Origin of the sequence: Streptomyces stoeckheimensis (assembly GCF_045822005.1) — a bacterium.
Lineage (GTDB): Bacteria > Actinomycetota > Actinomycetes > Streptomycetales > Streptomycetaceae > Streptomyces > Streptomyces stoeckheimensis.
Window position 1 is genome coordinate 1,527,075 of sequence record NZ_CP169550.1, and the last position, 53,822, is coordinate 1,580,896.

Sequence of the window (53,822 nt, forward strand, 5' to 3'; positions counted from 1 at the left end):
CGGCCGGCGCTGCCTCCAGCACCTCGCTCCCCGCTTCGGGCCATCTGAGGGGCAGCGTTTCCAGGGCCCCCTCGGCCACGCCCAGCCAGCGCTCCCGGTGGAGCTCCCGGGGGGTCGCGGCCCTCTCCAGCGGGCGCAGGACCACTTGCCGGTGGACACCGAAGGGCTGGTCGGCGGGGTCCGGCCGCATGCTCCGCGCGACGAGCCGGAAGCGCCACAGGTGCACGCCCTCGTCGAAGCACTCGACGGGCAGCACGAATTCGAGCCGTGCGGGCCTGTCCTTGGTGTCGGTCCGGCCGAGGAGATCGTGCAGCGGCTCGCCCAGGAGGTTCGGCAGTTCGGCGAGCGAGGCACCCTCCGCCTCGTCCCCCTCGTCCCAGGGGCGGAAGCAGCCCGCCTCCTCGGCCCAGGTCCAGATCCGCCAGTGGAACCGGTCCTGCGGCCGGTAGGCGTCCGGGCGGAGCTCGACCGCGACCACCGGGCCGCCCGCCTCCGCCCCGGCGGCCCGCGCGGCGACCCAGGCGGCGATCCTGGGCGTCTTCAGCAGCGCCCGGTAGTAGACGGGCAGTTGTCCGGCGCGCTGCTGCACCCAGCGCTCCAGTTCGGCGGCCGGCCCGGGCCGTTCCGCGGCGCAGGTCCTGGCCACGAGAAGGAGGTAGTGCAGGAAGGCGATGTCGTCGCCGTCGGCCGTCTCGTAGAGCCAGCCGTGTCCGTCGCGCCAGTCGCGCGCCGCGACCGCCCCCGGCCACAGGGGCTCCTCGCCCACCGCCACTTCGATGAGCGATTCGAGTTCCCGCGTGGAGACGGGCGGAGGCAGCTCGGCCAGCAGGGCGGACGCCGCGGCGCTGTCCCTCGGGGTCCAGACCCGCTCGCCCGTGGGGACGAGCCCTTCCTGCGCGGCCACCCAGGACTTCGCGGCCGAGGCGGGCTCCTCCCGCATGCGGTGGTGCCACTGGTCGTGGGCGCGGATGAGCTCCCGGTACGGTTCGCGCCCCAGCCCCTGCTCACCGCCGACGGGCACCGCCCTCGCGAACCCGCGCAGCGCCGTGGCGGCGATGGCCAGCCCGCCGTCCTTACCGCGTCTGCGCGCCTTGACCACACCGAGGACGACGCCGCGGTCCCGGTCCAACACCGGGCCGCCCGAGGCCCCGTGGGGGATCTCGGTCTCGGGACCGAGGGTGAGTCCGCTCGATCCGTCGCTGCCGTTGATGACGCAGTGCCCGCTCCACGTCTGGGGCTTGCAGCCCTCGGCCGCGCGCCACCCGTAGACCGTCACCCGCGAGGGTGCGTCGCTCCGGTCGCCGAGCCGTACGCAGGCGTGCCGGACCGAGTCGTCCGCCAGCCGGATCAGCACGAGGTCCTGTTCGGGGTCGAACCCCCCGCCCAGCCAGTACCCGAGCCGGGCCGGAGTACTGCCGTGCCGTCCGTGCACCAGGAAGGTGCCCACCGCCTCCGGCTGCTCCACTCCGGGAATCACGTGGGCGCAGCTGAGCACCCAGCCGGGGGCGACGAAGAACCCGGTGCCCCAGAGCCTGTCCGGGTCCCCCTGGGGCCCGATCCGCACCGTGGCGCGGCGTGTGAGCTCCTCGAGTTTCGCCGCCGTCATCCGCTTGCGTCGTCCGGGCCCGGGCCCACCCTGCCTTCGGCTTCTCGGCGGCTCCAGGTGAGGGTGATCGAGATCGCGGCCTTGGCCTCGCCGTCCGCCAGCATGGCGACTGCCTTGCCCGGCTTCACCGCCAGCTCGATCCCGAAGGTGGCGCTGACCTCATCGGGGCGGGCGGCCCGTGCGGATTCGAGTACGGCGGAACCGATGCCGCTGACCAGCTCGTTCAGCTGATCCACCCGGGCGGTCAGGTGGTCGAGCGCGCCCACGTCGTCGTAGGCGAACTCGTCGGATCCCCGGGGGGCGTCCTCGGGGCGCATCACACTGACGCGTGCCAGTACGGTCTCCCCGTTGGGCAGTTCGATCTCCTGGATCTGCCGTTCCATAGCCTCTCCCCCAGCCGCCGGACAACTGAGGCCCATCCGAGCCCTGTTGACCTTGCCGGAGGCTATTGTGCAGGCTCGCGTCCGGATCGTGCAGCGAGATGACGCGACTCGGAACCTTCGACTGAATCCTTTTCGGACCTCCCCGCCTCTTGTCCGTGTACCGGCCGAACGGGCCGGCGGAACCAGGAGGAGAAACCATGATGATCACCGGTCTCGTAGTGATCGGAGCCCTGCTCGTGGGCGCGTGCAGCTGGCACCTGGTGCGGCGGTACAAGAGCCGAGCCTGACCAGACCCCGCAGACCCTGCCGTAGGAAACCTTCCGGAATGAGCAGCACATGAACCAACGTTTCCCCTGGCCGGACGATCGGCTGATCAAGGCCGCTCAGGACGGCGACGTCGCCTCGCTCACCACCGTCGTCATGGAATCGCAGCCTCATGTGCGCAGGTTCGCCCTCTCGCTCTGCGCCTCGCCCCAGGACGCGGAGGACGCGGCGCAGGAAGCACTGATCATCCTCTACCGGAAGATCGGCACCCTGCGGGCCACCGGCGCCCTCGCCTCGTGGATGTTCCGGATCGTGCGCAACGAGTGCCTGCGGCAGGTACGGCTGCTCCTCGCGCGGAGCGACGAAACACCGGCCGGCCCGGAGTCGGCGGACCCGTCCGCAGAGGACGCCGTGCTGCGCAGGCTGGAGGCGGAGCGGATCGCGGCCGCGGTCGGCGCCCTTCCCCGTGACCAGCGCCAGGTCCTGATCCTGCGGGACGTCCAGGGCCTGCCGGGCAAGGCCGTCGCCGATGCGCTCGGTCTGAGCACCGCCGCGATGAAATCGCGGCTGCACCGGGCGCGCGCAGCCCTGCGCCACACCTTGACGGCGATCGACCCCCCAGTAGCCGAAGGAGACTCACGACGGTGAACACCGTGAAGACCAGGAACACCATGCACGCCACGCACACCGTGAAGCCCGTACCGTCCGCGGCGCCCGGGCCGAACTTCGCCAGCGCGTCCGTCCCGCGCCATCTGGCGCGCGGCGCCCTCGGTTTCGGGCTGATCGTCGGCTCGATCGCCCTGGTGCCCGTCGTGGGCCCGGTCGCCCTGCTGGCCGCCCCCTTGGCCCTCGTCGCCTTCCGGGGCTGCCCGACGTGCTGGATGGTCGGCCTGGCGCAGACCATCTCGCGCGGCCGCCTGGAGCGCCGGTGCACGGACGGCGTCTGCACCCTCACCCCGTCAGCGGGCCGGACGTCTCCCCCGGCCGTTCCAGGCGCGGGCGGTCAGCGCGATCGACCCGTCGGCCTCGACGGGCAGCCGAGCGCGCAGCAGCTCGCGCAGGGCATCGTGCCGCTTCGGCGGCAGTGAGGCGAGGTACGACGGCGCGGGCCCTTGGCCGCCCAGGAACGGGGCCCAGTAGTCGTCGAAGTCCCTGAAGCCTGTGCGGATCCTGATCTCGTCGACCTCCACGTCCGCCATTCCGGCCGACCGCAGCAGCTCCTCCAGCGGCCCGGGCGCGCACCACGGGAAGCGGACGGCCTCGTCGAGCTCCCGGCTGCCCGCATCCAGGGAGACGGCGGCCTCCCAGAAGTGACGGATGAGCTCCATGCCTCCCTGGGTGTAGTCCCAGAGGTACGCGGCGACCGTGCCGCCGGGGCGCACGATGCGGGCCATCTCGGCGACGGCCCGCTCGGGGACGGGGACGAAGTTGAGGACCAGGCCGCTGACCGCCGCCGACGCCCGGCCGTCCGGGAACGGCAGCCCCATCGCGTCGGCGCGTACGAACCGGGCGCGGGCATCCGTGACGTGCCGCCGGGCGTACCGGACGTAGGCGTCCGACGGGTCGGCTCCCACCACCCGCTCGGGGTCCGCCACGTCCAGGACGGCCTGCGTGACGGCGCCCGTGCCGCAGCCGATGTCCCGCCAGTCGCCGCCCGGCGCGACGTCCAGCCGCCGGACGCACTCCGCTGCCACCTGCCGGCTCCACCGCCCGACGTACGGCTCGTAGGCTTCCCCTTCGCCCCACACCGTGGCGCCCACCGCCACCGCCACCGGTCCGCTAGGGCTTGATGTTCTGGTTCAGGTGGAAGAGGTTGCCCGGGTCGTACGTGCCCTTGACCTGGACCAAGCGGTCGTAATTGCCCTTGTAGTTGGCGCGGATGCGCTCCTGGTCGTCGTCCGCCATGAAGTTGACGTAGCCGCCCTCTTCCGAGTGTGGGGCCGTGGCCTCGTAGTAGTCGCGGACCCAGGCGGTGTTGGCCTCGTTGTCGGCGGGGTCCGGCCACATGCCCGCGATGACGGTGGCGAAGGAGGCGTCCCGGTAGGCGAAGGCCGTGGCGTCCGGGGCGACGCGGTGGCAGGCGCCGTTGATCGGGTAGATGTGGACCGTCGAGTTGACGGCGGGCACGCGGGCGCCGTGCACCAGGTGCGCCTCGATCGCCTCGTCAGTCAGCTCCGTCACGAAGTTGGCCTTCCAGTAGTGCTGGAGGCCGGGCGGCACCAGTGCGTCGAAGGCACTGTTCAGCGCGGGATACGGCATGACGCCGACGTGCTCCGCGACCACCGGGGCGAAGTCGTGGAAGGGCTGGAGGGCTCGCTCGCCCTCCTCCGTCGGGCCTGCCCAGCACGACACGATCAGGACGAAGGTGTCGCCGTGCCGGTCCTCCGGGATGAACGGCAGCGGCGGGGCGATCTGGAAGGCCGGGAACCCGCCGAGCTGCTCCGGCGCGTCGGCGATGAAGTCCCGGAAGGCGCGCAGCACGGTGCCGGCGCTGTCCAGTTCGTAGAGGATCGGCCCGCCGTAGATGTCCTTGACGGGGCTGAGCCGGAATTCGAGGGAGGTCACGGCGCCGAAATTGCCGCCACCGCCGCGCAGCGCCCAGAAGAGGTCCTCGTGTTCCTGCTCGCTCGCCACGACGAGCTGTCCGTCCGCCGTGACCACGTCGGCCGAGATCAGGTTGTCGCAGCTCAGGCCGAGTCCGCGGTCGAGGTAGCCGATGCCGCCGCCCAGGGTGAGGCCGCCGACGCCGGTGGTGGAGATGATCCCACCGGTCGTCGCCAGGCCGAAGGCGTGGGTGGCCGCGTTGAAGTCGCCCCAGGTCGCGCCGCCCTCGGCGCGCGCCGTCCGCCGTACGGGGTCGACGCGGACGCCGCGCATCGCGGACAGGTCGGCGACCACGCCGTCGTCGCAGGTGCCGAAGCCGGGCACACTGTGCCCGCCGCCCCTGACCGCCAGGTCGAGCCCGTTCTCCCGGGCGTAGTCGACGGCCGCCATGACGTCGCCCGCGTTGGCGCAGCGCACGACGACGGCCGGCCGTCTGTCGATCATGGCGTTGTAGACCTTGCGGGCTTCGTCGTAGTCCTCGTCCCCCGGAGTGACGACGGTGCCGCGCACCCGTTGACTCAGCTGGTCCACCGTGAGGTTGCCCATGGCCATCGCTCCTCTTTCCCCGGCCCGGGACGGAGTGACCTCCGGCGAGCCCGGGGCTGTCCGCCAGTGGATAGGCCCTCAATTCACGCTACGCCGAATGGGTGGAGCGGCAATCCGAACCGCTCAGGCCCTGTCCATGGCACCGCTCAGGCCCTGTCCGTGGCGCTCCAGCTCGCTCGCCGGAGGACCTCGGCCAGCTCCTCGGGGTCGGGGGCGGCGTCCGCGGGATCCTCGGGCCACTGCTCGACGATGGCGGTCGCCCACTCGGCCCAGGTGCCGACGAGTCGGTAGTAGTCGGTGAGGAAGCGGCCGACGAGCAGTGTCTGGGCGGCCCGTTCCGGGAACGGGGCCTCGCCGGCGAGATGGGCGCGCGCGGTCGCGGCGTTGTCCTGGTTGCGCTCTTCGGCCCAGGCCCGGGCACCGCGGAGGGTGGCCAAGGTGTCGGCCCTGGTACCGGAGTCCGCGAAGAACACCTTCAGGAGCTGTTCGGACTCCAGGACCGGCCCGGCGCTCGGCTCGGGCAGCCAGTCGGCCAGCGCGCGCCGCCCCTCGGCGGTGATGCTGTAGACGGTGCGCGGCCGCCGTCCGACCGCTTCTCGCGTCGCCTCGGCCAGGCCGTGGCGGACGAGCTTCTTCGGCTCCTCGTACAGCTTGCTCTGGGCCCGGGGCCAGATGCGGCCCAGGCTCCGGTCCATCTGCTGTGCGAGCTCGTAGGTGCTCCAGGGCCGGACCGAGAGCAGGCCGAGGATCGCGTACGACGTGGTGGTGAGCGCCGGGCCCATTGACATCGCCAGCCTCGAGGCGTATTCCGGAAATAGTCCCTTTGGGACTATTTTGCCAGCATAGGCGGTGATGGTCATGATCAGCACGCTTCGGGTCGATCCCGCCAACGCCGAACAGGCCCGCGCCTGGGACGGCCATGAGGGCGCGTACTGGGCGGAGCACGCCGATCGGTACGACCGGGCGATACGCGCCCACCACCCGCACCTCCTCGCGGCCGCCGGCATTTCCGCCGCCGACCGGGTGCTGGACATCGGCTGCGGCACCGGCGAGACCACGCGCGAGGCCGCTCGACGGGCAAGCGGCGGCCGGGCCATGGGCGTGGACCTGTCCGCGGAGATGCTGCGGGTGGCACGGGAGCGTGCGGCGGCCGAAGGACTGCGCAACGCCGACTTCGTCCAGGCCGACGCCCAGGTCCACCCCTTCCCCTCCGCGGCGTTCGACGTGGCCGTCAGCCGCAGCGGGACGATGTTCTTCGCCGACCCGGTCGCCGCCTTCCGCAACATCGCGGGCGCGCTGCGACCCGGCGGGCGCCTGGTCCAACTGGTCTGGCAGGCCGCGGCGGACAACGAGTGGTTCCTCTCGTTCACCCGGGCCCTGGCCGCCGGACGCCCGCTGCCCACGCCCCCACCCGACGCTCCCGGGCCGTTCGCGCTCGCGGACCCGGAGCGGGTCCGGAGCGTCCTCGAGGCCGCCGGCTTCACCGGCATCCGGCTGGAACCCCACAGCGAGACGATGTGGTTCGGCGAGGACTCCGCCGACGCGGAGCGGTTCCTCCTCGGCATGCTCGGCTGGATGCTCGAGGGACTCGACGGCGAGGGCCGGCGGCGCGCCGTCGACGACCTGCGAGCCACGCTCACGGCCCACGAAACCTCCGACGGCGTCCGCTACGCCTCGGCGACCTGGATCATCCGAGCGACCCGGCCGCCGGCTACCGGCTGAGCGACTTGAGCGCCGCCGCGTCGTACGGCTTCAGCTCGTCGAAGCGGTTGCCGAGGACCTTCGCCGCCCACTGCGGGTCCTGGAGCAGCGCCCGGCCGACGGCGACCATGTCGAACTCGTCCCGTTCCATGCGGTCCAGGAGGTTGTCGATGTCGCCGAGCGCCGCGCCTTCGCCGGCGAAAGCGCGGAGGAAGTCGCCGTCGAGGCCGACCGAGCCCACGGTGATGGTCGGCCGGCCGGTGAGCTTCTTGGTCCAGCCCGCGAGGTTCAGGTCCGAGCCCTCGAACTCCGGGAGCCAGTAGCGCCGGGTGGAGGCGTGGAACGCGTCGACACCGGCCGCCGCCAGCGGGGCCAGGATGGCCTCCAGCTCCTCCGGGGTGTGCGCGAGCCGCCCGTCGTAGGCCTCCTGCTTCCACTGGGAGTAGCGGAAGATCACCGGGAAGTCGGCCGCGACGCGCTCGCGGACCGCGGCCACGACCTCCTCGGCGAACTTCGTACGGGCCACCGCGTCGCCGCCGTAGGCGTCGGTGCGGCGGTTGGTCCGCTCCCACAGGAACTGGTCGATCAGGTAGCCGTGGGCGCCGTGCAGTTCGACACCGTCGAAGCCGATCCGCTCGGCCTCCGCCGCGGCGTCGGCGAACGCGCCGATGACGTCGTCGAGGTCGGCGCGGGTCATCGCCTTGCCGGTCCCCTCGGTGCCGTCGACGCGGATGCCGGAGGGCCCCACGGCGGGGGCGTCGGGGTACGGCGCCTCGCCCTGCTTGCGCACCATGCCTATGTGCCACAGCTGAGGGACGATCGTGCCGCCCGACTCGTGCACGGCCGCGGCGACCTTCGCCCACCCGGCCAGCTGCTCCTCGCCGTGGAACCGCGGCACTCGGTCGCTCTGCCCGGCGGAGTCGTGACCGACGTAGGTGCCCTCGGTGACGATCAGGCCCACGCCCGCGGCGGCCCGGCTGGCGTAGTAGGCCAGCACGTCCTCGCCGGGCACGCCGCCGGGGGAGAACTGCCGCGTCATCGGCGCCATGGCGATGCGGTTGGGGACGGTCAGGCCGTTCAGCTGGACGGGCCGGGAAAGGATCTCGGCCGCGCGGGAGGCGGTGGACGTGGTCACGGTCATGCGGGTCCTCCGGGTTGAGCTGTGGCTCGTCGGGACGACGAGAAGTGCATAGTACACAGGCTATGTATCATGCATATTGCAGGGTTGCGGCGTCCGGCCCGAGGGCGGCCGCGGCCCACTCGGGCCGAGCCGCGGGGGTCACCGGCCCCCGGGTCCACCGGTCCGCGACAATGGGGCGTCCGAAGGAGCGGGGAGGCGCAGTGCTGGAAAAACTGGAGCGGGAGCTGATGCTCCTCTCGCGACACCAGGTGCTGGCCCGGCGCGAGCGCGACCCCGAGCGGCTGGAACGGTCGGCGTACGTGCTGCTCAGCCGGATCGACACGCAAGGCCCCATGTCCATCGGGCAGTTGTCGGAGGCATTCGGACTCGACACCTCGACCGTGAACCGCCAAACCGCCGCACTGCTGCGCTGCGGACTGGCCGAGCGCGTCCCGGACCCGGACGGCGGCATGGCCCGCAAGCTGCGCATCACGGAGGAAGGCGGGCGCCGGCTCGCCGAGGACCGAGGGGTCAACCAGTCCTGCCTGGCCCGGGTGGTCGCCAATTGGTCCCCCGAGGAAGTACGGCAGCTCGAGGACGCCCTGGTCCGCCTCAATCGCAGCGCCGAGGCCCTCGAAGGACGCCACTGGCCGCGCACGGAGGAAGACGGCGCCCCCGCGACTCCCGCACCGTAAGAGCTCCACGGCCCCGGACGCACGAAAAGTCGCCTTCTCATTTCTGAGAAGACGACCTCCGACCTGCATGAAGCAAAGTCGGGACGACAGGATTTGAACCTGCGACCCCTTGACCCCCAGTCAAGTGCGCTACCAAGCTGCGCCACGTCCCGATGCCCGTTGACCTGGAGTTTCCCCTGGTTGAACGCGCAGGAGAACGATACCGCACTTCCGGAGGTGCTCGCGCGCACCTTTCTCCTCCGTGGCGGCACGAGGGCGGAACGAGGGCCGGATGAGGCCGGTGCGAGGACGTGGCAGGGGACGGGCGGGTGGTGGTTGACCTCAAGCGGGCTTGAGGTTGCACGATCGGTGCATGACACGGACAGCAGCCGCGGATGCCAGGTTCCGCCACGAAGACCTGGGCGAGCTCATGGCCCTCATGACCGGAGCCGAGAAGCACGGCCCCGCCGCCACCTCCACGCTCGACGCGCTATGGGTGCTCTACGACCGGGTCCTGCGGGTCGGGCCCGCCGGCGCCGGGGATCCGGGGCGGGACCGGTTCCTGCTGTCGAAGGGGCACGGGCCGATGGCGTACTACGCCGTCCTCGCCGCCAAGGGGTTCTTCCCGGTCGGCTGGCTCAGCGGGTTCGGCGCGTACGACTCGCCCCTCGGGCACCACCCGGACCGCACCTTGATCCCCGGAGTGGAGATCGGCAGCGGCTCGCTCGGGCACGGGCTGCCGCTCGCCGTCGGGAGCGCCCTCGGGCTGCGGGCCCAAGGGCTCACCGAACCGGCCGTGTGGGTGCTGATCGGGGACGCCGAGCTGGACGAGGGAAGCAACCACGAGGCGATCGCGTACGCCGGCTCGGCCGGTCTGGAACGACTGCACACGATTGTGATCGACAACGACTCCGCGACCCACGGCTGGCGGGGCGGCATCGCCTCCCGTTTCGAGGCCGCCGGCTGGTCGGCGGTCACCGTGGACGGCCGGGACCACGCGGCGCTGCACAGGGCGTACACCGCACCTCACCCGGGCCGACCGCACGCCGTGGTCGCCCGGGTCGAGAAGAAGCACTGAAGAAGCACCACCGAAGCACTAGCCGCCTCCGAGGGGGAGACATGGACACCATGCGCGAACGGTTCATCTCGGTCACATCGCGTGCACTCGACGAGGATCCCCGGCTGGCCGTCGTGCTGGCCGAGATCACCATGGACGGCTTCCGGCCCGCCCAGGACCGCCATCCCGACCGGGTGATCAACGTGGGCATCCGCGAACAGTTGCTGGTCGGCGTGGGCGGCGGCCTGGCCCTCACGGGGCTGCGTCCGGTGGTGCACACCTTCGCCAGCTTCCTCGTGGAGCGGCCCTTCGAGCAGGTCAAGCTCGACTTCGGGCACCAGGGCACGGGCGGGGTACTCGTCAGCGCGAGCGCGAGCTACGACTGGCCGGCCGGCGGGTTCACCCACATGGCGCCGGGCGACGTGGCCCTGCTGGACACCCTGGACGGCTGGACCGTACACGTCCCGGGCCACCCGGACGAGGCCGAGGCGCTGCTGCGCCACGCCTACGCCGCCGGGGACGACAAGGTCTACGTCCGGCTCTCCGAGCAGTCGAACACGGCGGCCCGCCCCGTGACGGGCCCGGGCTTCCAGACCGTACGGGAGGGCCGGGCAGGCGTCGTCGTCGCCGTCGGGCCCCTGCTCGACAACGTCCTCGCCGCGACCGAGGGCACGGACGTGAGCGTGCTGTACGCGCCGACCGTACGGCCCTTCGACGACGCGGCGCTGCGGGCCGCCGTCGGGCACGGGCCGGCCGACGTGGTGCTGGTCGAGCCCTATCTCGCCGGGACCTCCACGGCTGCCGCGAACCAGGCGCTCGAAGCGGTCCCGCACCGGGTGCTCGGCCTCGGGGTCGGCCGGGCCGAGCTGCGCCGCTACGGCACGATCGACGAGCACACGGCGGCCCACGGACTCGATCCGGCCGCGCTGCGCGCCCGGATCGCAGCCTTCACCCGGCGGTGACGGGCCCCTTCGACCCGGGGCGGTCCAGCTCCGGATGGGCCGCCGCCAGGCGCTTGGGGGCGGCCTGGCGCCAGGAGTCGGTCAGGATCGAGCGCAGCTCCGCCGCGTCCTCCACCGCCGCCAGCCGGACCCGCAGCCACGCGTAGTTGTCGTCGTGGCCGGGCCGTATGAAGAACTTCTCCGGCTCCGCCGCGATCAGCTCCTCGCGGTCCTCCCGGGGACACTTCACCCCGATCGAGGTGTCGTCGTCGGCGAGCGCTGCGAAGATCTTCCCGCCCTTGCCGCCCTTCCCCGCCTCCCCGTCCTTCCCGTCGGCCCCGCCCACCCTGAAGGTGGGCATGCCCCAGGCGAGCTTCTCGCTGCTGCCCGGGAGCGACAGCGCGATCTTCCGGACGTCCTCCGCCGTCATGGCCATCCCCCGACTCCTCTCCGGTCCGTTCCGGTGCCGTCCTCCGTCTCCGACCGTAGACCCGGGCACTGACATTCACCCCCGGGCCGCGAGGTCCTCCCGGGCGTGCACCAGCTCCACCAGCTCCGCCGCCAGCGCCTTCACCGTCGCGAGCCCCGCCAGTCCCCACCGCCGCGGCACCACGTCCACCGCGCACACCGTCCCCAGGACGATCCCGCGCCGGTCGGTCAGCGGCGCGCCCGCGTAGGACCGCACCCCGCTCTCGTCCACGACGGCGTTGCCCGCGAAGCGCGCGAAGTCCCGTACGTCCTCCAGCACCAGCGCGCGCCGCCGGACCACCACGTGGGGGCAGTACCCGTGGTCCCGGGGGAGCGCCCGCGCCGGATAGCCGCTCGCCGGTGCGTCGGGCGCGTGGTGCAGGCCGGCGAAGAACTGCCGTTCCTCGCTGATGAAGTTGACACCGGCGTACGGCGCCCCGAGCTCGTCCGCGACCCGCCGCGCGAACGCGTCCAGCTCCCCGTCCACCCGCTCCCCCAGGCCCAGTTCACGCAGTCTCAGCACGCGTGCGGGCGCCTCCCGGTCCACCGGTGTGAGCAGCAGGTGTCCGGTCGATTCGTAGTACGTCATGGTCTCTCCCCCACATCACGTCACTCCGCGCGCCGCGCGGACCTCATGGACGGCATGAACTTCGGATGGAGTCATTCGGATGGAGCAAGTGGTGGACCAGGGATGCCAGCACCCCCGTTCCGGAGCTCGGCAGGCGTGCGTCGCAGCGCACGACGGGCACCTCGGGGCCGAGCCCCATGGCGTCCCGGACCTCGTCGGGGGCGTAGCGGTGCCCGCCGGCGAACTCGTTGACGGCGACGACGAAGCCGATCCCCCGCCGCTCGAAGAAGTCCACGGCGGGGAAGCAGTCGGCGAGGCGGCGCGTGTCGGCGAGCACCACGGCCCCCAGCGCGCCCGCGCACAGCTCCTCCCAGAGGAACCAGAAGCGCTGCTGGCCGGGGGTGCCGAAGAGGTAGAGCACGTGCCGCTCGTCCAGGGTGATCCGGCCGAAGTCCAGCGCCACGGTCGTGGTCGTCTTCGCCTCGACCCCGTCGAGCGGGTCGGCGGCCTCGCTCAGCCCGCTCAGCAGCTCCTCCGTGCTCAGCGGCTCGATCTCGCTGACCGCGCCCACGAAGGTGGTCTTGCCCGCCCCGAACCCACCCGCGACCAGGACCTTCAAGGTCGCGGAGGATCCGCGGGCGGCCGGCTCAGAGCCGTTTGCGCAGGCCATCGAGCACCGCCCGGAGCAGGGACTGGTCGTCGTCGGCGAAGGATCCGCCGGTGGGGAAGCACGGCGCCCGGACCGTCACGGCCCCGTGTTCCATCAGGTCGCCGAGGACGACCTTGACCACCACCGCCGGCAGCCTCAGGTGTCCCGCCACCTCGGCGACGGTGACCCCGGCCGAGCCGGCGCACAGCCGGAGCGCGAGGGCGTGCTCGGCGCCGAGCGGCGCGCGCGGACGCACTCCGGTGGCCGTCACCAGCGACAGCAGGTCGAGGGCGACGGACGGCCGGGTCCGCCCGCCGCTCGCGGTGTACGGGCGGATGACCCGGCCCGCCGAATCGTCCAGCCACGGCGCATCGCGCGGTCCCCCCGGTGCCGTTGCCCCCCTCGCACGGGCCCTCATCGCTCCACGTCGGCGGCGGGCCGCCGCGGCGGGGCTGCCAGGTACGGGCGGACGCTCTTGACCAGCATGGCCATCTCGTAGCCGAGTACGCCCGCGTCGGCCTCCCGGTCGGCCAGTACGGCCAGGCAGGTGCCGGATCCGGCCGCCGAGACGAAGACCAGGGCGCTGTCGAGCTCGACCACCACCTGCCGGACCTCGGCGCCCTCCGCGAACCGGGACCCGGCGCTGCGGCCCAGCGCGTACAGCCCGGAGGCGAGGGCCGCCAGGTGGTCGGCGCTGTCGGCGTCGAGCCCGTGCACGCAGGTGACGAGCCCGTCGGCGGTCAACAGGACCGCGCTGCGCGTGTACGGCACGCGCTGGACCAGGCCGCTGAGCAGCCAGTCGAGGTCCGAGAGCCGACTGGTCGTGGTCGCCACTTCGCCGCCCATGGGGGTGCGCTCCTTAGCTGTCGGGTGAGAGGCCGGGGTCACGTCTGGTGCTCCGACTGTGCGAGGCCGAAGCCTCGTTGGAAGGCGGCCATCAGGCCGGGGTCGTGCACGGGCCGCTCCGCGCCCGCGGCACCGGCCGGGCTGGGCACGGGGGCCTCGCGCAACTGGGGCGCGAGGTGCTCCTGGGCCCGACGGCGGGGCAGCGGCGGCCGCTCTCCGCCGTCCCGGGCGGCCGGTACGGCGGAGAGCGGCGTCGCGACCGGCGCCGCCACGGTCCTCACCGGCGCCGCGACGGCCGGTGCGGCGACGGCCGGTGCCGCGACGGCCGGTGCCGCGACCGCAGGGGCCGCGACCGTGACCGCGGACGCCACCACCGGCGGGGCTCCGGAGGGCTCCGGACCGGGCAGGGGCACCCGTACCGGCTCCAGCCGCGGCGCGCTCGCCCCCGCGCTCGCCCCCGCTCCCTCACCGGTCCCCCAGGAGGTGGCCCGGGAGCCGCCCAGGGCGTCGGCCGCGCTCGGCGCCTCGGCCCCCAACAGCTCCTGGGGCAGGACCAGTACGGCGAGCACGCCGCCGTAGATGTTCGACTTGAGCTCGACGGCGATCCCGTGCCTGCGGGCCAGCGCCGAGACGACGAACAGGCCGATCCGCCCGTCGGCCAGCAGATGCCGGACGCTGATCTGGTCGGGGTCGCCGAGCAGGGCGTTCATCCGGTGCGCCTCCTCGGGCGGCATGCCGAGGCCCCGGTCCTCCACCTCGACCGCGATCCCGGCCGTGACCCGCTCCGCGCGCACCACGACATCGGTGTCGGGAGCCGAGAACACGGTGGCGTTCTCGACGAGTTCGGCCAGCAGGTGCACGACGTCGGCGACGGCGTGGCCGCGTACGGAACCACCCGCGGGGGGCACCACCTTGACCCGGGTGTACTGCTCGACCTCCGCGACCGAGGAGCGCAGCACCTCGCTCAGGTCGACGGGCCGGGTCCACTGGCGGCGCGAGGCCGCTCCGCCGAGCACCGCGAGGTTCTCCGCGTGGCGCCGGATCCGGGTGGCGAGGTGGTCGACGTGGAAGAGCTCCTTGAGCAGGTCCGGGTCCTCGACCGTGTCCTCCAGGTCGTCCAGCAGCGAGATCTCGCGGTGTACGAGGGACTGGAGGCGGCGCGCGAGGTTGACGAAGACCTCGACCTTGCGGTCGCTGTCGGAGGGCGTGACGGGGCCGCCGAGCCGGACCAGGGTCGCGTGGGCCTGTTCGCGGGCGCCGCGCAGTTCCTGGGCGAGCAGCCAGAACTCGTCGACTCCCGCCGTCTCGGGGCCGAAGGACGGCGCGGCCGGCCCGGTACGCACCGGGCGTGCGGGCAGCTCCCCGCGCTCCAGCCGGTCGGCGGCGGTGTGCAGCTCCTGGCGCCCGCGGACGCTGGAGCGGCGCAGCGCCTCGCAGCGGTCGCGCACGGTCTTGGCCGCGCGCTGGGCCCCGAGCAGGGCGGCCGCGAGCGCGCCCGCGAAGAGCAGGGCGCAGCCGCTGAGCACCGGCCACAGCCGGGGGTCGCGGGCGCCCGCGCCGCCGCCGAGCTGGAGCGCGAAGATCACCGCGGCGGCGCCGCTGAGCCCGGCGGCGAGCGTGGGCAGCAGGGCGGCGCGGATCAACTGGGGCCGTATCTGCCGACCGGGACCGGTGACGGCATGTCTCGACGGGGCGTGGCGGGCGGCGCGGAGTCCGGACATCGGCGTCCTCGGTAGGTGGGGCCCGGCCCCCGGGCTTCCCGGGGTCCGGTGTTGATCACCGGATACCCACGCTAGACCGCACGCTCGGCCCCAGGACGGCCAGTTGGGGAACTTCGCCCGGGTGCTTCCCGCTCCCGATGGAGCGCTCGCACGACAGCCCGAATGCGCCGGGAGCGCGCACTCCCCGGCTCCCGACGGGCACGCGCCGTCCCCCCGGAGCCCCCGCCCGCACCTCGCGCCTCTCCCGCCCCACCGACCGCGCCCCACCGACCGCGCCCCGGACGCCCGACTACCCGGCGGTCACACACTCGACCTCGGCACCTGCTGCCTGAATCCGCAATTCTCCTATGTAGATGCAGCCCTAAAGGGCTGCTAGAGTCCGCATGCGCCGCTCACGCAAGAGCGGCCAAATGGCCGGTCCGTACCCCTGGTCTGCCCCTGAGCGGCGTACATCCGCGAGGCAGGCAGCCGTGGTGATGCCGTGACAGCTCCGCATCGACGACGCCCGTGCGCACCGGCCCAGCCCATCGCCTATCCCATGGAGAGATCCACATGACCGCAGGACTTCCGCGCCGCTTCGCCGCGGGCAGGGCGCTGCTCCTGGGCGCCGTACTGGCCCTGGCCGTACCGGGATCCGCCTACGCCAACACCGTGGGCGTAACCGTGAAGACCCCCGGGGCCACCAGCGGCCCCTCCTCCTCCAGCTCCGAGATATCCACCCGCGCCGACTGTTCGAGCGGCCTGATCTCCGGTGGCGGGATCAACCAGGCCCTCGGCACCGGGGCGGTGAACGGCAACCACGTCAACGACACCTCGCCCAGCTCCAACGGCAGCGCCGAGTACCTCGGCTCCACCGGGGGCGTCGCAACCGACGTGACGCACTGGCTCGGCATCGGCGGAAGCGGGGGCCAGGTGAACGCCGGCTTCTCCAGCACCCCCTACGCGATGTGCTTCACCAGCAACCTGATCAACCACACCCAGGTCGTCATGAACAAGGTGAGCGCGCCCACCACCGGCTCGACGGTGGGCCTGGTCACGGCGACCTGCCCGGCCAGCACCCGCCTGCTCGGCGGCGGGGCCCGCACGACCCCCGGCGACACCGGCTCCTTCAAGCCGATCGCGAGCTTCCCCACCTTCAACGACTCCGCGCACGGCTACGGCGCGAAGGCCGCGGCCGACGGGGAGACCAACCCCGACTCCTGGTCCGCCGTCGGGTGGGACAACAACAACAACGCCGCCAACCAGACCTTCGCCTACGCGATCTGCAGCGGGAACGGCATCAACGTCAGCGGTGTCAACGTGAAGGTCCGCTTCAGCGAGGTGAGCGGCCCGACCGCCGGCAGCACGGGCCTGAAGGCCACGGTCACCTGCGGTGGCGGGGACGGGAAGCTGGTCAGCGGGGGCGCCGCCATGAGCGGGGGCAACGTCGCCACCACCAATTTCACGGGACCGGCCTCGGGCGGCGACCACCTCAACGGCAGCTACCCCAGCGACTCGAGCGCCGATCCCGTGAGTGACGGGGCCACCACGGCGGCGTCCTGGACGGCCTTCACCCACACCGGTGGCGCGTCCTCACCGAACAGCAAGACCGACGTCTGGGCGCTCTGCGCCGACGACGGCGTCTGAGTCCCCGGCGCCACCTCCACCAGAAAGACGGACGACCGATGAACAAGAAGTCCCTGCGCCGTTCCATCCTGGCGAAGGCGCTGGTCCCAGGCGCCCTGATCGCCCTGGCGGTCCCTGACATCGCCTACGCCGACGTCGCGGGCGTCACCGTGACGGTCCCCGAAGCCACCATGGGCCCCGCGACCACCTTCACCGGCGTCTCGTCCCGCGCCGACTGCGCCGACGGACTCGTCTCCGGCGGCGGGGTCAACCAGACGATCGGCACCGAGAGCACCCGCAACGGCAACCACGTGCTGGGCATGGCTCCCAGCCCCGACGGCCTCACCGAGTACACCGAGTCGCCCGGCGTGGTCGGCACCGACGTCCGGCACTGGCTCGCGTTCGGCGGCAGCGGGGGCAACGCCGGCCCCGCCTTCTCCACCACCGCGTACGCGGTCTGCCTCTCCACCCCGCGGATCAGGCACACCCAGGTCGTCATGTACCAGAAGGCCGGGCCCACCGCCCCGCAGTCGTCCGAGGTGGTCGTGGCGACCTGCCCCGTCGGCACGATGCTGCTCGGCGGCGGTGTGCGCAACACTCCCGCCAGCGTCGGCAGCCTCAAGCCGATCGGCAGCTTCCCGACCTTCAACGACGCCGCTCACGACTTCGGCCGCAAGCCCGCTGCCGAAGGCGAGGTCAATCCCGACTCCTGGACCGCGGTCGGGGGGATCGGCGGCGGACACGGCAACAACGGCAACACGACGTTCGCCTACGCGATCTGCACCGGCGACCGCGTCAACGTCAGCGGCATGACCACCGAGGTCCACTTCCGCGAGGTGACCGGCCCGACGGGACCCGGTACCGGCCGGACGGCGACCATCGGCTGCGCCGACGACGACGGACAGGACCGGCACGGGCGCGGCCGTCACGGAGGGCAGGGCGACAAGAGCCTCCTGATCAGCGGCGGTGCCGCCGCCAGCGGAGGCGACGTGACGACGAAGGGCTTCACCAAGGCCGGCTCGGGCGGCACCCACCTCAACGGGAGCTTCCCCAGCGGCTCCGACGGCAACCCGGTCGGCAACGGATCCACCACGGCCGCCTCCTGGACGGCCAACATCCATGCCGGGGGATCGCCCTCGCCGGACACGTACACCGACGTCTGGGCACTCTGCCTGACCATGAACCGCGGCCACCGGCAGTAACTCCCCCGGCCTCCGGCGGCGCCCCCGACAACACCGCGGAGCGGGACCTCCCGACCCGGGAGGTCCCGCTCCGCTCCACGTTCCAGGCTTGAGCGCCTACAGGCCTACGGCCTGCGGGCCTAGGACCCCACCGCCTCCGGCTCCTCGTGCGTCACGGCTGCCGGCCTCCCCGTCACGGCGGGCCGGACCGCCGCGACCGGCGGGGGCGAGCCCGCGGCCACGAAGGGCCGCCACCACGGCGCGCTCGGCGCATCGGCCGCACCCGGTTCGAACGGCTGCCCCGGCACCGGCAGGGCGATCGCCGCGCCGACCCTCTCGGCGGCGGTCACCGTACCCTCGCCCGGCTCGTCCCACGGGTGGGGGGCCAGGTTGAAGGTGCCCCAGTGGATCGGCAGCATCGTGCCGCGCACGGCGCCGCCCTGGAGGTCGAGGTGGGCGCGGATGCCCTCCTCGGGCGTCATGTGGATGTCGGTCCAGAACTCCGAGTACGCGCCGATCTGGATCATCGTCGCGTCGAAGGGCCCGTGCGCCGCGCCGATCTCCTTGAAGCCGGGGAAGTAGCCGGTGTCCCCGCTGTGGTAGATCCGGTGCTCATCGCCCGTGACGACCCAGGAGGCCCACAGGGTGAACTGCTGGTTGCGCAGGCCGCGACCGCAGAAGTGCTGGGCCGGGGTGGCGGTGAGCGAGAGTCCGGCGACCTTGGTGGTCTCGTTCCAGTCGAGCTCGCGAAGCCGGTCTGCCGGGACTCCCCAGCGCTCCAGGTGCGCGCCGACGCCCAGCGGGACGGCGAAGACCGTGTCCGTGCCGGCCAGGGCCTTGATCGTCGGGAGGTCGAGGTGGTCGTAGTGGTCGTGCGAGATCACCACCACGTCCACCTCGCCCAGCGAGGCCAGCGGTACGGGTACCGGGTGCAGGCGCTTGGGTCCGGCGAAGGGGAAGGGGGAGCACCGCTCGCCCCAGACCGGGTCGAAGAGGACCCGGCGCCCGTCGATCTCGGCGAGCACGCTGGAGTGCCCCATCCAGGTCAGCCTCAGGCCGCTGACCGGGGGCTTCGACAGCTCCGCGAGGGTCGTCGGGTAGACCGGGATGGGGGCGCCGGGGCTACGCCGGAGCCGCTGCTCCTTGTGGAAGTAGATCTTGGCGAACTCCGCCATGGACCCGGAGGGTCTGGTCCGGGTTCCGGCCGGGTTCTGGAACACTCCGTCGGCGAAGTTCGGCGAACGCCGGATCCGCTCCAGCCGGGCACCGGACGGGTCCGCGCCGAAGGCTTCGGGCCGCAGCGCGCGCAGCCGTGGACGCAAGGGTCGGGAGCCGGTCAAGGCGCCTCCAGTGTGGGGGGGTGCGGGCAGGGCGTTCTCATGGTTACCACCATCCCAACGCGTGATACCCCCCAAGGATTCCGTTACGCGCCTGCGAACGCGCCCCGACCTCGCTCCCACCCGCCCCCGCACGGCCTCTACAGCGGCAGCAGGTCCGGCCGCTTCGCCTCCACGTGGTCCCCGGAGGACTCGCCGCGCAGCCGACGGCCGATCCACGGCACGAGGTGCTCGCGCGCCCAGTGGATGTTGTCGCGGGTGGTGTCCACCGACCCGCGCGGCCGCATCGGCGGCCAGGGCTGGTCCGGATCGGCCGGCGTGTCGAGGCCGAGCACCTGGGCGGCGCGCAGGGCGACCCTGGTGTGCCCTTCGGGCGAGAGGTGGAGCCGGTCGTCGTCCCAGGCCCGCCGGTCCTGTACGGATTTCAGCGACCAGAGGTCGAGCACGGGGCACTCGTACCGGTCGGCGATCGACCGGACGTGCGCGCTGAACGTCGCGATCTTGCCCCGCATGTGCTTGAGGACGGGCACGTCGCGCGTGTCGAAGCCGGTGGTGATCACGACGAGGCCGACGGATCCGGTGAGGTCGCGCACGGCCGCCTCGTACCGTGCGGCCACGTCGTCCGGGTCGCTGCCGGGCCGGATGATGTCGTTGCCACCCGCGCAGAAGGTCACGAGGTCCGGCGCGAGCTCCTTGGCCCGGGGGACCTGCTCGGCCACGATCTGGTCGAGCAGTCGGCCCCGTACGGCCAGGTTCGCGTAGCGGAACCCTCCCGAACCTCCGGAACCGGCGGACTCGCCGGAGTCACCCGCGTGCTCGTGCTGCTCCTCGCGCCGGTCGGCCAGGAGGACGGCCAGCCGGTCCGCCCAGCCGAGGAAGGTGTCCCCCGGTCCCGGGTCCCCCACGCCCTCGGTGAAGCTGTCCCCGAGCGCCGCGTACGAGCCAATGGTCTTGGTCTTGGATGTCGTCGTCGCTGCCACGGGAGCCCATACTTCACCGCGGATCATGACCTACGCGACCGTAGCCAGGGCCTTACGGACCGTGATCTTCACCACCCCCCGGCCGGGGAATAACGCGGGCGGACTCCTCAACGTGGGGCGGTGCAACGATCGCGGCACGGCCAGAGCCGAACAGTCCAGCTGCCGCTGAACTCGCCCACCGACTTGCCCGGCTGGGGCTGCGCGGGTTCTCCGGGGCGACGATGCTCCTGCGCCTCGCTGTCCCAAGAGCAGTGCACGCCCTCTGGCCCGTCTTCAGCGCGCGGCCCGGGCTGCAGCTTCTCGGGTGATGTCGGCGTAGAGGCGGAAGAGGGCTGGTTGGGCTTCGCCGCCGTCTCGTTCGTGCAGGGCCGCCCAGCACCGGGCGACGAGCTGCCGGGCCTGGGTGCCGGGCCAGGGCTGGGGCAGGAGCTGAGGCGGCAACAGCGGGTCGGGCTCCAGGGCGCGGGTGAGTTCGGCGGCAAGTTCGACCGCGATGGTGAGGAGTGCGGGTGGGGAGAGTTCGGCAGGGCCGGTGAGCCGGGCGAGGCGTGGCCGGGCGATGCGGCTGAGGCGGTGGTAGCGGTCGGCGATCTCCTGCAGGGACCACAGGCTGCGGGCGAGTTCGACAGGCTCTTGGGCGTCGCCCTTGCGCAGGTCGGTCGTGGTGAGAAGGGTGAGCGCGCTCTGGGCGCCGAGGCGGTGGGCAGCTTCTTCGACGTACGGTTCCCAGGCGTTGGCGCAGACGTACAGTCCGCCCTGGAGCGGGGCGCCGCCGAGGTGGACGAGCGTCTCGCGCAAGGCGTCCCGGGCCGTGCGCGCCGATTCGGGCACCGCGAAGGCGGCCAGGTGCCAGACACCGTCCCAGGGAGCGAGCCCGGCGTCCTGCTGGAACGCGTGCCGGAGGAAGTCCGCGTTGGGAGCCAGGGCATGCGTGGTGTCCTCGGTCGCGTGCAGCTCCGCCTTGCGGCCACGGCCCTCGTGGGTGAACCGGCCCTCGGCCACCAGGCGTTTGATGCACAGCCGCACCTGCTGGTCGCTCATGCCCAGGGTGTTGGCGACGGTGTAGAGCTCGTCCGCGCCGACGGTGCCGTCCTCGCGGATCAGCGCGTGGACGAGCATGCGGGTGGGGACCTCGACGTTGTCGGCCTCGACGCTCACGGTTCTCCCGCCCCCCTCGTTCCGATGGCGCGACGCATGGTGGTCACCGCGCCGAATCCCAGAAGCCTACGCAGGTAGGGCGTGCTCTCGGTCCGCACGGCCGTGAACCCTCGCCGCTCGTACAGGGCCCTGGCGCGCGGATTGATGTCGATCACATCCAGTCTGATCTCCCGGCAGTGCCGCTCCGCCGCGACGGCGGCCACTTCCTCGATGAGCAGGCTCCCAACGCCACGGCCGCGCATGCCCGGGTCCACGGCGATGCCGTCCATGACGAGCTGTCCGGGGGCCGGGTGGCGTTCGAACAGGGCGAGGAGCAGGAGCCTGTGCAGCCCCCGCAGGTGTCCGTACGCGCGCAGTACGGCGGAGGCCGATCCCCCGGTGAGGGCACGGCCGCCGAGCTGGTAGCCGGCGAGGCCGACGAGCTGCCCGTCGACGAGTGCGCACACCGCGCGATCGGCGTTCAGGTGAGCGGCGATGAAGGGCACCGCCTTGTCCGGCGGGTTCAGCGCGGGGCCGAGTTTACGGCCGAAAGCCTCCCAGTACAGCTCGGCCGCCCGCCGCTCGGCGCCGGCCGGCAGGCCCCGCCGGACCGTCACCGGTCCCGTGCCGGTGTCCATCGCGTCCAGTCCCATGCCGTGCCCCCTTCTCTCACTACGACCTGAATCTCAAAACTATCATTCTCACGACGACCGTGTTCAGTCTGTTAGTTTTAGGTTGGCTCACCCGAACAGAGGCGGTCAGATCCCATGCATCCAAAGATCCAGCCCCGACCGCGGAGGCTCCGCATAGCCGTGTGGTCACTCGTCACGGCCTTGGTCGTGGCCGCCGGTCTCGTCGGTGTGGTGCTGTGGCAGCACTCCTACGCCATGGACGAGCAGCGGGTTTCGATCCGCCACGGCGGCCACACCCTCAACGGAGTACTGGCCACCCCCAAGGACAGCCGCAAACGCCACGGCCTGGTCGTGTACCTCCACGGCGACGGCCCCGTCGACGCCACCCACGACGACGGGTACAAGCCCATGTGGGAAGCGAACGCCAAGGCCGGCTACGCCTCCCTGTCCTGGGACAAGCCCGGCGTCGCGGGCGCGCCCGGGAACTGGCTCGGCCAGTCCATGGACGACCGGGCCGACGAGGCAGCCGCCGCCATCGCCTGGGCGCGCGCCCGCCCGGACATCGACGGCGACCGGATCGGCCTCTGGGGCGTCAGCCAGGCGGGCTGGGTCCTGCCGAAGGTCGCCGCCAAGACCCCCCTGAGCTTCGTCATCGCCGTCTCACCCGCGATCAACTGGCTCCAGCAGGGCCGCTACAACCTCCTCGCCGAGCTGCGCGCCGAGGGCGCGTCAGCAGCCCGTACCAACGCGGCGATCGCCAAGAGTGACACCACCCGACGGCTGCTGGAACGCCACGCGACCTTCGAGGAGTACGTCAAGGTCATGGGCGGCGACGCGGACGGTATGACCGCCGATCGCTGGGGCTTCATCTCCAAGAACCACACCGCGGACGCCACGCAGGACCTTCGCGCCCTACGCGGCGTACCGGTGCTGCTGGCCCTCGCGGGTCACGACATCAACGTAGACGTCGCCGACACGGAGCGCGTCTACCGCGAGGTGCTGGACGCAGGCGGTGCATTGACGGCCAAGCGCTACCCGGACGCGACCCACTCATTGCTCAAGCGGTCCATCGAGCAGTCGGACCTCAAGATCACGCTCACTGCGCTCTTCTCGCCCCGCTCGCTCTTCGCGGACGGATTCCTGGACGGCCAACGACAGTTCCTCAAGGATCTCGACCGAGGCAGCATTGCCACTCCGTGACAGTCCGGCAAGACCGGCCGTGCCGCGTGGTGCACGTTCGCAGGAGGTCACCCGGCCTTCTCAGCGGATGTGTCGGCGTCCGGCACGACGCCCGCGCATGCCCAGGTAGACCAGGGCCGCCACGAAGAGCAGGATCAAGAAGACCTTCACGACGTGGACACCTCCTCGCGCGAATGGGAGCTCAGCGGCGCGCGAGCTGCCGCTCGCCGCCCGCACCGGGCCGGTAGGTGAGGCCGTAGTGCTGGAAGATGCCCGCCTCTTCCTCGGCGGGCAAGACGTCGTCCGTACCGATCGAAGGGCTCTTCTTCACCAGCGCCTTCTCGTAGTCGACCTTGACGTACCCGGGCCCGACCATCGCGCCGCCCAGCGGAACGAAGACCAGCCGGTGCCGGGTGGGCAGCCCCACCAGCACGGTGGCCATGGCCGGCTCGTCCGTGCTGGTGTCCACGTAGACGGCCTCCAGCGCGCCGATCCTGTGCCCGTCCAAGTCGACCACGTCGTGGGTACGCCACTCGCGAATGTCCGCTGCCTGGATCATCCTCAGGTCCCTTCGCACGATCACGGCCCGCCCGGTGCACTTCCTAGCCTGCCCCCGCCTGACGGGGCAAACCAGTTCGGCACACCCCGGCAACGCCCCGCCCGTCACACCGGTTCTGAGCAGCCGCCCACCGAGGGAGTCCGTCCGGGTATCCGCTCGGACGGCGGCCGACCGGCGGCCTCGATGTCGATCTCGCCGGTGGGCCGGACCGCCACTGCATGGTCCAGGACCTCCACGGCGATGTCGTCGGCACCGGCTTCCCGGGGAGAGCGTCCGACCATGGTGGATCACTCCTTCGATCTACAGGCGTGGCTCCGAAGCGTGGTGGTCAGCCGACGGTTCGGGGTAACGGGTCACGTGCTGCGCTGGTCGTGGGTGTCCTGGCGGAGCTGGTCGGTGTGCCGGGTCAGGGCATCGATGCGTTCGACGAGGTCGGCGTCTTCGGGTCGCAGGTGGGGCCGGGTGTCGGTCAGGGGGCGGACGAGACGCGCGGCGTCGTTCTCGGCGAGGGCCAGGTTCAGGTCGCCGACGGCGCTCTCGGCGCTTGCGGGGAGACCGGTGAGGGAGGTGACCTGGCCGGCGAGCCGTCGCAGGTCGGCCGCGTTGTCGCGGGCCCAGGCGGTCACGGTGCGGTCGGCGGCGCGGGTGTCACGGGTGGCCTGGACGCGTTGGTCGCCGGTGCTTCCGGCGATGCCGGGGCGCAGTCGCAGGTAGCGGCGTTCGGCGGCCTGACGGCTGGCGACCCCCAGGGGTCCAGCGAGATCGGCCCAGCTCGCTCCGTGCCCGCGGGCGGTTTCGATCAGTCCGCTCTCCCAGCCGGCGAGCTGCTCACGGACCTCGCGCAGCATCTGCAGTGCAGCCAGAGGCGAGTGGGGGCCCGAACCCGGTGGGAGCGTCGCTTCGGCCATTGGCCTTCCGACAGAGGGTTGTTGCGCGTCTTTGACGGCTTGATTGATGACCTCCAGCGCCGCGGCGGCGGCAACGAAGGGGATGGATGCGGTCGACTCGGCAGACTCGTTCATGGCACTCCCCGCGACCCTGTCACCCTCCAGGTGACATCCCGGTTGTCATCGTTTCGATGACATGTTACAACGGGAGCACGTTGAAGCGCATTGGCAGTTTCTGCCTGAACCAACTGGAGGTGTTTCGCGATGTTGATGCGCACTGACCCGTTCCGCGAGATGGACCGGATCGTCCAGCAGCTGTCCGGTAGCTCGGGCACATGGTCGAAGCCGTCGGTCATGCCGATGGACGCCTATCGGCAGGGCGACGAGTACGTGATCGCCTTCGACCTCCCCGGCGTGAGCACCGAGGCGATCGACATCGACGTCGAGCGGAACATGCTGACCGTGAAGGCCGAACGCCGGCCCACGCGCACGTCCGACGGCGTGCAGATGGAGCTCTCCGAACGGCCCCTCGGGGTCTTCTCCCGACAGATCATGCTGGCCGACACCCTCGACACCGAGCGCATCGAAGCCGACTACGACGCGGGTGTCCTGACCCTGCGCATCCCGATCGCCGAGCGCGCCAAGCCCCGCAAGATCAGCATCGGCGGCGAGTCCGGCCGCAAGCAGATCTCCGACTGACCGCCCCCGCCAGCCGGCAGCGGAGGGCGGGGAAGAGCCGATCCCCCTCCGGCACCCCCGCCCTCCGCATCCCCTCTCACCCTTCACCCCTTCTCGGAGGTGGCGTGATGTCGATGCGCAGGGAGTCGTTCCTGGCCCATGTCCAGGAACGCGGCGAGTACGAAACCACGGAAGAAGCCGATCGCGTTGCCCGCGTCGTCCTGGCCCTGCTGGGCGCCCACCTCGTCGGCACCGTCCGCGCCGAGCTTGCGGCCCGACTGCCCGAGACCTACGCCCTGATCCTCCTCAACCCCCTGCAGGCCACCGAGCCGCTCTCGCCCGAACGGTTCGTACGCGCGACGGCGGCCTGGATCGAAGGCGCCACCGAGAAGACGGCCCTCTGGGACATCGGCGCCGTCCTGTCCACCGTGGCCGCCGCTGCGGGCGACGTCCTCACCCGCGAGGTCCTGCTCCAGCTCCCGCCCGGCTACGACCTCCTCTTCGGTCACCCCCAACCCGCCTGACCACCCGCCGCCCCCGTCCGCAGCTCCGGACCCTCGAAGAGAAAGGCAACCGCAGCACCATGTACGACCAGCCTCGACCGAACCCGGCCCCGCCCGCCATGACGTTCGAGCAGGTGCTGGAACGTGTGCGCTACGAGGGGGCGTACCCCACCCGCGAACGCGCCGAGGAAGCCGTCCGCACCGTCTTGGCCGCCCTCGGCCGGCAAATCACCGGAGACGAACGCGTCGACCTCGCACAGCGCCTGCCCGTCGAGGCCGCGCTCACCCTCACCGCCCGGATCCCCGACACCGAACAGCTCACCGGCTGGGGCTTCGTCAAGGACCTGGCCACCCGCACCGGCGCCACCCCCGCCACCGCGCGCTGGGACACCGGCGCCGTGCTCGCCGTGGTCACACGCCTCGCGGGGCCCGACCTCCTCGCCCGCATCCTCCACCAGCTCCCCGGCGGCTACGCCCTCCTCTTCGGCCAGGCGGAACTGCGCCAGCACCAGCACGCAGCCTGATCCGGCGCTCCGTCACAGCGGTGAGGGCCCGACCGGATGCACCGGTCGGGCCCTCAGTCCTGCGGTGGATTCTCGCCGTAGTCGCGGGTCAGCCGTCGGAGTAGCTGAAGTCGCCCACGGTCCAGGCGCTGACGTCCTTGATCGAGATGCGGTACATCCCGCCCGTCTCCGGGATACCCACGGTTCCCTGCAGGATCCGCGCCACATGGAAGTGCAGATGCGTGGGTGGCCCCTCCTTGGGTGTCGTGGCAGTGAAGATGGCGGAGAACTCGCTCAGGCGGGCGGAATCCGTCAGCACCTCCGACACCCGTTCTCTCCACACGGCTTCGGGGGCGAGTCGGCCGGTGATGACAGCACCACCGGTGACCACGGTCAGGGACATCTGGTTGCTCTGCCCGGACTCCACCAGGGCGGCGACGTTCACGAGCAGCTCGTCAGGCTTCGACATGGAAGTCAATTATATTCTCCACCGCACGCCGCCGGGGTGCGGTGGAGACCGCGACGGCAACACTCAGTCGTCCTGCCCTGCCAGCAGACGATCGGCGACGTAGTGCGGGCAGGAAGCAACATGCCACGTCACCGTCACCCGGCGCTGGCCGTCTGCAGCGACGGTCCGGGCCTGCCTGGGAGCCGGCCCGGCAGCACAGTGCGGGCACACCACGGTCTCGAACTTCAGCTCAACCATCATCCGTGCCATCTTGCCCGCCCACTGCGCTCGGGGAGGAGCATGACGCTCCGACGGGCCACCTACGTCGTAGCTGGCGAATACGCCAACCTTCGAAACACTGCACTGGGCGTGAATCAATACCTGTCCCCGCGGGCAGAGGGTTTGGCGGGCAACGCGAGGAGAGTTTTTACTGCAGTGCAGGGGGTATAAATATTCGCCCCATGCAATCCACTGCGGCGTGCTACTGTCGATCTCGGTTGCAGTTTTGGTACCCAAAAACTTAGAGCGTCTCCAGCCGGCCTTCGCGCCGCACGGTGGTGCTTCATATTTCCGGTCAATTCCGGGCGGGGCATCATCGCGGCGACACGGTCTCTGCACAGTGCGGACTCCGGTGTACTGCCCCCAAGGAGATATGACATGGCTGCTGGCACCGTGAAGTGGTTCAACGCGGCAAAGGGTTTCGGCTTCATCGAGCAGGACGGTGGCGGCCCTGACGTGTTCGCCCACTTCTCGAACATCGCCGCCCGGGGCTTCCGCGAGCTGCTCGAAGGCCAGAAGGTCACCTTCGACATCGCGCCGGGCCAGAAGGGCCCGACGGCGGAGAACATCGTTCCCGCCTGACGCTGACGCGCGTTTTGCAGCTGGGGCCCGCATCCCTCGGGGTGCGGGCCCCAGCTGCACACATCTCCCGCGGTGCTTCCACCCGCGGGTCCAAGCACGGGATGGCGCCTCCTCGGAGCCGCACCCGAGCTCATTTCTCCGGTTTTCGCGTCCGTATGACGCCACCCCCATGGCAAGCACGCGTACCCGCACACATTTCTCGCGGCCCGGATCCGCTTTCGCATTCTATTCGGCCCGTTCTCGCAATTCCCTGCGCCGCTCCTACGCTGCGGGAATTCCTTGATACGTGCCGCATCAAGGAAGGTTCCGCATGAACCCCACACGTACGAACGACCGCTCCCCCCGCAGCCGCACCGGCGGCCCCGCTTTCGCCGCGGGTTCGGGCCGGGGCAGCCGCTTCGGCTCTTCGACCCCGAGCCGTTCCGGAGGTCCGAGTCGTTCCGGAGGTCCGAGCCGCTCGGGCGGATACGGCCGCCGGCCCGCCGCGATCCAGGGCGAGTTCGCACCGCCGAAGACGATCACCCCCGCACTGCCCCCTGTCGAGGCGTTCGCCGACCTCGCCATGCCGGCCCAGCTGCTCGCCACGCTCGGCCGTGAGGGCATGACCACCCCGTTCCCGATCCAGGCCGCCACGCTGCCCAACACCCTCGCGGGCCGGGACGTCCTGGGGCGCGGCCGCACCGGCTCCGGAAAGACCCTGGCCTTCGGCCTCGCACTGCTGGCCCGTACGGCCGGTCAGAGCGCCGAGTCGGGGCAGCCGCTCGCGCTGGTCCTCGTACCCACCCGTGAACTCGCCCAGCAGGTCACGGCGGCCCTCACGCCCTACGCCCGTGCGGTGAAGCTGCGCATGGCCACCGTCGTCGGCGGCATGCCCATCTACCGGCAGGCACAGGCGCTGCGCGCCGGGGCCGAAGTGGTCGTCGCCACCCCCGGACGTCTGAAGGACCTCATCGACCGCGGCGACTGCCGGCTGAACCAGGTCGGGATCACCGTCCTGGACGAGGCCGACCAGATGGCGGACATGGGCTTCATGCCCCAGGTCACCGCGCTGCTCGACCAGGTGCGCCCCGAGGGCCAGCGGATGCTGTTCTCCGCCACCCTCGACCGCAACGTCGACCTGCTGGTCCGCCGCTACCTGACCGACCCCGTCGTGCACTCCGTCGACCCCTCGCAGGGCGCCGTCACCACGATGGAACACCACGTCCTGCACGTCCAGAACTTCGACAAGCAGGCCGCCACGACCGAGATCGCCGCCCGCGAGGGCCGCGTGATCATGTTCCTGGACACCAAGCACGCCGTGGACAGGCTCACCGAGCACCTGCTGAGCAACGGGGTGCGCGCCGCGGCCCTGCACGGCGGAAAGTCGCAGCCCCAGCGCACCCGTACGCTCACCCAGTTCAAGTCCGGGCACGTCAGCGTGCTCGTGGCGACGAACGTCGCGGCCCGCGGCATCCACGTCGACAACCTCGACCTCGTCGTCAACGTGGACCCGCCGACCGACCCCAAGGACTACCTGCACCGCGGCGGCCGCACCGCCCGCGCCGGCGAGTCCGGCAGCGTCGTCACCCTGGTCCTGCCCAACCAGCGCCGCGACATGGTCCGTCTCATGCAGGCCGCGGGCATCACCCCGCAGACCGCCCAGGTCCACTCGGGCGACGAGGCCCTGAACCGGATCACCGGCGCCCAGGCACCCTCCGGAATTCCGGTCACCATCACCGCACCGGTGTCCGAGCGGCCCAAGCGCAGCACGGCCTCCCGCGGCCGGCGCGGACCCGCCTCGGCCGCCCGGCGCGCCAGCGCGCGCCAGTCCGCCTTCGATGCGGCGGCCTGAGCACCACGTGATCCGGAAACTGACCCATCTCTGCAGGAGGCAGATTTTGACGCTTGTCCAGATGCAGCCCCGCTCCCCGCACGCCGACCTCGTCCTCCGGACGGTGGACGACGCCATGGAGGCGGCCGGCCCTCAGGTCTGTGACGACATGACCGTCGAGGTGGCCCTGGCCGTCACGGCCAGTTCCCGCGCCGACCGTCTGCTCGTCTGCGACGAGGACGGCCTCTGCACCGGGCTGATCACGCGGGAGCGGCTCAGCGCCATCCGCGACAGCGCCGCGTACACCGACCAGCTCCGTCTGCGCGATGTCCTCGGCGACCGCGGGCCGTTCACCTCGCCCATGACCACGATCACCGAGGCCGAGCACGCAATGCGCTACCGCGAGCTCACCGCTCTGCCCGTCGTCGATGAACAAGGCAGCGCTCTGGGCGTCCTCGCCCTGGCCCGCTGAACCAGCTCACCGCGGTCGGACCGTTCCCCTCTTCACCCTGTGAGGCAACATGCGCTGTGTCATCGCCCGCTTCCCGTTCGACCTGACCAAGAGCGGCGTCCTGGAGTCCATGAAGGGCATCAAGCCCGAGCAGGTCCTCGGCGAGTCCGTGATCATCGGCCGTCGTACCTACCCCGTCAAGCAGGTCGGCCAGGTCATCACCCGCCAGGACCGCCGCGACTTCAGCGTCGGCGAGGTCCTCCGGGCCATGACCCAGCTCGGCTTCACCTGCCGCGCCGGCCTCCCCCGGACGGCCGTGCCCGCGCGCGTACTCAGCCCGCTCCAGCAGGCCTCCGCGATGCTCGGCACCCCCGCGGCCGCCTGACCGATGGGCCCGGCGCATGCCGCCACCCGAACAGCGAACAGGGCCCGACCGGCACACGCCGATCGGGCCCTCTTCGCGTACCGAGTCCTGACGCATGCGCGGCGGATGGGGGCTGGAGTCCTCGACGGCGACCTCGATGATGTCGGGGTGCGTCATCGCGCGCTCCGGGTCAGTTGTCGGTGTCCGGCCTTGCCTGCCCGGTCGTTGTGCCCTTCCACATGACTGTTCAACCTGACGGCACCCGATTACCTCGGCAACACGCACTCAAAAATCTACCCTGGCGGAAGTAGACATTGGGCGATCGCGTGGTTATGGTTTCTCTCGTAGCCCAGAGAGACAGCAGGGCCTGGCAGAGACGAACTGCCGGGCAGCAGTACTTGCAGGTGCAGTACCCAGCAGTGAAGTCAGTGAGCAGCACCTCGGTGAAGGCGTCGACTGCGGACGCGCGCACCGGGAAGTTCGGCAGTGGGGTTCCAAGCCAGAGCAGACGCACGATGGGCGACGGGGCTGGCTGCCGAAACGTGGCGCTAGGCCAGGCCACGAGTTGTACAAGCAGCACAAGCAGTAAGCAGTACCAGCAGTACGCAGTCCCCCGCTTTGCAAGTAGTTGGCACCGAGGGATGAACGGAGGAGTTGAAGCGCCATCAGGATCGCCCGGACATAAGCCTGAGTCCGGGTACCGCAGGACATCGATAGCGAGGTGGTCTCCGGTCAAGCAACCGCGATCCCCGTACTCCCGGCAGCATCTCGGCCGGGTCGGCGGAAACAGAAGGCCGGCGCAGTAACAGGGCCGGCAGATGGTGTAACAGTTCCTTCGGGGCCCTGGCGTCGTACGCGCCAGGGCCCCTCCCTGCGCTCCGCCCCCTTCCTCCACCTGTTGCGCAGTGCCGCCCGCGCGTATCGGAGGCATGACGCACCTTTCTCCCTCCTGGTGACGGGCCGTTGCGGGCGTGTAGCGTCTGCGTCAGCATCGCCCAGGAGGGCGGCGGCCCGGACGTCTTCGCCCACTACTCGGCGATCAACTCCTCGGGCTTCCGCGAGCTCCAGGAGGGCCAGGTCGTCACGTTCGACATCACCCAGGGCCAGAAGGGCCCCCAGGCCGAGAACATCAACCCGGCCTAACCCTCCCCACCCCGCCCGCGCGGCCACCGCGATCGGCGCTCACGACTGTCCAAACAGTTCGCAAGCTCCCGAACAGCGGACGTCCGCGATGCCGACGGGATACGAGGAGTACCGAATCAGGGCCGCGCAGCGTCTGCTGCGCGGCCCTGATTCACGTCCGGAGCGGGACCGACCGACGGGGAGGCGGACCGGCGGCTGTCCACCTCGGTGGAGCAACCGCTCGCCGCAGCGGCGTGGCGATCCCGGCGGCGCGTGCGGTGCCCAGATCGACTCGGCAGCCTCATCGAGCGGCCGCGTTCGATCCCGATTACCTCCTGACCAGCCAAGAGCAAATCTATCCCGGCCAGACTAGACATTGGGCGGTGGCGTGGTTATGGTTTCTCTCGTAACACAGAGAGACCGCAGGGCCGGGCAGAGACGAACTGCCGGGCAGCAGTACAGGCAGTACCCGTAGGTGCAGTGCGCAGGACGGTGCGGTGGTGGAGTTCCGAAGCCAGGGCTGGTGCAGGACGGCGACGGGGCTGACGACCGGACCGGGTGGCCCGCAGTGATCAGGGGCCACCACGAGCAGTACCCAGCAGTGAAGTCAGTGAGCAGCACCTCGGTGAAGGCGTCGACTGCGGACGCGCGCACCGGGAAGTTCGGCAGTGGGGTTCCAAGCCAGAGCAGACGCACGATGGGCGACGGGGCTGGCTGCCGAAACGTGGCGCCAGGTCAGGCCACGAGCAGTACAAGCAGTTGGCAGTACAGCAGTAAGCATCACCAGCATTACGCAGTACCGTTCGGCAAGTAGTTGATCACCGAGGGAAGAGACGGAGGAGCTTAGCGCCATCAGGATCGCCCGGGCCGGCAGGTTGAAGCCCGGGTACCGCAGGACATCGATAGTGAGGTGGTCTCCGGTCAAGCAACCGCGATCCCCGCACCCCGATCACGCATGAGTCGGGTCTGCGGACACAGAAGGCCGGCGCAGTACGAGGGCCGGCAGATGGTGTAGTAGTTCCTTCGGGGCCCTGGTGCCATAGGCACCAGGGCCCCTCCACGCGTTCCAGAAAGAGGTTCAATGACAGCAGGTGACTCGTTCGGCCGTCTCGACGACGACGACTACCCCGCCTACACCATGGGCCGGGCCGCAGCGATGGTCGGCACCACCCAAGGTTTCCTCCGCGCCCTGGGCGAGGCCCGCCTCATCACCCCGCTCCGCTCGGACGGCGGACACCGGCGCTACTCCCGCTACCAGCTGCGCATCGCCGCCCGCGCCCGCGAGCTCGTCGACCAAGGCACCCCGATCGACGCCGCCTGCCGCATCATCATCCTCGAAGACCAACTCGAGGAAGCCCAACGCATCAACGCCGAATACCGCCGCGCCAGCGAGTCCCCCACTCCACCGGCCTCGGCCTGAGGTGATCGTGCGCGTCGGCATCGGCGCAGAGTGCCACGTAGCGCGCACGCCCGGAGCGCCCTGCGGACTCGGTTGCGCGGCAAGCACGGGGGCATGCGGTCGGGCAGATGCGAACCGGCGGTGCACCGAGCCACCACGTCCGGTCGCCGAGGAGGACCAGTCCGGCATGCAGCACCTGGTGGTCGATACCGGCGTGTGGGTGTTCGGCAAGAGCGTCCTGATCCCGGCCGGCGCCCTCACCCGCATCGATACCGAAGCGCAGGCGGTAAGGGTCTCGGCCACGCAGGAAGAGATCAAGGCCGCGCCCCGGTTCACCACCGACAGCGAAACGGGCCGTTGACGGTGTATCCGAACTCGGCCGCATCCGAGGGATCCGAGACCTCGACGAGGAACTCGGCCATGCCCTGGTCCGGGTGAGGAGACTTGCCGGACACCACACGGTTCCCGAACGGGTCGGCGCACATCTCCAGCATTTCGTGGCTCGCCGTCAGCGACCAGCTGTCGCCGAACTCGATCAGGGAGAACGGCTGTCCGTTGTCGTCCATGTGGAAGCCCACTGCGTCGGGGACATCGTCGACCACGATGAGCGGTCACCACCCGACTGAGACGTCTTCGAACATGGAGTTGCCGGCCTTTCGTCTCGGGGCGGCGGCTGCCAGGCGCCCACGAGCTTCACCGAGGAACGGCCCGACCAAGCGGCGTGCGTCCGGACGTGGGCGGATGCCAGTCGAACGGGTGGACATGCGTCCGCCACCTGTCGCTGTGGTGCCGCCTTTCGGCGGGTCCGGGCCGGCGTGCGGGGTGCGCCGCAGCCCGGTGCGGGGCTGCGGCGCGCGCGGATCAGTGGAACAGCATCGAGGCCTCGCCTGCGCCGGTGGTCACGGAGCCGGGGCACAGGAAGCTCCCCGACACCTTGGTCGCTGTAAAGGCCTGGTTGAGGTACTTGCGGGTCGATCCGTCGCGCTTCCACGCAATGTTCGTGGCCTTGAAGCGACAGGACACGAAGCTCTGCTTGCCGGAGATGTCGATGGCGTCCGTCTTCGCGGTGCCGTTGGCGTCGTCGAAGGTGAAGGCGGGGTTGTTGTTGAGGGTGGCGGTGATGCCCCCGCTGCAGGTCAAGTTGCCCCCGGGCGGGTTGATGCTGGTGCGGTCGACGGTCAGGGCGCTCGGCGGGTTGGCGCTCGTACGGGCGTTGGTCCAGCTGCAGGTATTGCCCGAGACCACGATGACGCCGTCCACTCGCTGGTCCGCCGTGGGGCCCAGGGCCAACGCCGCCGTCGATCCGCCGACGACCAGCGCGGCGGCCAGGGCGGTGACACCCGACCATGTCGAGAACTTCATCATGTCGCTCCTCATTGCCACGTCCTTGTGGGGTAAAGCGAGGCCTGGGTGGGCCACGCCGGCGTGCGCCCGGTCGGCGGGGGCGGAATCCGCGGGGGATGACCGGGGAGGGCTGCGCGCCCGGATCAGGGCACGCACGGAACGTGTCACAAGGACCTTGAAATGTCAGGAGCATGCCAACAAATTGGCCGGATGGCCACACGTGCCCATCCGTCGACGTGGAGCGCGCTGACGCGGCTGGCCGATGCGTCGCCGACGCCGTGGCCGGCCTGCGCCACTCGTGAGTCCGCGCGTCCGCAGTCAACGCCTCGGCAGGAGAACCTGATGCCCGAGACCACGCCCGACACCACCCGGAGCAGCGTCGTCGCCGCGGATCGGGAGCTGGATCCGGCCGATGCCGGCGCGTGCGAGCGACTGGCCCGCACCCTGTGCACCCGCGGGGACGACCGGGTCGACGGCCCCGAGTGGGTGTCACGTGCCCGGGACGCCTGGGAGGACCTTCCGCTGCTGCTGCGCCGCGAAGTGCGCCGGTTCCGACGGCATTCCGGCCCGCACGGGACCTTGGTGATCGGCGGTCTGCCCGTCGATCAGGCGGGCCTGCCCGCGACATCGACCGTACCCGGCTCGGTCCAGCGCCAGGCCACCATCCCGGCGGCGGTGCTCGCCATGGTGGCCTGTGGGCTCGGCGAGCCCCTCGCCTACCTGGCGGAGAAATCCGGCGCCCTCGTGCAGGACGTCGTGCCCGTCCCCGGGCAGGAGACCTTCCACGGCTACGCCGGATCGGTGCCCCTGTCCTTCCACACCGAGAACGGCTTCCACCCCCACCCACCCGACCATGTGATCTTCCTATGCCTACGTGCCGACCACGACCGGATCGCCGGCATGCGCGTCGCCGGCATCCGCCAAGCGCGGCCGCTCCTCACCCCGGCCGGCCGCGAGGCCCTGTTCGCATCGGAGTACTCGCCCGCTGACCAGGCATGAACAGGACCGCCGCGTGAGGCGCTGACTCCCCCTGTCACTCAGCGGACTCCCAGGTCCTCAGGGGGTCGTTCGATGGCCTGGGAGCGCAGTTGCTGGGTGAGACCCCCGTCGAAGAGGTAGGTCGCGCCGTTGGCGAAGTCGAAGACCGGTGTCGCCAGCACTGCGACGGCGTGAACCACCTCGGCAAGGTCCGCGTAGCGCTGTAGCGGGACGTCCCGGACGAGGGCGTCGAGGTGTACCCCGTCGGCAGAGGTGGTCGAGGAGTCGTCGATGGGGCCGATCGCGATAGCCCTCGTCGAGATGTGGAGCGGGCCGTACTCCAGGGCGAAGCTGCGGGTGAGGCTCTCTGCGGCGGCTTTGGCCGCGTCGTAGCCGGCCTTGTAGCGGTGTGCCCTGGTGCCGCCGACCGAGCCGAGGACGAGCATGGCGCCCGGGACACGGTGGGCTGCTGCGGCTTCCGCGACCGTACGCAGGACCGCGTAGGTGGTCACCAGGTTGTCCTCGATCGCCGCGCGGAAGGCGTCCATGTCGTTGGTGGCGATCCTGGCGAGGTGGGGTACCCGTCCGGCGGCGTGGAAGAGCTCCACGCGTTCGGCTCCGTCGAGGAACTCGTCGACCAGGTGCGTGAAGCGTTCCGTGCGGCAGTCGACGGCGTGCCATCCCGGCACCGTGCCGGTGGTGGGATCGGCCGGTTCGGAGTCGATGAGAAGAAGGCGTCCCTGCTGGGCGGCGAGGTGTGCGGCGAGCGGGCGGCCGATGAAGCCGGCCGCTCCTACGACGATGCGGTGGACCACCTAGGCCTCCAGGATCCGCTGGTAGAACTCCCCCAGGGCGTCCGCCGCCTCGTCCCACTGCGGCAGGGCCGGCGCTCCCGGCCCTCCCACCCTCCATTGTCCTTCCGCCGGAACGGTCAGGGCCTCCTGCCAGCGCAGCACGGCCACATCGTCGTCCCACGGCTCAACGATCTGCCAATCGTCGACCGCCGGCCCGTAGGCGTCCGCTCCCACCGGCGGCGGTGACAGGATGCGGCGGCCTTGTTGCGCCGCGGCCACCAACACGCCGCTGGACCACACCCGCTGGTAGGGCAGCGCCACCCAGTCCACCTGCTCCAGCAGCCGCCCAAACTCCGGCCCGGGGTGAAAGCCCGGAAGGTAGCGGACCCGGTCGTGGGCGGCCGCGATCTCGGTCAGGGTGTGGTGGGTGGCCGGATCGTCCGGATAGCCCGCGATCAGCAGCCGCTGTTCGCCGACGGCGTGTCGGACGAACGCCTGCGCGAAAGCGGCGGTCCGCTTGTAGGGGCGCAGTCGGCCGAAGCAGCCGATCGTCGCGCCGTACAGGGATCCCCCTCGGCCGGGCCCGAGTTGGGGGTATCGGGGGTGGGGCAGGTGCAGTGCCGGGCCGGGCAGTCGGCTGCGGACCTGGCGTGCGGCCAACTCGTGCTCTTTGGTGAAGAAGTGGGCGCCGTGCGTAAGCGAGTCGACCTCGTCGATGAAGGACACGTTGCCGTGCGTCCCCTCTTCGTGAGGGGCGAGGTCGTGCACCGTCTGGACCAGACGCGCACCCCGGGCGGCTAACTCCCGCAGGAGGGCGATCGCCTCGGCGTCGCCGAGCAACCTGGCGAGCATTTCGGGCCAGTGCAGGTGCACGATGTCCGGCACCGAACCGACCAGGTGGGAGAAGTCTCCCGGGGCGAACCCCGGTTCGTCGCGACACAGACCCGGGCGCAGCACCTCGGCCCCTTGGGCCGCGAGGTGGCTCTCCTGAAGTGCCACGTAGTCGTTCCAGCCGCAGGTCTCGGGTATCTGGAGCACGCGGAGTCCGGTCACTGCTCAGTCGCCTTCTGAGATCCCCCTACGGGGCAGAGATCCCTGAGTGCGGGGAGGGCTGGGTGTGACGGCGCCGTACGGGTCATGAATCCTCCACCGTGTAATGGCAGCGCGCCGGTGCGCAGCATACGAGGAGCACCGGCTCGACTTGATGTGTCCGTGATGAATGTTCACAGGTCAGGCAGCAGGTAACGCCCGGATCCGGGAAGTGGCCGGATCCAACCAGCGGTCCTGGCCCAGGCGCTCAGCGCCCACGACGGCTGCAAAGCAACGCGCCCCGGGACGGACCAAGATCCGGACCTGCTGCGGACCAGCCCGGTCCCGCCGCGGAGACTGGATGACGTTGCGCCTCGTCCACAGGAGTGCGAGCGGCGTACCGTCGGGGGCCGGGACCCCCCTCCGGTCCCGGCCCCACGGCTCAGACGAGCAGCCGGGTCTCGGCGCTCGGCAGTTTGGTCCACCAGTGGCCGTACCGGCGGTAGACCTCCGGTTCGCGGTCGGCCAGGAAGGCCGTCAGCGCCCGGGCCTCGCCGGCGAGGTCCTCCCAGACCTCCTCCGGCAGGGGGTGGAAGGCGGTCGCCTCGATCCCGGCGCCGGCCGGGCGCCACACCCCGGCGACCCGGCCGTCGACCAGCAGGGTCGCCAGGGTGTCGCCGTTCATCCGTGCGACGAGCTTGCGGTACTCCGGCGGGACGACGCGGCTCCGGTCGGCGTAGGCCAGCAGCACGCTGTCCCACATGGCCATCAGCCGGGGCGGCGCGGGCGTGTCCTCCGCCGGGCGCGGTGCGCCCGGGACGTCGAACAGCTCCTCGCCGTCCGGGCCCGTCAGCCGGTCGAGGCTTCCGGAGAGGTCCAGAGCGCGCAGTGCCTGGCGGATCCTGGCCCGCTGGACCAGGGAGAACTGCGCGACGTCCGCCACCGACGCCGGCCCGAACCCCTCCAGATAGCGTAGGACCAGCGCCTTCAGGGACTCCTCGGACGCCTCCGGGGCCGCCGGTACCGTGCGCGGCCGGCTCGGGGGCGCGACGTACGACGGGCGCTCCCCGAACGACCACGGCGCGGCGGTGGGCGCGTGCAGCAGCGGCGCGTACTGCCGCAGTCCCCACCACGCTCCGGGCTGCGGCGCCGCCCCCAGCCGCCGTCCGAGCCAGGCCTCGCACTCGGCCGTCGTACGGGGCCGGTCGGCGAAGTCCAGCAGCTCCGGCACGAGGACGTCGGCGTCCTCAGCCGTCAGCCCCGAGTCCGTGAAGCGGGTCCCGAGCCGGGCGGCCCGTACGGACGGCTGCACGGCCTCCCGGAAGGGCGGGTAGTCCTCCGCGTGCACGGCGTGCAGGGTCAGCCGCATCAGCGTCGACTTGACGACCTCGCGCCCCGTGAAGGCGGCGTCGAGGTCGGCCGGGTCGAAACCGGCGAGCCGGTTCCACAGCGCGAGGTAGGGCGAAGCGGCGTGCTGCGCCTGCAGGGCGACCACCCGGCGGACCGCGTCGCCGACCCCCATCGCCTCGCGCCGCAGCAGCAACTGCCGTGCGAGGGTGGAGCGGTTGAGCTCCCTTGCGCTGACCTTCATGCCACGACCGTCCCGTCCCCTGTCGGAACGCGCAGCCTAACCGGCACCTCCGACAGCGCCTCGGATTCAGATGCTGACGCCCTTCGACCGGAGGTAGGCCAGCGGGTCGATGTCCGAGCCGTACGAGGGCCCCGTGCGGATCTCGAAGTGCAGGTGCGGGCCGGTCGAGTTGCCCGTGGAGCCGGAGAGGCCGATGGTCTGGCCGCCGGTGACGCTCTGGCCGGACGAGACGGACAGCTGGGAGAGGTGCGCGTACTGGCTGTACTTGCCGTCGGCGTGCCGGATGACGACCTCGTTGCCGTACGACCCGCTCCACCCGGCGGAGACCACGGTGCCGGCGCCGACCGCCTTGACGGTGGTGCCGCTGCTCGCGGCGAAGTCGACCCCGGTGTGGTAGCCGCTGGACCACATGGAGCCGGCGGTCTTGTACGCGGTGGAGGTGCCGCCGCCGACCGGGGCGACGAAGCCGGTCGAGGTGGAGCCGGTCTGCCGCTTGGCGGGCGCCTTGGGGGCGGGCGCCGCGGGCGCGGCGGCCTCATCGGAGGAATCCGACGAATCGCCAGAAGTGGAAGAACCGGAGGAATTAGAGGAAGGGGAGGAAACGGACTTCTTGGCCGGCTTCGGCGTTTCGGCCGCCGCGGCCGGAGCCGCGCCCTTCGCGCCGAGCGTGAGCTTGAGGCCCGGGTGGATCAGCGAGGGGTCGGTGCCGACGGCCTCGCGGTTGTCCGCGTAGAGCTGCTCCCAGCCACCCGTGAGGTGCTGGCGCTCGGCGATCTTGGAGAGGTAGTCGCCCGGCACCACGGTGTAGACGGTCGGGGCGCCCTGTGCGGCGGCCGGCGCGGCCTGGAGCGCTGCCGGCACCTGCGCGGCCACCACCTGCGGGGCCTGGACCTGAGCGGCGGCGGGCGCCGCGGCCGGGGCACCCGCGGCGTGGGCGCCGGTGGCGCCGAGCAGCGGAAGCGCGAGGGCCGCGCCACCGGTGCCCGCGGCGGCGAACCCGCGGGATATCGAGCGGGACTTGGGACGGCGGTGCTTACCCGTTCCGGACATGTCGAATTCCTCTCCGACGCCTGCGAGGTGAGCTGTCGGGTTCGGACTGGAGATGTCCGGCCGCCCTCGTGCCGGTGAACAGCACATGTACGGCTTCACCCCGAGCTGTCCCGTTGTAAAGATCTCGACCGGAGATCCGGAACAGCGGCTTACCTGGTTCCCCCGCTCCTGCCACGCGCGTGAATAGTCGGGTGCGGTTTCCGGTCGGTGGCAGGATTAGGCGGTCCGTCCGGATCGATCGCGAACGTAATCGAGTACGGCCGCACGGAACAAGTCATGAATTCCCCAACGGAATCTTGAAGATGACGGGCCGCCGGAATTCCGGTCACCCTCCGTCCATTCCGCACCTTCAACAACCGCCCCAGCAAGGCAATTCGCCATTCGCGATCAGCCACTCACCGTCACCGTATGATCTGCCTCACGGGGGCGTGTCCGATCTCGCCTCTCGCTATGGCAAGTTGCCCACAAGTAGCGTAATTCGGACACCGTCAACGACGACGAGACGACGACACGGAGGAGCCCGGTGACCCAGCCGATACCCCAGAGCCCCCACGCCGATCCGGCACCGCAGGAGCCGACGTTGATCGGAGTGCGCAACTTCCGCGACGTGGGCGGGTTGCCGACCACGGACGGTCGACGGGTCAAGTCGGGACGACTGTTTCGAAGCGGACATCTCGCGCATGCCACCGAAAGCGACGCGGAGTTCCTCGGGTCGCTCGGACTGCACACCGTCTTCGACTTCCGCAACGGCGCCGACCACGCGCTGGAGGGTCCGGACGTGGAGCTGCCGGGGGTGCGCAACGTCAACATTCCGCTGTCGGATCCGGCCGACGGCAGCGAGTTCTGGAAGATGGTCCGGGGCGGGGGGCTGGCGCAGCTGCGCGAGCTCCTGGGCGAGGGCAAGGCCGCCGCGCGGATGTCCCGTTCGTACCGGACGATGATCCGGACCCGTACCGCCGAGCACAGCCGGGTGGTGCACGCGCTCGCCGAGGACAGCGTCCCGGCCCTCATGCACTGCGCCGCCGGGAAGGACCGGGCCGGCCTGTCGATCGCCGTCACCCTGCTCGCGCTGGGCGTCGAGCGGGAGGCGATCGTCGCGGACTACCTGGAGTCGAACGCCCCGCACAACCGCTACCGGGTCCGCCGGGGCAGCGATGCGCCCGAGGCCCGCGCCCCCGAGGTGATGGAGCTGCTCGCCCCGCTCTTCGACGCCCGCGCCCCGTACCTGACCACGGCCTTCGACGCCATCGACGAGGAGTGGGGCGGCGTGGAGCGTTACCTCGCCGAGGGCCTCGGGCTCTCGCCCGAGACCCTCGACAGGCTCCGCGACCGGCTGCTGGACTGACGCCCCACGAGGTGGGCCGTCGCCCGCCGAGCCGCCGGTTCAGCGGTTGGCGACGGCCTGCCTCACGAGCGTCCGGCCGAAGTCCCACATCAGCGCGCCGCCGCCGTGGGCCTCGTCCATGACCGCGCGGAAGGCGCCGACGAACCGGTCGACGTCCGCCTCGTCCACGATCAGCGGCGGGATCAGCTTGATCACTTCCAGGTGGTCGCCGGAGACCTGCGTGAGGATCCGGTGCTTCTGCAGCAGTGGCACCACGACCATCTGCGCGAACAGTCCCTTGCGCGCCGCCTGCAGCATGCTCCAGCGGCTCCGCAGCCCCAGCGAGGACGGCCGGCCGAACTCGATGCCGATCATCAGCCCGCGTCCCCGTACCTCGTGGAGCAGTTCGTACGCGTCCACGAGCGCGGCGAGCCGGCCGCGCAGCAGGTCGCCCATCGCACGGGCGCCCGCCACCACCTGCTCGTCCTCCATGACGGACAGGACGGCGAGCCCGGCCGCCATCGCCTGCGCGTTGGAGCCGAAGCTGGCGGAGTGGACGAGCACCCGGTCCATGGAGGAGTAGACCTTCTTGAAGATCAGTCCTTGCCCAGGGTCGCGCCGACGGGCACGTAGCCGCCGGAGAGGGCCTTGGCCACGCAGACGAGGTCCGGTTCGACCCCGGCCTCGTGCTGGTAGGCGTAGAAGTCGCCGGTCCGTCCGAGGCCGGTCTGCACCTCGTCCGCGATCAGCAGCGCTCCCCGCCGGTGCAGCGCCTCCTGCGCGGCGAGCAGGAATCCGGGCGGGGCGGCGAGCACCCCCTTGCCCTGGATCGGCTCCACGACGAGGGCCGCGACGTCCCCCTTCTTCAGCTCCCGCTCCAGCGCGGCCAGGTCCCCGAGCGCGATCCCGGTGTCCGGCAGCAGCGGCGCGAAGCCGTCGCGGAAGCCGGCCTCGCCGTTGACCGACAGCGAGCCCGTCGTGAGCCCGTGGAAGGCGTGGTGGCAGTAGAGGATCCTGGGCCGCCCGGTGGCGTACCGGGCGAACTTCAGGGCGGTCTCCACCGCCTCGGTGCCGCTGTTGCCGAAGAAGACCCGGTCCAGGTGCGGACTGTGGGAGAGCAGCTTCTCGGCCAGCAGCCCGGGCAGCGGCTGGCAGTCGAAGCGGGTGAGGTCGGCGAGCTGGGCGTCCAGCACGTCGTGCAGGGCCTGCCTGACCACCGGGTGGTGGCGGCCCAGGCCCATCACCCCGAAGCCGGCCAGCATGTCGAGGTAGTCGTTGCCCTCGGCATCCCAGAAGTGGGCTCCCTCGGCCCGCACGTAGACCTTGTCGAACCCGATGGTGTGCAGCATCCGCGGCAGCTGGTGGTTGAGGTGGCGGGCGTGCAGTTCGTACCGCTCGCCACCCCGCTCGGCCAGCAGGGCGCCGAGATCGAAGCCGGTCATGCCGACTTGTCCCGGTTCCCGCCCCCCACGGTCTCGCGGACCGCCCGCAGCGACTCCTTCAGCGAACCCATGGTGGCCAGGACGGCCGTGGGCTCGTACCCGCAGTGCGCCATGCAGTTCGCGCAGCGCGGGTCCTTCCCGCGGCCGTACTTGCTCCAGTCGGTCTCCTCGATCAGTTCCCGGTACGTGGGCACGTACCCGTCGCTCATCAGGTAGCAGGGGCGCTGCCATCCGAAGAGCGAGTAATTCGGAATGGCCCAGGCGGTGCAGGGGAAATCGGCTTTGCCTTCCAGGAAGTCCAGGAAGAGCGGGGAGTGGTTGAGCCGCCAGCGCCGCCGGTTGCCTCCGGCGAAAGCCTTCTTGAAGAGTTCGCGGGTCTGTTCGACGCCGAGGAAGTGCTCCTGGTCGGGGGCCTTTTCGTAGGCGTAGGCCGGCGAGATCATCATCTCGTCCACCTGGAGATCGTCATTGAGGTAGTTGAGGACCTCGATGATGGTCTGCGGGGTGTCGGTGTTGAAGAACGTGGAGTTGGTCGTCACCCGGAATCCGCGGCGCTTCGCCTCCTTGATGGCCGCGACCGCCTCGTCGAAGACCCCTTCCTTCGCCACCGACTCGTCGTGGCGCTCGCGCAGTCCGTCGATGTGGACGGCGAAGGCGAAGTACGGGGAGGGCGTGAACTTCTCGATCTTCTTGCGGAGCAGCATGGCGTTGGTGCAGAGGAATACATACTTCCGCTTGGCCACCAATTGGCGCACGATCTCGTCGATCTGCGGGTGCATCAAGGGCTCGCCGCCCGCGATGGACACCATGGGCGCGCCCGATTCCAGCACGGCGCCCACCGCCTGGGCCACGGGCATGCGCTGCTTGAGCACCCCGGCCGGGTGCTGGATCTTCCCGCACCCCTCGCAGGCCAGGTTGCAGGCGTAGAGCGGTTCCAGCTCGACGATCAGCGGGAACTTCTCACGCTTGCGGAGCTTCTGTTCGAGCAGGTACGTCCCGACCCTGATGGTCTGTCGCAGTGGCATGGCCATCTGGCTCACCTCCTGGGGAGCAGCAAAGAACGGTGCCATTCATAAAACGCGGGCAGTACGGCACGCAGTACGCGAAAGGCCGATATTCCCCCGCGAACGGTGCCGATGCGGACGAGCTCATGCTCCGGAGCGTCCACGATCACCCGGACGGCCGCAACCGGACGGTCCGAGCCCCCCGGGGCGCTCCCGCCCCGGGTCGCGGCCCAGAGGGTGGCGGCCGATTCCATGTCGACCCCGATGGCGCCGCCGGCGCGCAGCTGGGCGCGCTCCTGGCCCCGGACGACGTGGTCGGATCCGGTCAGTGCACCGAGGTGTACGGTCCGGCCGGGTACGGCCCGGGCCAGCGCCTCGGCGAGCAGGGCGGTACCGGCGCAGGCGACCGTGCCGCGCGGGTCCCGGGTCTCCTCGGCGACGACCAGGTCGCCGGGGCTCATGCCGGGCAGCAGCCCGGCGCAGAATCCGGTGGCGAGCACGGCGGCGCCGTGCAGCTCCGGCTCGGCCAGCTTCCGGCCGACGGCGCGTTCGGCCGCGCGCGGGCCCATGCCGGTGCGCAGGACCTCGTACCGCTCGGGCGCGCCCCGCTCGCGGCCGCCGCGGTACGAGGTGCTGCGCAGGGCGGTCCGCTCGATGCGCAGGGCGCAGGCGATCAGCAGCGGCTGCGGGGCGGCCGCGGCGGGGCCGCCGGTCATCAGGCCTCCCCGGGCAGCGGGGCGGTGTGCGGGAGGGCGGCCGGATCCGCGTACCGCCCGCCGGGGCCGAACGGTTCTCCGTAGAGGTAGCGGCCGAGGGCGGTGAGCGGGAAGACCTGGCGGTACAGGTGGTAGTTGATGGAGAAGTCCCAGGGGAATCCGGTACCGGTGAAGTACGGCTCGTCCCAGGTGCCGTCGGGGCGCTGGGTGGAGACGAGGTAGCCGATCCCCCGCCGCACGGACGGCGCGTCGCGCTCCCCCGCCGACAGCAGGGCCATCAGCGCCCACGCCGTCTGCGAGGCGGTCGAGGCACCCCTCCCCGCCCAGGACGGGTCCCGGTAGGAGCGCTGGTCCTCACCCCATCCCCCGTCCTCGTTCTGTACGGATTCCAGCCAGTCCACGGCCCGCCGGATCGCGGGGTGCGAGGGGGCGAAGCCCGCGGCGGTCAGCGCCGGGACCACCGAGCCGGTGCCGTAGACGTAGTTGGTGCCCCAGCGGCCGAACCAGCCGCCGTTCGGGTCCTGTTCGGCGAGGAGCCAGGCGATGCCGCGCCGGGTGCGCGCATCGCCCGCCCGGCCCTCGACCGCGAGCATTTCGACGACGTGCGCGGTGACGTCGGCCGAGGGCGGGTCGATGACCTCGCCGAAGTCACAGAAGGGCAGCCTGTTGGGGTAGGGGCTGGTGTTGTCGGCGTCGAAGGCGCCCCAGGCACCGTTCTTCGACTGCATGCCGAGGTTCCAGGACACGCCCCGGGCGATGGCGCCTTCCACCCGTGCCGGGTCGGGGTGCTTGACGCGGCGCAGGGCGAGGACGACCTCGGCGGTGTCGTCGATGTCGGGGTAGTTGTCGTTGTGGAACTCGAACGCCCAGCCGCCCGGGGCCAGTCCGGGCCGGCGCACGGCCCAGTCCCCGCTGCGGACGATCTCCTCGCCGAGCATCCAGTCGGCGGCCTTGACCAGGGCGGGGTGGTCGGGGCGCAGGCCCGCGTCGGCCAGCGCGATGGCCGCCAGGCAGGTGTCCCACACCGGGGACTGGCAGGCCTCGATCATGCGGGCGCCGTCCGCCCGCCACACCGTGAACCGGTCGAGGGACTCCAGTCCGGCCCGCATCACCGGGTGCCCGAGGTCGTATCCGAGCAGGTGCAGGGCGATGACGGAGTACACGGCGGGCGGCTGGATGCCGCCCCAGCAGCCGTCGTTCTCCTGGCGTTCCACGATCCAGCGGCCGGCGCTCGCCATGGCCGCCGCGCGCAGCCGGCGCGGGGCGAACCGGCGGTAGACGTGCAGGGCCTTGTCCATCCGCTGGAACGCGCCGTCCCAACTGGCGATCGGCGCCAGCTTCTTGTCCGGGTACGGGGTCCGCGCGTCGGTGTGCAGCTCGTCCAGGGCGAAGGGGGCCGGGCGGACGGGGCGCAGGGCGGAGACCACGGTGAGGGGCACGATCGTCTGCCGGGCCCAGCAGCCGAAGTCATAGATGTTCAGCGGCACCCAGGGTGGCAGGAAGAGCAGTTCGGGCGGGAGTTCGGGCAGGTGGTCCCAGCTCCACCAGCCGAACAGCGCCAGCCAGATGCGGGTGAAGACGCGCGCTCCCGCGACTCCGCCGTGGGCCCGGATCCACGCCGAGGCGCGGGCCATGTGCGGGGCGCCCGGGTCGTCTCCGGCGAGGCGCAGGGCCACGTAGGCCTCGATGGTGGCGGACAGGTCGGAGGGGCCGCCGTGGAACGTGGCCCAGGTCCCGTCCTCCTGCTGCTCGCCGCGGATGAACAGGGCCGCGGACCGGGTGGTGTCCTCGTCCCTGATGCCCAGGAACTGGCGCAGCAGCAGGTCCTCGGCGTCCATGGTGACGTTGGTCTCCAGGTCGCCCTTCCACCAGCCGGCCTCGTCCTGCCGGTCGAGCAGGTCGCGGACGGCCCGCTCGATGGTCTCGCGGACCCCGCGCAGCCCTTCGGGGCCGGGGTCCGGGACCGGGCCCGGTGGCCCGGCGAAGGGCCCGGGGCCGGGTTCGTTCGGGTCGGCGCCGCAGGCATGGGCGCCGCCGTTGGTCGTCGCAGTCATGGCTTCCCCTTTGCGTGCAGTGTCCTCTGCTCTGCTGTCCTGGGGTTCGCCGTCGGACGGTACTACCGGCAGGCGGTACCGTCCGGCGACTTGCGATTCATATGCGCGTACGGGTGGCGATCACCTCTTGCGCACGACGACGAAGTCGGCGAGCGCCACGAGCTGGTCGCGCACGCGCTGGTCCATGTCCACGTCGTCGAGGGCCTTGATGGCGATCTCGTACTGGCGGCGCGCCTCGTCGGCGGTCCACCGGCGGCCGCCGGCGGCCTCGATGAGCGCGGCGCGGGCCGCGAACTCCTCCTCCGAGAAGTTCTCGAAGTCGTTGCTCTTGGCGTCGGCGGCGAGCAGCTCGGTGAGTTCCTCGCTGGCCGGTCCGCCGGCGGCGAGGGCGGCGACGACGGGCAGCGACTTCTTGCGCTGGCGCAGGTCGCTCCAGGTCTGCTTGCCGGTGGACTCCGGGTCGCCCCAGATGCCGAGGAGGTCGTCGACGGCCTGGAAGGCGAGGCCGAGGTGGTAGCCGTACTCCTCCAGCTTGTCGGCCGTACGGTCGTCCGCGCCGCCGAGCACGGCGCCGATGGAGACCGCGCAGGCGAGCAGGGCGCCGGTCTTGTTGCCCTCCATCTCCAGGCACTCTTCGACGGTGACGCTCTCGCGGTGCTCGTAGGAGATGTCCTGGGCCTGGCCGTCGATGAGCTTGCGGCTCGCGGTGGTCAGGCGGCGTGCCGCGCGGCCGGCCTCGACCGTGCCGAGCTCCAGCAGCACCTCGTTGGCCAGGGCGAACAGGGCGTCGCCGACCAGGATCGCGAGGGCGGGTCCGTGGACCTTCCAGACCGTGTCGCGGTGGCGGCGCTGCTCGTCGCCGTCCATCAGGTCGTCGTGCAGCAGCGAGAAGTTGTGGACGAGTTCGACCGCGACGGCGCCGGGGATGCCGACCTCGGCGGCGGCGCCGGCGGCCTCCGCCGAGAGCAGGGCGAGGGCCGGACGGACGGCTTTGCCGCCGTCGCCGTCCGCCGGGTTGCCGTGGGCGTCGATCCAGCCGAAGTGGTAGGCGGCGACGGTGTCCATGGGCGCGGCGAGCCGGTCCACGGCGGCGCGGAGCACGGGCGTCGAGAGCGTACGGCCTCGTTCGAGGAGGGCGAGCGTGTCCGCCTTCTCCCCGCCGGCCGGGCCCGCACTGGCGTCCGTGTTCTCGACGGCCGGATTCCCCGGGTTCACTGGCTCTCCTCTGGTTCCTGTACGTACTGCGGTGCGTGGTGCTGCGGTGCCGGTCGTGCCGGTACCAGGGGTACCGATGGCGCTGACGGTGCCGGTGGTGGTCATACCGCCTCCTGCAAGGGGTGTTCGCGGTGGCGGCCCAGCGGGACCAGCGCGGCATGGGCCGCGGTCAGTCCGCTGCGGACGGCGCTCTCCATGGTCGCGGGCCAACCCGTCGCGGTCCACGCACCGGCGAGGTAAAGCCCCGGCGTGTCGGTCCGGGTCCCGGGACGCAGCCGTCCGACACCGGGGGTCGGGGCGAAGGTCGCGGTGCGCTCCCGGGTGACGAAGAAGTCGCGCACCTTGGCTCCGCGCGCGGCGGGCAGCAGCCGTTCCAGCTCGGGCAGGTACTTCGCGCGCAGGACCGAGACGGGCTCGTCGATGTCCTCGTGGGCGACGGACTGGGACAGCGCCAGGTACTGGCCGCCGTCGGGGAGTCCGGAGGAGTCGGTGCGGTCGAAGACCCACTGGACCGGGGAGCCCAGGGCCGCGAAGAACGGTGCCTTGAGGACCTTTCGGTCGTACACGACGTGCACGTTGAGGATCGGCGCGGTCCCGATGTCGAGCAGCTTGTCGGGGTCCTCGAGCGCCCCGGCGGGCAGCAGTCCGTGCGCCTCGCGCTGCGGGACGGCGAGGACGACGGTGCCGGCGTCGAACGAGCCGCCCTCGGTGGCCACCCGCCAACCGTCCTCCGCGGTACGGGAGATGTCGGTGACCCGGGTGCGCAGTTCGGTGCTCACCCCGGCGGCGTCCAATGCCTTGCGGGCGAGGGTGTCGTGCAGGTCGCCGAGCGGTACCCGGGCCCAGCCGATGTCGGCGGCGCCGTTCTCGGAGAGCAGGCCGGTCTTGAAGACCATGGCGGCCAGGCCCAGCGAGGACTGCCCGGCGGTGGCGTTGAGGGTGGCGATGCCGACGAGGTCCCACAGCGCTTCGATGGTGCGCGGGGACTGGCCGTACCGGCCGAGCCAGGTCGCGAAGTCCACGCCGTCGAGCGCCGGGTCGGCGGGGTCGAGGCGGCGCAGGGCGAGGGCGGCGCGCCCGACGGAGGCCCGCTCCGCGAGCGAGAGGTGCGGGTAGCGGGCGAGGGAGCCGGCCAGGTGCAGCGGTACGGGCAGGGCGCTGCGGCGCAGCCGTCCGAGCCGGGGGCCGCCGGGGTGGGCGACGTCCAGGACGGGTACGTCGAGCCGGTCCTGCAGGGGCGCCAGGTCCGCGCCGTCGATGCGGTCGAGGAACCACCGGTAGGCGGTGCAGCAGCGCAGGTAGACGTGCTGGCCGTTGTCCACGGTCAGTTCCCCGCGCTTGAAGGAGAACGCCAGGCCGCCGAGGCGGGGCCGGCCCTCCAGCAGGGTCACCTGCAGGCCCGCGTCGGCGAGTTCCAGCGCAGTGGTGACGCCGGCGAGCCCGCCACCGACGACCACGGCGTGCTGCGCGCTCATGCGTCCTCCTCCGTCGCTCCCACAGACGCCGCCGGGCGCCGCGGGGTTGCTCCCGTCCGCCCCGCCGGCACCGCTCGCCGGCCCGCCGTCATCAGAGCCGCCTCCTGGTGCTCTGGCGCGCGATGGTCCGCGCGTCGAGGCCGGAGAGGCCGCGGACGGCCACGTACGCCTTCTCGTGCGGCGGCAGCGAGACCCGGCCGCGGAGCACGGCCTCCGGCTCGCGCTCGATGCGGTCGAGCAGCCGCCGGTAGATGCCGGCCATGGCCGCGACGCAGGCGCCGCTGCGCCGGTCGAGCAGCGGCAGCAGCCGGTAGCCCTCCACGAACAGGGCTCGGGCGCGCCGGACTTCGTGGTGGACGAGGCCGGCGAAGTCGGCGCCGCGGGGCATCCGCTCGCTGCGGAAGCCGTCGGAGCAGCCGAACTTGGCGAGGTCCTCGGCGGGCAGGTAGGTGCGCCCGTTGCCGGCGTCCTCGCGAACGTCCCGCAGGATGTTGGTGAGTTGCAGGGCGAGGCCGAGGGTGTCGGCGTACTCGCCGGCCCGTGCCGCGTCGTGCGCGCCGGAGCCGTTGGTGGAGGCGGTGCCGAACACTCCGAGCGAGAGCCGGCCGATGGCTCCGGCCACGCAGCGGCAGTAGACCTTGAGGTCGTCCCAGGTCTCGTACGTCTCGCCGCGGACGTCCATGAGGACGCCGTCGATGAGCTCGTCGAGCCCTTCGAGCGGGATCGGGAAGCGGCGCGAGGCGTGCGCGAGGGCGACCGCGACCGGGTCGGTGTCGTCCTCGTCGATCTCCTCGGCGCGGATCCGGCCGAGCAGGGTGCGGGTCTCCTCCAGCCGGGTCAGCTTGACCTCGTGCGGCAGCGTGCCGTCGCCGATGTCGTCGACCCGGCGGGAGAAGGCGTACAGCGCGGACATGGCCTGCCGCTTGTCTGCGGGCAGCAGCCGGATGCCGTAGGCGAAGTTGCGCGCCTGCGAGCCGGTGACGGCCTCGCAGTAGCTGTAGGCAGCCGAAATCGGTGCGGACATCGCTGTCGGCACGGACGGCGCGCCCGGTGCGGACGCGTGTGTGGGGCCCTCCACGATCGGGCTCACCCCTTTCTCGGCGCTGTGCGCAGGACGGCGGCCACCTCGCGGAGCAGGACGCTCTTGGTGGCCTTGGGCGGGCCGGGAAGGACGTCGAACCCGGCTGCGGTGACGGCTCGCAGGGCGGCGCGTCCTCCTCCCACGAAGCCCGCGAGCAGCAGCCGGAGCCTTCCGTGGACGCTGCCCACGAGCGGCGTGCCTTCGTCGAGGAGCTCCCGCGCCCGTTCGGTTTCGAAGGCGACGAGGGCGCGTACGGACGCACCCGCGGTCGGTGCCTTCAGTTCGGTCTCGGTCACGTGGAAGCGGCGCATGTCCTCGCCCGGGAGGTAGATCCGGTCCCGGGCGAGGTCCTCGGCGACGTCCTGGAGGTGTTCGGCGATCTGCAGGGCGGTGCAGACGGCGTCGGAGCGGCGGATCCGCTCGGGGGTGCTGGTGCCGGTGAGGTCCAGCACGAGCCGGCCCACCGGGTTGGCGGAGAGCTCGCAGTAGCCGACGAGGTCGCCGTACGTCGCGTAGCGCGCGACCCGCTGGTCCTGGCGGTTGGCCTCGATGAGCGCGAGAAACGATGCGGGGGTGAGCCCGTGGGCGCGCACGACGGGCTGCAGGGCCAGCATCAGGGGGTGGCGCGGGGGCCCGTCGGTGCCGCCGAAGACGCGGCCCAGGTCGGCTTCGAGGGCGTCGAGCATGGCGGGCCGGTCGTCCGCGGCGGCGGGGTCGAGGCCCAGCAGCACGGCGTCGTGGCCGCCTGGGGCGAGGTCGCCGTCACCGATGTCGTCGACCAGGCGGGCGTACCCGTAGACCGCCATCAGGCCCTCGCGCCAGGCGCGGGGCAGGAAGGCGGGGGCGACGGGGAAGTTCTCGGAGCGCGCCTTGCCGAGGGTGGCGGCGCCGGGGCTGGCGGGGAGGGAGCCGGAGGCGTCGGACCGCTCGTGCGGCCGGGGGCTGGTGCCGTGCCCCGGGGTCACCGCCCGCCGCCCGCGGCGGGGACGGCCGTCGTGCCTGGGGGCCGGAGAATTCCCGTAGCCATTGCCGTCACATCTCCCGTTCTACACTGCAAACCCAAAACATCCTATTTCGGACACGCCGCCGCGTTTTCCCCGGGGCGTTCTGGGCTATTCGCCTATGGGGTGAATCGCCCCCTCTTGCCCGCGATTGGGCCTGGCCCAGCTTACGCTGTACAACGCCGCCAGGCCTCGACGGGTATTCGCTCCGCCCGCAATGTCGCCCGCACGCCACCCGCGGGAAAATCGGCCCGCCCCGTGCGCCTGGCGCCCGTACGGCATGCGACGGCCCCCGCCGCCGGACGCGGTGGGGGCCGTCGGTGGAAATCCGTCAGCCGGTCGCCTTCTCGTATGCCGAGACGACTTCCTCGGTGGGACCGTCCATCAGGAGTTCGCCCCGCTCCAGCCACAGCACCCGGTCACAGGTGTCGCGGATGGAGTTGTTGTTGTGGCTCACCAGGAAAACGGTGCCGGCCTTCTTGCGCAGTTCGCGGATGCGCGCCTCGGAACGCACCTGGAACTTCCGGTCACCGGTGGCCAGCGCCTCGTCGATCATCAGGACGTCGTGGTCCTTCGCCGCGGCGATGGAGAAGCGCAGGCGCGCCGCCATGCCCGAGGAGTACGTGCGCATCGGAAGGGAGATGAAGTCGCCCTTCTCGTTGATCCCCGAGAAGTCGACGATGTCCTGGTAGCGCTCCCGGATCTGCTCGCGGGACATGCCCATCGCGAGACCGCCGAGGACCACGTTGCGCTCGCCGGTGAGGTCGTTCATCAGCGCCGCGTTGACACCCAGCAGCGAGGGCTGGCCGTCGGTGTAGACCTTGCCGGACTCGCAGGGCAGCAGCCCCGCGATGGCGCGCAGCAGGGTGGACTTGCCGGAGCCGTTGGAGCCGATGACGCCGATGGCCTCGCCCCGGTACGCCGTGAAGGTGACCCCGCGCACGGCGTGGACCCGGCGGACACCCGGTGCGTCGCCGCCCCGGCGGACTATCTTGCTGAGCGCCGCCGTGGCGCTGCCCTTGCCGGAGCTGCCGGTGTTGACCCGGTAGACGATGTGCACGTCGTCGGCGATGACGGTGGGGACGTGCCCCTGGTTGTTCTCAGCCACGGCCGTAACGCTCCTCAGCCTTCCAGAAGTACACGAATCCGCCGGCGCCGATCAGGACGGCCCAGCCGACCGCGAAGGCCCAGACGTGCGGCGGCAGGTTCTCCCGGCCGTATCCGTCGATGAGCGCGAAGCGGATCAGGTCCATGTAGATGGCGGCCGGATTCCACTGCAGCGCGTCCGCGATCCACGCGGGCTTGTCCTTGAGCATCTCGTTGATCGAGAACATGACGCCCGAGGCGTACATCCACGTACGCGTGACGAACGGCATGAGCTGCGCCAGGTCGGGGGTCTTGGACCCCATCCGGGCGAAGATCAGGGCGAGGCCGGTGTTGAAGGCGAACTGGAGGACCAGCGCCGGGAGCACCAGCAGCCAGGACAGGCTCGGATAGTTGCCGAACCCGACCGTGACCACGAACACGACGATCATCGAGAACATCAGCTGCTGGAGCTGCTGCAGCGAGAACGAGATCGGCAGCGAGGCGCGCGGGAAGTGCAGGGCGCGGACCAGCCCGATGTTGGACGGGATGGCTCTGACACCCGCCATCAGCGAGCTCTGCGTGAAGGTGAAGACGAAGACGCCGATCACCAGGAACGGAATGTAGTCGTTCTTGTCGATGCCCCGACCGGCGTCGAGGATCAGCCCGAAGATCAGGTAGTAGACCAGCGCGTTCAGCAGCGGGGTCGCCACCTGCCAGATCTGACCGAGCTTGGCCTGGCTGTACTGGGCCATCAGCTTGGCCCGGGAGAAGGCGATGATGAAGTGGCGGCGGTCCCAGAGCTGGCGCACGTACGCGGGCAGGCCCGGCCGGGCTCCGCTGACGGACAGGCCGTACTTCCTGGCGAGCTCCGAGGGGCTCAGCCCGGCGTCATCGGACGGCCGCTTGCTCGTGGCAAGGGCTCCGTCCTGGGTTGTGTCACTCACAAGATGAAACTTTCCGTCTTCATGATGCGGCAGAAGGTGGCATCGGGCCTGAGTCGATCGGTTCGTGATCGCGCCATGGTCTCAGACCCGGACGTGTCAGATGACAGGCGGTCGGCCCAGCCGGGTCAGCCGCCAGACCGTACGCCATTTCATGGGGCGCCGTGGACCACAGGAGGTGGTCCAGCCCTCCTTGAACCCGCCGAACCAGGCCTTGAGCGCCGGCCCCGAGGGCTTGCGCAGGAGCGTCAGCAGGAGCCAGACGCCCACGTAGACCGGGACCAGCGGGGCGGGCAGGTTGCGGCGGGCGAGCCACACCCGGTTGCGAGCCACCATACGGTGGTAGACCGCGTGCCGGGAGGGGGCCGTGGCGGGGTGCAGGAGCACCATGTCCGCCCGGTAGTCGATCAGCCACCCGGCGTCGAGCGCCCGCCAGGCCAGATCGGTCTCCTCGTGCGCGTAGAAGAACTGCCCGGGGAGGTCTCCGACCTGCTCGAACACCTTCGTGCGGACGGCGTTGGCGCCGCCCAGGAAGGTGGTGACGCGCGAGGAGCGCATCGGGTCGGAGGCCCGCAGCCGGGGGACGTGCCGCCGCTGGGTCTCGCCGGTCTCCGGATCGGCGATCCGGAAACTGACGATGCCGAGCTCGGGGTCCTCGGCGAAGGCCTGCCGGCACAGTTCGGCGGTGTCGGTGCGCTCCAGCAGTCCGTCGTCGTCCAGGAAGAGCAGGACGTCCACGTCGAATCCGTGGCCGCCCGCGGTGCGGAAGGCCTCGATGCCGACGTTGCGGCCGCCCGGAATGCCCAGGTTCTCGGGCAGCTCGACGGTGCGCACGCCCGCCGCCGGGTCGGCGAGGCCGGTGAGGCGGACGCCCTGGCCCACGACGACCACCTCGACCGGGGCCCCGTCCTGC

General features: G+C 71.4%; 57 protein-coding genes, 1 tRNA gene, 2 pseudogenes and 1 riboswitch (2 of these 61 cut by a window edge). Of the genes and pseudogenes, 21 read left to right on the top strand and 39 right to left on the bottom strand.

Annotated features, from left to right (window positions below):
* Nucleotides 1–1,606 carry the 5' portion of a trypsin-like peptidase domain-containing protein gene (locus tag ACE1OC_RS07210; RefSeq protein WP_407836279.1) on the bottom strand. It extends 329 nt beyond the left edge of the window, so the window shows 1,606 of its 1,935 coding nt (coding positions 1–1,606); it begins with the start codon at nt 1,604–1,606; the stop codon falls past the left edge of the window.
* The gene (locus ACE1OC_RS07215; RefSeq protein WP_407836280.1) at nt 1,603–1,989 is read right to left on the bottom strand and encodes a CU044_2847 family protein; all 387 of its coding nucleotides are present in this window, start codon (nt 1,987–1,989) and stop codon (nt 1,603–1,605) included. The genes ACE1OC_RS07210 and ACE1OC_RS07215 overlap by 4 nt, the downstream gene beginning before the upstream one ends.
* A gap of 336 nt (nt 1,990–2,325) precedes the next feature.
* On the opposite strand from ACE1OC_RS07215, the gene ACE1OC_RS07220 reads away from it, so the two are divergent.
* Nucleotides 2,326–2,901 carry an RNA polymerase sigma factor gene (locus ACE1OC_RS07220; protein WP_407836281.1) on the top strand — a complete coding sequence of 192 codons (576 nt, stop codon included), beginning with the start codon at nt 2,326–2,328 and terminating at the stop codon, nt 2,899–2,901.
* Nucleotides 2,902–2,924: 23 nt separating this feature from the next.
* Nucleotides 2,925–3,209 (top strand): annotated as a pseudogene (locus tag ACE1OC_RS07225) (hypothetical protein); the annotation flags it as partial.
* 3 nt (nt 3,210–3,212) lie between these two features.
* On the opposite strand, the gene ACE1OC_RS07230 reads toward ACE1OC_RS07225, so the two are convergent.
* The 3 genes from ACE1OC_RS07230 to ACE1OC_RS07240 form a co-directional block, all read right to left on the bottom strand.
* Complete coding sequence (locus tag ACE1OC_RS07230) at nt 3,213–3,947, bottom strand: class I SAM-dependent methyltransferase (RefSeq protein ID WP_407836282.1); 735 nt, start codon at nt 3,945–3,947, stop codon at nt 3,213–3,215.
* 85 nt (nt 3,948–4,032) lie between these two features.
* Nucleotides 4,033–5,409: an FAD-binding oxidoreductase gene (locus ACE1OC_RS07235; RefSeq protein ID WP_407836283.1), complete on the bottom strand. Its 1,377-nt coding sequence runs from the start codon at nt 5,407–5,409 to the stop codon at nt 4,033–4,035.
* A 140-nt stretch (nt 5,410–5,549) separates the two neighbouring features.
* Complete coding sequence (locus tag ACE1OC_RS07240) at nt 5,550–6,191, bottom strand: helix-turn-helix transcriptional regulator (protein WP_407836284.1); 642 nt, start codon at nt 6,189–6,191, stop codon at nt 5,550–5,552.
* A 70-nt stretch (nt 6,192–6,261) separates the two neighbouring features.
* On the opposite strand from ACE1OC_RS07240, the gene ACE1OC_RS07245 reads away from it, so the two are divergent.
* Nucleotides 6,262–7,125 carry a class I SAM-dependent methyltransferase gene (locus ACE1OC_RS07245; RefSeq protein WP_407836285.1) on the top strand — a complete coding sequence of 288 codons (864 nt, stop codon included), beginning with the start codon at nt 6,262–6,264 and terminating at the stop codon, nt 7,123–7,125.
* Here the strand turns inward: ACE1OC_RS07245 and ACE1OC_RS07250 are convergent.
* Nucleotides 7,115–8,245 (bottom strand): NADH:flavin oxidoreductase, encoded by a 1,131-nt coding sequence (locus tag ACE1OC_RS07250; protein ID WP_407836286.1) that lies wholly within the window; start codon nt 8,243–8,245, stop codon nt 7,115–7,117. The genes ACE1OC_RS07245 and ACE1OC_RS07250 overlap by 11 nt on opposite strands.
* Nucleotides 8,246–8,415: 170 nt before the next feature.
* Between ACE1OC_RS07250 and ACE1OC_RS07255 the strand changes: the two genes are divergently transcribed.
* Nucleotides 8,416–8,919 carry a MarR family winged helix-turn-helix transcriptional regulator gene (locus ACE1OC_RS07255; RefSeq protein WP_407836287.1) on the top strand — a complete coding sequence of 168 codons (504 nt, stop codon included), beginning with the start codon at nt 8,416–8,418 and terminating at the stop codon, nt 8,917–8,919.
* Between the two features lie 78 nt (nt 8,920–8,997).
* Here the strand turns inward: ACE1OC_RS07255 and ACE1OC_RS07260 are convergent.
* A tRNA-Pro gene (locus tag ACE1OC_RS07260) sits at nt 8,998–9,071 on the bottom strand.
* 200 nt (nt 9,072–9,271) lie between these two features.
* On the opposite strand from ACE1OC_RS07260, the gene ACE1OC_RS07265 reads away from it, so the two are divergent.
* Nucleotides 9,272–9,976, top strand: a complete 705-nt coding sequence (locus tag ACE1OC_RS07265) for a transketolase (protein WP_407836288.1) — start codon at nt 9,272–9,274, stop codon at nt 9,974–9,976.
* Between the two features lie 41 nt (nt 9,977–10,017).
* Nucleotides 10,018–10,917: a transketolase family protein gene (locus ACE1OC_RS07270; RefSeq protein WP_407836289.1), complete on the top strand. Its 900-nt coding sequence runs from the start codon at nt 10,018–10,020 to the stop codon at nt 10,915–10,917.
* Here the strand turns inward: ACE1OC_RS07270 and ACE1OC_RS07275 are convergent.
* The 6 genes from ACE1OC_RS07275 to ACE1OC_RS07300 all read right to left on the bottom strand — a co-directional run bounded on the left by ACE1OC_RS07275 (nt 10,904) and on the right by ACE1OC_RS07300 (nt 15,148).
* Nucleotides 10,904–11,332 carry an MmcQ/YjbR family DNA-binding protein gene (locus ACE1OC_RS07275; RefSeq protein WP_407836290.1) on the bottom strand — a complete coding sequence of 143 codons (429 nt, stop codon included), beginning with the start codon at nt 11,330–11,332 and terminating at the stop codon, nt 10,904–10,906. The genes ACE1OC_RS07270 and ACE1OC_RS07275 overlap by 14 nt on opposite strands.
* Before the next feature lie 69 nt (nt 11,333–11,401).
* Entirely contained in the window at nt 11,402–11,953 is a 552-nt protein-coding gene (locus ACE1OC_RS07280; RefSeq protein ID WP_407836291.1) for a GAF domain-containing protein, read from the bottom strand.
* A gap of 43 nt (nt 11,954–11,996) precedes the next feature.
* Complete coding sequence (locus ACE1OC_RS07285) at nt 11,997–12,602, bottom strand: GTP-binding protein (RefSeq protein ID WP_407836292.1); 606 nt, start codon at nt 12,600–12,602, stop codon at nt 11,997–11,999.
* Nucleotides 12,580–12,999: a DUF742 domain-containing protein gene (locus ACE1OC_RS07290; RefSeq protein WP_266962160.1), complete on the bottom strand. Its 420-nt coding sequence runs from the start codon at nt 12,997–12,999 to the stop codon at nt 12,580–12,582. Before ACE1OC_RS07290 ends, ACE1OC_RS07285 begins: the two co-directional genes overlap by 23 nt.
* Nucleotides 12,996–13,427, bottom strand: coding sequence for a roadblock/LC7 domain-containing protein (locus tag ACE1OC_RS07295; RefSeq protein ID WP_274550476.1), 432 nt, complete (start codon nt 13,425–13,427; stop codon nt 12,996–12,998). The genes ACE1OC_RS07290 and ACE1OC_RS07295 overlap by 4 nt, the downstream gene beginning before the upstream one ends.
* Before the next feature lie 38 nt (nt 13,428–13,465).
* Complete coding sequence (locus ACE1OC_RS07300) at nt 13,466–15,148, bottom strand: sensor histidine kinase (RefSeq protein ID WP_407836293.1); 1,683 nt, start codon at nt 15,146–15,148, stop codon at nt 13,466–13,468.
* Between the two features lie 552 nt (nt 15,149–15,700).
* Between ACE1OC_RS07300 and ACE1OC_RS07305 the strand changes: the two genes are divergently transcribed.
* Together ACE1OC_RS07305 and ACE1OC_RS07310 are read left to right on the top strand one after the other, a co-directional pair.
* Nucleotides 15,701–16,774, top strand: coding sequence for a hypothetical protein (locus ACE1OC_RS07305; RefSeq protein ID WP_407836294.1), 1,074 nt, complete (start codon nt 15,701–15,703; stop codon nt 16,772–16,774).
* Nucleotides 16,775–16,812: 38 nt separating this feature from the next.
* A complete protein-coding gene (locus ACE1OC_RS07310) occupies nt 16,813–17,955 on the top strand; it encodes a hypothetical protein (protein WP_407836295.1) in 1,143 nt (380 codons plus the stop codon).
* 119 nt (nt 17,956–18,074) lie between these two features.
* Here ACE1OC_RS07310 and ACE1OC_RS07315 read toward each other — a convergent pair whose 3' ends face one another.
* The 4 genes from ACE1OC_RS07315 to ACE1OC_RS07330 all read right to left on the bottom strand — a co-directional run bounded on the left by ACE1OC_RS07315 (nt 18,075) and on the right by ACE1OC_RS07330 (nt 22,041).
* Entirely contained in the window at nt 18,075–19,274 is a 1,200-nt protein-coding gene (locus ACE1OC_RS07315) for an MBL fold metallo-hydrolase (RefSeq protein WP_407836296.1), read from the bottom strand.
* A 137-nt stretch (nt 19,275–19,411) separates the two neighbouring features.
* Nucleotides 19,412–20,278 carry an SGNH/GDSL hydrolase family protein gene (locus tag ACE1OC_RS07320; RefSeq protein WP_407836297.1) on the bottom strand — a complete coding sequence of 289 codons (867 nt, stop codon included), beginning with the start codon at nt 20,276–20,278 and terminating at the stop codon, nt 19,412–19,414.
* 246 nt (nt 20,279–20,524) lie between these two features.
* Entirely contained in the window at nt 20,525–21,370 is an 846-nt protein-coding gene (locus ACE1OC_RS07325; protein WP_407841498.1) for a PaaX family transcriptional regulator C-terminal domain-containing protein, read from the bottom strand.
* Between the two features lie 35 nt (nt 21,371–21,405).
* Nucleotides 21,406–22,041, bottom strand: coding sequence for a GNAT family N-acetyltransferase (locus ACE1OC_RS07330; protein ID WP_407836298.1), 636 nt, complete (start codon nt 22,039–22,041; stop codon nt 21,406–21,408).
* Nucleotides 22,042–22,200: 159 nt separating this feature from the next.
* On the opposite strand from ACE1OC_RS07330, the gene ACE1OC_RS07335 reads away from it, so the two are divergent.
* On the top strand, nt 22,201–23,220 hold the full coding sequence (locus ACE1OC_RS07335) for an alpha/beta hydrolase family protein (RefSeq protein ID WP_407836299.1): 1,020 nt from the start codon (nt 22,201–22,203) through the stop codon (nt 23,218–23,220).
* A gap of 181 nt (nt 23,221–23,401) precedes the next feature.
* Here the strand turns inward: ACE1OC_RS07335 and ACE1OC_RS07340 are convergent, their stop codons facing one another.
* The 3 genes from ACE1OC_RS07340 to ACE1OC_RS07350 form a co-directional block, all read right to left on the bottom strand.
* The gene (locus tag ACE1OC_RS07340) at nt 23,402–23,758 is read right to left on the bottom strand and encodes a PRC-barrel domain-containing protein (RefSeq protein WP_407836300.1); all 357 of its coding nucleotides are present in this window, start codon (nt 23,756–23,758) and stop codon (nt 23,402–23,404) included.
* Nucleotides 23,759–23,862: 104 nt separating this feature from the next.
* The gene (locus ACE1OC_RS07345) at nt 23,863–24,039 is read right to left on the bottom strand and encodes a hypothetical protein (RefSeq protein ID WP_407836301.1); all 177 of its coding nucleotides are present in this window, start codon (nt 24,037–24,039) and stop codon (nt 23,863–23,865) included.
* Nucleotides 24,040–24,111: 72 nt separating this feature from the next.
* Entirely contained in the window at nt 24,112–24,780 is a 669-nt protein-coding gene (locus tag ACE1OC_RS07350) for an HSP18 transcriptional regulator (RefSeq protein WP_407836302.1), read from the bottom strand.
* A 129-nt stretch (nt 24,781–24,909) separates the two neighbouring features.
* Between ACE1OC_RS07350 and ACE1OC_RS07355 the strand changes: the two genes are divergently transcribed.
* From ACE1OC_RS07355 to ACE1OC_RS07365, 3 genes are all read left to right on the top strand, one after another.
* Entirely contained in the window at nt 24,910–25,344 is a 435-nt protein-coding gene (locus tag ACE1OC_RS07355) for an Hsp20/alpha crystallin family protein (protein WP_407836303.1), read from the top strand.
* Nucleotides 25,345–25,451: 107 nt separating this feature from the next.
* Nucleotides 25,452–25,847 carry a DUF2267 domain-containing protein gene (locus tag ACE1OC_RS07360; protein WP_407836304.1) on the top strand — a complete coding sequence of 132 codons (396 nt, stop codon included), beginning with the start codon at nt 25,452–25,454 and terminating at the stop codon, nt 25,845–25,847.
* A gap of 59 nt (nt 25,848–25,906) precedes the next feature.
* Entirely contained in the window at nt 25,907–26,350 is a 444-nt protein-coding gene (locus ACE1OC_RS07365) for a DUF2267 domain-containing protein (RefSeq protein ID WP_407836305.1), read from the top strand.
* Nucleotides 26,351–26,438: 88 nt separating this feature from the next.
* Here ACE1OC_RS07365 and ACE1OC_RS07370 read toward each other — a convergent pair whose 3' ends face one another.
* Together ACE1OC_RS07370 and ACE1OC_RS07375 are read right to left on the bottom strand one after the other, a co-directional pair.
* A complete protein-coding gene (locus ACE1OC_RS07370; RefSeq protein ID WP_407836306.1) occupies nt 26,439–26,798 on the bottom strand; it encodes a hypothetical protein in 360 nt (119 codons plus the stop codon).
* 63 nt (nt 26,799–26,861) lie between these two features.
* Nucleotides 26,862–27,038 (bottom strand): hypothetical protein, encoded by a 177-nt coding sequence (locus tag ACE1OC_RS07375; RefSeq protein ID WP_351438725.1) that lies wholly within the window; start codon nt 27,036–27,038, stop codon nt 26,862–26,864.
* Nucleotides 27,039–27,434: 396 nt separating this feature from the next.
* On the opposite strand from ACE1OC_RS07375, the gene ACE1OC_RS07380 reads away from it, so the two are divergent.
* The 7 genes from ACE1OC_RS07380 to ACE1OC_RS07410 all read left to right on the top strand — a co-directional run bounded on the left by ACE1OC_RS07380 (nt 27,435) and on the right by ACE1OC_RS07410 (nt 33,145).
* Nucleotides 27,435–27,638, top strand: coding sequence for a cold-shock protein (locus tag ACE1OC_RS07380; protein ID WP_407836307.1), 204 nt, complete (start codon nt 27,435–27,437; stop codon nt 27,636–27,638).
* 310 nt (nt 27,639–27,948) lie between these two features.
* Nucleotides 27,949–29,469 carry a DEAD/DEAH box helicase gene (locus ACE1OC_RS07385; RefSeq protein ID WP_407836308.1) on the top strand — a complete coding sequence of 507 codons (1,521 nt, stop codon included), beginning with the start codon at nt 27,949–27,951 and terminating at the stop codon, nt 29,467–29,469.
* A 46-nt stretch (nt 29,470–29,515) separates the two neighbouring features.
* Entirely contained in the window at nt 29,516–29,920 is a 405-nt protein-coding gene (locus ACE1OC_RS07390) for a CBS domain-containing protein (protein ID WP_407836309.1), read from the top strand.
* A gap of 49 nt (nt 29,921–29,969) precedes the next feature.
* Nucleotides 29,970–30,284 (top strand): SCO5918 family protein, encoded by a 315-nt coding sequence (locus ACE1OC_RS07395; RefSeq protein ID WP_407836310.1) that lies wholly within the window; start codon nt 29,970–29,972, stop codon nt 30,282–30,284.
* 942 nt (nt 30,285–31,226) lie between these two features.
* On the top strand, nt 31,227–31,406 hold the full coding sequence (locus ACE1OC_RS07400; protein WP_407836311.1) for a cold shock domain-containing protein: 180 nt from the start codon (nt 31,227–31,229) through the stop codon (nt 31,404–31,406).
* Between the two features lie 1,060 nt (nt 31,407–32,466).
* Nucleotides 32,467–32,805 carry a MerR family transcriptional regulator gene (locus ACE1OC_RS07405; protein WP_250740871.1) on the top strand — a complete coding sequence of 113 codons (339 nt, stop codon included), beginning with the start codon at nt 32,467–32,469 and terminating at the stop codon, nt 32,803–32,805.
* A gap of 7 nt (nt 32,806–32,812) precedes the next feature.
* Nucleotides 32,813–33,145, top strand: a complete 333-nt coding sequence (locus ACE1OC_RS07410; protein ID WP_407836312.1) for a PRC-barrel domain containing protein — start codon at nt 32,813–32,815, stop codon at nt 33,143–33,145.
* On the opposite strand, the gene ACE1OC_RS07415 is transcribed toward ACE1OC_RS07410, so the two are convergent.
* Nucleotides 33,117–33,386 (bottom strand): hypothetical protein, encoded by a 270-nt coding sequence (locus tag ACE1OC_RS07415; protein ID WP_407836313.1) that lies wholly within the window; start codon nt 33,384–33,386, stop codon nt 33,117–33,119. The genes ACE1OC_RS07410 and ACE1OC_RS07415 overlap by 29 nt on opposite strands.
* Before the next feature lie 259 nt (nt 33,387–33,645).
* The gene (locus ACE1OC_RS07420; protein ID WP_407836314.1) at nt 33,646–34,161 is read right to left on the bottom strand and encodes a hypothetical protein; all 516 of its coding nucleotides are present in this window, start codon (nt 34,159–34,161) and stop codon (nt 33,646–33,648) included.
* A gap of 309 nt (nt 34,162–34,470) precedes the next feature.
* On the opposite strand from ACE1OC_RS07420, the gene ACE1OC_RS07425 reads away from it, so the two are divergent.
* The gene (locus ACE1OC_RS07425; protein WP_407836315.1) at nt 34,471–35,127 is read left to right on the top strand and encodes a hypothetical protein; all 657 of its coding nucleotides are present in this window, start codon (nt 34,471–34,473) and stop codon (nt 35,125–35,127) included.
* A 38-nt stretch (nt 35,128–35,165) separates the two neighbouring features.
* On the opposite strand, the gene ACE1OC_RS07430 is transcribed toward ACE1OC_RS07425, so the two are convergent.
* From ACE1OC_RS07430 to ACE1OC_RS07445, 4 genes are all read right to left on the bottom strand, one after another.
* Nucleotides 35,166–35,921 (bottom strand): SDR family oxidoreductase, encoded by a 756-nt coding sequence (locus tag ACE1OC_RS07430; protein ID WP_407836316.1) that lies wholly within the window; start codon nt 35,919–35,921, stop codon nt 35,166–35,168.
* A complete protein-coding gene (locus ACE1OC_RS07435; RefSeq protein ID WP_407836317.1) occupies nt 35,922–36,953 on the bottom strand; it encodes a hypothetical protein in 1,032 nt (343 codons plus the stop codon).
* Between the two features lie 418 nt (nt 36,954–37,371).
* Nucleotides 37,372–38,520 carry a winged helix DNA-binding domain-containing protein gene (locus ACE1OC_RS07440; RefSeq protein ID WP_407836318.1) on the bottom strand — a complete coding sequence of 383 codons (1,149 nt, stop codon included), beginning with the start codon at nt 38,518–38,520 and terminating at the stop codon, nt 37,372–37,374.
* Between the two features lie 66 nt (nt 38,521–38,586).
* Nucleotides 38,587–39,570, bottom strand: a complete 984-nt coding sequence (locus tag ACE1OC_RS07445) for a M23 family metallopeptidase (RefSeq protein WP_407836319.1) — start codon at nt 39,568–39,570, stop codon at nt 38,587–38,589.
* A gap of 4 nt (nt 39,571–39,574) precedes the next feature.
* A riboswitch (cyclic di-AMP (ydaO/yuaA leader) is annotated at nt 39,575–39,770 on the bottom strand.
* A gap of 323 nt (nt 39,771–40,093) precedes the next feature.
* On the opposite strand from ACE1OC_RS07445, the gene ACE1OC_RS07450 reads away from it, so the two are divergent.
* Entirely contained in the window at nt 40,094–40,915 is an 822-nt protein-coding gene (locus tag ACE1OC_RS07450) for a tyrosine-protein phosphatase (RefSeq protein WP_407836320.1), read from the top strand.
* Nucleotides 40,916–40,954: 39 nt separating this feature from the next.
* Here ACE1OC_RS07450 and ACE1OC_RS07455 read toward each other — a convergent pair.
* From ACE1OC_RS07455 to ACE1OC_RS07505, 11 genes and pseudogenes are all read right to left on the bottom strand, one after another.
* Nucleotides 40,955–42,336, bottom strand: a pseudogene (locus ACE1OC_RS07455) (aspartate aminotransferase family protein).
* Nucleotides 42,333–43,367, bottom strand: coding sequence for an adenosyl-hopene transferase HpnH (gene hpnH, locus ACE1OC_RS07460; RefSeq protein WP_250740866.1), 1,035 nt, complete (start codon nt 43,365–43,367; stop codon nt 42,333–42,335). The pseudogene ACE1OC_RS07455 and the gene hpnH overlap by 4 nt, the downstream one beginning before the upstream one ends.
* A gap of 5 nt (nt 43,368–43,372) precedes the next feature.
* A complete protein-coding gene (locus ACE1OC_RS07465) occupies nt 43,373–44,056 on the bottom strand; it encodes a 1-hydroxy-2-methyl-2-butenyl 4-diphosphate reductase (RefSeq protein ID WP_407836321.1) in 684 nt (227 codons plus the stop codon).
* Entirely contained in the window at nt 44,056–46,110 is a 2,055-nt protein-coding gene (gene shc / locus ACE1OC_RS07470) for a squalene--hopene cyclase (protein WP_407836322.1), read from the bottom strand. Before shc ends, ACE1OC_RS07465 begins: the two co-directional genes overlap by 1 nt.
* A 120-nt stretch (nt 46,111–46,230) precedes the next feature.
* On the bottom strand, nt 46,231–47,325 hold the full coding sequence (locus ACE1OC_RS07475) for a polyprenyl synthetase family protein (RefSeq protein ID WP_388497705.1): 1,095 nt from the start codon (nt 47,323–47,325) through the stop codon (nt 46,231–46,233).
* A 101-nt stretch (nt 47,326–47,426) separates the two neighbouring features.
* Nucleotides 47,427–48,800 (bottom strand): hydroxysqualene dehydroxylase HpnE, encoded by a 1,374-nt coding sequence (gene hpnE / locus ACE1OC_RS07480; RefSeq protein WP_407836323.1) that lies wholly within the window; start codon nt 48,798–48,800, stop codon nt 47,427–47,429.
* Between the two features lie 91 nt (nt 48,801–48,891).
* The gene (hpnD, locus tag ACE1OC_RS07485) at nt 48,892–49,824 is read right to left on the bottom strand and encodes a presqualene diphosphate synthase HpnD (RefSeq protein ID WP_407836324.1); all 933 of its coding nucleotides are present in this window, start codon (nt 49,822–49,824) and stop codon (nt 48,892–48,894) included.
* Nucleotides 49,825–49,886: 62 nt separating this feature from the next.
* Complete coding sequence (hpnC, locus tag ACE1OC_RS07490; RefSeq protein ID WP_407836325.1) at nt 49,887–50,846, bottom strand: squalene synthase HpnC; 960 nt, start codon at nt 50,844–50,846, stop codon at nt 49,887–49,889.
* 367 nt (nt 50,847–51,213) lie between these two features.
* Nucleotides 51,214–51,990 (bottom strand): ABC transporter ATP-binding protein, encoded by a 777-nt coding sequence (locus tag ACE1OC_RS07495; RefSeq protein WP_250740860.1) that lies wholly within the window; start codon nt 51,988–51,990, stop codon nt 51,214–51,216.
* Nucleotides 51,983–52,912 (bottom strand): ABC transporter permease, encoded by a 930-nt coding sequence (locus ACE1OC_RS07500; RefSeq protein WP_407836326.1) that lies wholly within the window; start codon nt 52,910–52,912, stop codon nt 51,983–51,985. Before ACE1OC_RS07500 ends, ACE1OC_RS07495 begins: the two co-directional genes overlap by 8 nt.
* A 96-nt stretch (nt 52,913–53,008) precedes the next feature.
* On the bottom strand, nt 53,009–53,822 hold the 3' portion of the coding sequence (locus tag ACE1OC_RS07505; RefSeq protein ID WP_407841499.1) for a glycosyltransferase family 2 protein. Its footprint extends 50 nt past the window's final position; the window shows 814 of its 864 coding nt (coding positions 51–864); its start codon lies off the right edge, out of view; the stop codon is at nt 53,009–53,011.

Coding starts and splice junctions, on each gene's coding strand:
- ACE1OC_RS07220 (WP_407836281.1), top strand. CDS start 2,326: ATGAACCAACGTTTCCCCTGGCCGGACGATCGGCTGATCAAGGCCGCT.
- ACE1OC_RS07270 (WP_407836289.1), top strand. CDS start 10,018: ATGGACACCATGCGCGAACGGTTCATCTCGGTCACATCGCGTGCACTC.
- ACE1OC_RS07285 (WP_407836292.1), bottom strand. CDS start 12,602: ATGGCCTGCGCAAACGGCTCTGAGCCGGCCGCCCGCGGATCCTCCGCG.
- hpnE (WP_407836323.1), bottom strand. CDS start 48,800: ATGAGCGCGCAGCACGCCGTGGTCGTCGGTGGCGGGCTCGCCGGCGTC.
- ACE1OC_RS07345 (WP_407836301.1), bottom strand. CDS start 24,039: ATGGTCGGACGCTCTCCCCGGGAAGCCGGTGCCGACGACATCGCCGTG.
- ACE1OC_RS07360 (WP_407836304.1), top strand. CDS start 25,452: ATGTCGATGCGCAGGGAGTCGTTCCTGGCCCATGTCCAGGAACGCGGC.
- ACE1OC_RS07245 (WP_407836285.1), top strand. CDS start 6,262: ATGATCAGCACGCTTCGGGTCGATCCCGCCAACGCCGAACAGGCCCGC.
- ACE1OC_RS07340 (WP_407836300.1), bottom strand. CDS start 23,758: ATGATCCAGGCAGCGGACATTCGCGAGTGGCGTACCCACGACGTGGTC.
- ACE1OC_RS07445 (WP_407836319.1), bottom strand. CDS start 39,570: ATGTCCGGAACGGGTAAGCACCGCCGTCCCAAGTCCCGCTCGATATCC.
- ACE1OC_RS07295 (WP_274550476.1), bottom strand. CDS start 13,427: ATGGGCGGCGAAGTGGCGACCACGACCAGTCGGCTCTCGGACCTCGAC.
- ACE1OC_RS07250 (WP_407836286.1), bottom strand. CDS start 8,245: ATGACCGTGACCACGTCCACCGCCTCCCGCGCGGCCGAGATCCTTTCC.
- ACE1OC_RS07425 (WP_407836315.1), top strand. CDS start 34,471: ATGCCCGAGACCACGCCCGACACCACCCGGAGCAGCGTCGTCGCCGCG.
- ACE1OC_RS07300 (WP_407836293.1), bottom strand. CDS start 15,148: ATGTCCGGACTCCGCGCCGCCCGCCACGCCCCGTCGAGACATGCCGTC.
- hpnD (WP_407836324.1), bottom strand. CDS start 49,824: ATGTCCGCACCGATTTCGGCTGCCTACAGCTACTGCGAGGCCGTCACC.
- hpnH (WP_250740866.1), bottom strand. CDS start 43,367: ATGGCCATGCCACTGCGACAGACCATCAGGGTCGGGACGTACCTGCTC.
- ACE1OC_RS07255 (WP_407836287.1), top strand. CDS start 8,416: ATGGGGCGTCCGAAGGAGCGGGGAGGCGCAGTGCTGGAAAAACTGGAG.
- ACE1OC_RS07405 (WP_250740871.1), top strand. CDS start 32,467: ATGACAGCAGGTGACTCGTTCGGCCGTCTCGACGACGACGACTACCCC.
- ACE1OC_RS07235 (WP_407836283.1), bottom strand. CDS start 5,409: ATGGCCATGGGCAACCTCACGGTGGACCAGCTGAGTCAACGGGTGCGC.
- ACE1OC_RS07465 (WP_407836321.1), bottom strand. CDS start 44,056: ATGACCGGCGGCCCCGCCGCGGCCGCCCCGCAGCCGCTGCTGATCGCC.
- ACE1OC_RS07325 (WP_407841498.1), bottom strand. CDS start 21,370: ATGCTCGTCCACGCGCTGATCCGCGAGGACGGCACCGTCGGCGCGGAC.
- ACE1OC_RS07380 (WP_407836307.1), top strand. CDS start 27,435: ATGGCTGCTGGCACCGTGAAGTGGTTCAACGCGGCAAAGGGTTTCGGC.
- ACE1OC_RS07320 (WP_407836297.1), bottom strand. CDS start 20,278: ATGATCCGCGGTGAAGTATGGGCTCCCGTGGCAGCGACGACGACATCC.
- ACE1OC_RS07290 (WP_266962160.1), bottom strand. CDS start 12,999: ATGAGGGCCCGTGCGAGGGGGGCAACGGCACCGGGGGGACCGCGCGAT.
- ACE1OC_RS07370 (WP_407836306.1), bottom strand. CDS start 26,798: ATGTCGAAGCCTGACGAGCTGCTCGTGAACGTCGCCGCCCTGGTGGAG.
- ACE1OC_RS07355 (WP_407836303.1), top strand. CDS start 24,910: ATGTTGATGCGCACTGACCCGTTCCGCGAGATGGACCGGATCGTCCAG.
- ACE1OC_RS07365 (WP_407836305.1), top strand. CDS start 25,907: ATGTACGACCAGCCTCGACCGAACCCGGCCCCGCCCGCCATGACGTTC.
- ACE1OC_RS07310 (WP_407836295.1), top strand. CDS start 16,813: ATGAACAAGAAGTCCCTGCGCCGTTCCATCCTGGCGAAGGCGCTGGTC.
- ACE1OC_RS07385 (WP_407836308.1), top strand. CDS start 27,949: ATGAACCCCACACGTACGAACGACCGCTCCCCCCGCAGCCGCACCGGC.
- shc (WP_407836322.1), bottom strand. CDS start 46,110: ATGACTGCGACGACCAACGGCGGCGCCCATGCCTGCGGCGCCGACCCG.
- ACE1OC_RS07420 (WP_407836314.1), bottom strand. CDS start 34,161: ATGAGGAGCGACATGATGAAGTTCTCGACATGGTCGGGTGTCACCGCC.
- ACE1OC_RS07350 (WP_407836302.1), bottom strand. CDS start 24,780: ATGAACGAGTCTGCCGAGTCGACCGCATCCATCCCCTTCGTTGCCGCC.
- ACE1OC_RS07330 (WP_407836298.1), bottom strand. CDS start 22,041: ATGGGACTGGACGCGATGGACACCGGCACGGGACCGGTGACGGTCCGG.
- ACE1OC_RS07375 (WP_351438725.1), bottom strand. CDS start 27,038: ATGATGGTTGAGCTGAAGTTCGAGACCGTGGTGTGCCCGCACTGTGCT.
- ACE1OC_RS07265 (WP_407836288.1), top strand. CDS start 9,272: ATGACACGGACAGCAGCCGCGGATGCCAGGTTCCGCCACGAAGACCTG.
- ACE1OC_RS07395 (WP_407836310.1), top strand. CDS start 29,970: ATGCGCTGTGTCATCGCCCGCTTCCCGTTCGACCTGACCAAGAGCGGC.
- ACE1OC_RS07215 (WP_407836280.1), bottom strand. CDS start 1,989: ATGGAACGGCAGATCCAGGAGATCGAACTGCCCAACGGGGAGACCGTA.
- ACE1OC_RS07275 (WP_407836290.1), bottom strand. CDS start 11,332: ATGGCCATGACGGCGGAGGACGTCCGGAAGATCGCGCTGTCGCTCCCG.
- ACE1OC_RS07440 (WP_407836318.1), bottom strand. CDS start 38,520: ATGAAGGTCAGCGCAAGGGAGCTCAACCGCTCCACCCTCGCACGGCAG.
- ACE1OC_RS07280 (WP_407836291.1), bottom strand. CDS start 11,953: ATGACGTACTACGAATCGACCGGACACCTGCTGCTCACACCGGTGGAC.
- ACE1OC_RS07240 (WP_407836284.1), bottom strand. CDS start 6,191: ATGTCAATGGGCCCGGCGCTCACCACCACGTCGTACGCGATCCTCGGC.
- ACE1OC_RS07305 (WP_407836294.1), top strand. CDS start 15,701: ATGACCGCAGGACTTCCGCGCCGCTTCGCCGCGGGCAGGGCGCTGCTC.